Source organism: Collinsella sp. AF04-24, from assembly GCF_003465685.1.
Classification (GTDB): domain Bacteria; phylum Actinomycetota; class Coriobacteriia; order Coriobacteriales; family Coriobacteriaceae; genus Collinsella; species Collinsella aerofaciens_AP.
The window spans coordinates 720-58,390 of sequence record NZ_QSBK01000004.1; the positions used below are offsets into that span (position 1 = coordinate 720).

The window sequence follows — 57,671 nt, forward strand, 5'->3', positions numbered from 1 at the left end:
CGCGCGCGTATTGAATGCGTCGACAAAGCCCTGCATGCCCTGCTTCATAAAGAAGGGCCCGTAGATGGGTGAATTGAACGCAATGGGGACGGAAAAGGCTGCAGCAAGCACGAGCGTACAAATCCATACGGCCTTGTCTCTTAGGATTAGTTTGAGAAGAAGTCGACAGTACATTTAGAAGCACCTACGTTCCTCAAAGAATTGTTAGATTAATAATGACAGACCGAATGAAGATGCGTGCGATGGGGGCGAGGCGAATGGCTGAGCGGTATCGATACGCGGGTTCAACGGTATCACATTGGCCACATAGATTTTTAACTTGCATTTCTACCCGCCCTTTTCGTAGAGTCGCCGATACGTGCTTAGCGCACCCTCGGCGCGTCCGGCAGGCTTTGCGAAATGGGATCCAGGAGACTTCGGCGCAGCATCATCTTGCGGAATGCTTCTAATGAGCCTCCCATCCTTCAAAAACAGAATCTCATCGCACAGCCTATCGACCGAATCCAAGATGTGGGATGACATGATGATGCACGTACCAGAATCGGCCAGCTTCCTGAGAATCTCGGAATGCAAGTCCACCCTGCTGGGGTCGAGCGCGTTCATGGGCTCATCTAATAGAAGGTACCGCGCGCCCGTCGCATACGCAATCGCCAGGGTAAGCTGCTGCTTCATGCCCTGGCTCAGAGTGCGGATCCTCATCTTCGCGAACTCGCCTATCTGCGTTTGTTCCACTATCTCTTCGATATCGCGAGCATGCGGCCACATATCGCAAACCATCTTGAGGTGATCTTCCGCACGCAATCCGGGATACAGCAGCGTCCCCTCACCAGGTGCATAGAAGATCATAGAACGGACCTCTCTCGCACCCGTACCCTGCACCTCATCCAGAACGATGCTCCCGTCCACGCGAGGACCCGGCAAACCTGCCATCGCACGCAGCAACGTCGTCTTTCCATGCCCGTTCGGAGCGACGAGACCGTAGACCGTACCCGGGGCAAACTCAGCGTTCACCGAATCTACGAGCACCTTCTTTCCATAAGAGATCGTCAGCGTTTGAAGGTCAATCATCGAGATCATCCCCTTTCGATCTTTGGAACACTCAGGCGCACCATCAACGGAGATACGGCGCCCAAGACCACCAGCAGAGCGCCCGATGCGCCGACGACCTCTCCAAAAGGCATCGCGTTCGTCCCTCGCCCAAGGAACCCAATCGTCCCCACCTGGGAAGCGGGATCAAACGAGGCGAATGGAGCCAGCAGCGCGACGCCCATGCCCACGCTTTCAACATGAGCGCTCAACGAACCCAACACCAAGAGAACCGCGCAAACCATTCCGGTGACAACGGGGTTGCGGCTAATCGCTGCTGTCAACGCAGCGACGACGGAAATCACGCCGTATGCCATGACCAGCAACGGAATACTGCACAACACCGCCTCCCCCACCATGGACGTTGTCGAAGCTCCCGCCCGAATGAGAGCGACGGGATACTCCGATCCACCCGCACCGTTCTTAATCACGGACACAACGACAGCGGGAACCATCGACACCAAAAGCAGCACCAAGCCAAGCAGGAGAGCCAGCGCAACAGCCGTCAGAAAACGCACATGCGCTGTTGCGGGGATCTGGAGAACCAGAAGGGAACGACACTGCAGGTGGGTGCACGCGAGCGATGTGACAACCACGGGCAACAGCAAAAATAAGGAGGGAAGCGCTGCCTGGAGATACGAAAGGAGGATTAATGGGGGCATCTTCGTACTTAACTCGTAAACCTTGGGGTCCGGCAAGCTCGCGATCGACTCAAGCAGAAGGGCGCGCGCCTCCGCACGAGAAGGAGTCTCCGGCTCGATTCCGATCGATTGCAGGAGAGTCGCATCTGCCGCGCCCAGCTCACCTCGAGCGCGCTCGTACGTCGCAAGGCTTCGAAACCCCTCCGCAGGCATAGGCGCGTACACGAAACCCGAAAGAGCATCCCGCATGTCTTCCAGGGCCGCTTTGCCCTCGACGTCCATATTCGCAGCGTTCTGCTCTAGATACCGATCTATTGAACGGAGCTCCCCATCCCTATACCGAACAGCGGAAACGTTATCAGCGTCAGGAAACATCTCGACCAGAGCCGGGGCCAGCATCGTCGTCGACATTGCAATCGCGCATACGGCGAGGGTAGGAGAACGCAGGAGCAGTTTCCCCATCGTTCTTACGTATGCAACGGCGGAGGCACAAGCGCTCGAACGAGTTGCCGTTCTCGATGCAGTGAAGGAACCTCTCTCAAGACAAATCGGGGATATCGGGCACGCGCAGCCGCTCTTTCCAGCAACGCAAAGCAGGCTAATTGCCAGCACCTCGATCCCGATTGCGCATACGAGGGCAATCGCGCCACGCTCGAAGCAAAGTCCAGGCAGATTCACTATCTGCGTTGTCGGGTACGGGCTATAGGCGCCGACGGTCAACTCAGTGTTCGCATACGTAAGGGGATTCAACAGGGCGAACTCACGTAAAGCGATGGATCTTCCGTAATACCCGGGAACCATCGTCACCCCCATCAGGGCACATACGAACACGATTCCAAGCGTAGGGTTATTGGCAATCTTCACGGCAAGGTGAACGACAAGCGAGATGAACGCTGCCACCAAGAATTGCAAGATGGCCGTCTGCGCGAACACCAGCCAAGCCGGTTTGATAACCGGAGTCGCATATTGAATGTAGCCTATCGGATAGAACGGCGAGCCCGGGCCATTCTTCACAAGCGCGGCGATTATCCCTGGAAGATTGATGGCGAGGACGGCAAGCATTGCAAAAACACTCGCCCATACGCTCGATGCAACAAGTCTACCCAGCTCGCCCATCGGTGCCTGGATGATGAGCTTTTCACGTTTGTTAAGACGCGCGGCAAGGAACGAGACGGCAACGGCCGTTGCGACCCATAGCAAGTACTCCTTCGATCCGTCATAATAGGTGTACTCTCCATCCGATATCTGCAGAAACGGAAGTAGGGGAGAGAGCGGTGCCAAGATAAGACGTCCCGCGGCAAGAGGGTACAGAAGCGCGGGCATGCTTGATGAAGAGGTATAGACACCGTCCTCCCCCGCATTCACAAGCGCATCCGCATAGGATGCTGACAATTCCTGCTCAACACGGGTTATTCCCGACTCGAGGTATTCGACCCGTCCGTCGATGCCAGCCGCGCTCCTGAAGACGGGCAGAGCACAAAGAACCATCAACGCAACAACGACAACACAGAGCGACCTGGAGGAGAGAAGCGACCTAAAGATCGCCTTCGAGATTTTGAGCATATTCATCGCCAACCTTAACCTCATCCAGTCGGAACAGAGGGGCCGAACAAAATGCTCGGCCCTTCCTCGCATCTAGTAGGTGCTATAGACAAATTGCCATTTATCAGTTGTGCCAAGAACACCACAGGAGCACATTGCAGCGAGGCGGGATTCCCTATGATGCGCGGATCGGCGATAGCCATTTCGGTAGGAGATCGTCTTGTAAGAGATGTTGAACATCGAGATGCTGTGCCCGCTTACGCCGCGAGGACAGCTGTAGCTCCAGTAGGTATCGACGACGTCGTCCGTATACCCGAGGGGCTCAACGAGGGCACACTGGCTGCTCTCCTGGGAAGGAGGCATCGGGGTATCCGCAAAAGCGGGGGCTCCCGGCAGCAACAGACAAAGAGCGAGGCCGAGGAAAACCAAGAGCTTACACGACTTAACAGTACTGAACATAATCCTCTCCAATCTAGAGGGGTTTCGGTTGCAGCACGCTGTGATTACTTGCCGGCAAAGTCAATTTAACATAAACTGTTAAAAAGTAACCTGAGTTTTTTAAATTCTTCGGAGGTTATTATGAGTTCCGACAATCGCACTCCCCGGCTTCATTCCTTCCGCATCGCATGTGCGATAGCCTCTGCGACCCTTTGCGCCACCGCCATCGCACAAGTGGCGTTCTCCTTAAAGCCAGCAATCGAAGTGCTCGACAACCCTGTAATTGCAGACTCCCCCGCGTATCCAGCCCTTGCGATCTCGACATTGGTCCCTGCCGTCATCGGTATCGCTACGACCATCCTCAGCGCCGTTCTCGTGTGGACGATCAAGAGCGGAGACCCCTTCAAGAAAGGGTCTGCGACATGCTTGAAGGTGCTCGGCATTCTCTTCGTTGTTCAAGCTGCCACCAGCCTCTACGCCGGCTCACTCAAAACCTCCGTTTCGATGTTTGGCGGCGAGGGGGCCGTCGGCGCCCAAGAGATCGCTTCATCATTCGATTGGACCTCTCTGGTTCTCGGCATCGTCCTGTTCATGCTTTCCCAGCTCTTCTTGTACGCCCGAGAGCTGTACCTCGACTCCGACGAGATTGCGTAAGGAAACGCCATGCCCGTAATTGTTCGCCTCGACAAGATCATGGCCGAGCGAAAGATTTCCTCGAACGAACTTGCCGAAAGGATTGGAAGCACGCCCGTGAACCTGTCCCGTATTAAAAAAGGGCATATTCGCGGCATTCGCTTCAACACACTCGAGCAGCTATGCCTCGCCCTTCGTTGCCAACCCGGAGACCTTCTCGAAGTCATGAGCGAAGAGGATGCCCGAAAGGAGTTCGGACTCGATTGGTCCGCCGAGGATTAGAGGGCGGTCGTACTCGCCCTGCACACGGGGATGCGAATCGGCGAGGTCTGCGGCCTTCGGTGGTGCGATGTGGATTTCGAGACGGGCCTGATCTCGATCAGACACTCGGTGGCGTACGCGAAGGGAATGGGTTCGTTCATCAAGGACACCAAGACCCATAACGCCAGGGGTATCCCCATCGACTCGGTCGGCCTACTCCCCTTCCTGAAGGAGACCCACGAGATCGACTGCGGAAAGCTGCGCTTGCGCGGCCTTACCGGGGCGGTCGAGATCGGGGACTGCTACATCCTGTCGGAGCCGGGCGCGACCTTCGCGACGACAAGCTATATCCGCAGGGCGTTCAAGACGTTCTCGGAGACCAACGGCCTCATGGGCACCAACGACGAGCTGATCACGTTCCACGGCCTTCGCCACACGTTCGCAACGCAGTGGATCCGCCAAGGCGGCGATATCAAGGCGCTCCAATCGATCCTCGGCCACAAGGACGCCATGGCGACGCTCAACGTCTACGCCGACATCGAGCCCATCTCCAAAATCCATAACATGCTGCGCGCCACGCCGTGCCTTTGGCGCGGGCACCTCGGGCCGAGGGTCGATCCGGGTCCCATGTTCCAACAGAGGATCCAGGAGTCCATCGAGACGCTCCAGGCGTTCGGCTACGACATCACCGAGCCGGACGACCGAAATATCGCCATACGCGACGTGAAGACGAACAGTTGGCTCTAGCTCACCGAGTACGCGGCAGTGCTGGGCCCATCCCAACTGAGGTCACGGTGGTCCGATAGGGGCGCCGCCCGCGGCATGCGCCGCGGAGCGGTATCCCCTACCGAAGGGCGGGGATGCCCTCCGCTTCCAGTTCGGAATCAGCCGTCGGAGGCGTTCGGCTGACTGCGGGAACGGCCTGTCCGCTCAATGTGTTCGGCTGAGATCGGAAATCAACCCAACACGAGCCGGACACGCGCCAGACGGCTCTTCCCCGTACGGCCTTCCCCCTTACGCTCATGTTGCAGGCATGTAACGCCGCAGCGAGCGCGCCTTTTTTGCGCCAGACAGGTACAATGATGAACACTGTACCGTAGCGGAGCGCCCCGCGCGCGCCGCAATCACGCGAAAGGGTTTCCCATGGCCGAGATCTCGTCCTCCCGTATCGTCATCACCGTCCTTGGCAAGAACCGCCCCGGCATCGTCGCCGGCGTCACCCGCGTCCTGGGCGAGGCCAACGTCGACATCCGCGACATCACGCAGTCCATTATCGAGGACATCTTCACCATGACCATGCTGGCCGATACCGCCGAGTCCAAGCTCGACTTCGCTGAGCTGCAGAAGGCCCTGGCCGAGGCCGGCGAGCTTTCGGGCGTCAACGTGTCCATCCAGCGCGAGGACGTCTTTAACTTTATGTACCGCCTGTAGCGAACAGGCCGTGCAGGAACAGGCCGGCGCATCTGCACTCAAGCACGCCGCCCCCACACGGCCCGGAGAGGAGCGCACATGGCCTACGACGCCAAGAAAATCTATTACCGCTTCGATGACCACTTGAGCCGACTGGTTCTGGATTACGAAGCAAGCCGCCAGATTTCGTCTGAGAGCGAAAGTCTCTACCACGGCCTGCCGACCGACCCTTATGACGAGGGCTTGTTCGAAGAGCACAATGTCAAGCGCGGCCTGCGCAATGCCGACGGCTCGGGCGTGGTCGCGGGCCTCACTCGTATCTCGGATGTGCACGGCTACAACAAGGTCGACGGCAAAGTCGTGCCCGATCAGGGCAAGCTCACGCTTCGCGGCTACAGCATCGAGGATCTGGTCAACAATGCCCAGGCCGAGAATCGCTACGGCTACGAGGAAGTCGCCTATCTGCTTATCACGGGTTCGCTGCCCAACAAGGAAGAGCTCGACGGCTTTTGCGAGCGCCTGGGCGCCTTTAGACATCTGAGCGACGAGTACGTTAAAGAGTTCCCTATGACCACGGTATCGTCGAGCATCATGAACGTGCTCCAGCGCGCCGTACTGCTGCTCTACGCCTTCGATGCCGAACCAGACGTGATCACGCCCGAGCACGAAATCGACGTCGCCATTTCCATGCTCGCACGTCTCCCGCGCATCGCCGCCTTCGCACACATGGCCTCGGTCGCCAAGCTTCGCGGCTCCGAGGTTCACGTGCCGCACCCTACGCCCGGTCTCTCCACCGCCGAGACCATCCTACAGGTCCTGCGCGGCGGCATGGCGTTCACCCGCGATGAGGCGATGCTGCTCGACGTTATGCTCATGCTGCATGCCGAGCACGGCGGCGGCAACAACTCCACCTTCGCTTGCCGCGTGCTGTCGTCTTCGGCCACCGACCCGTATTCCGCCTACGCCGCGGCTATCGGCTCGCTCAAGGGCCCGCGCCACGGTGGTGCCAATGCCAAGGTCGTGTCTATGCACGAGGACATCCGCGCGCATGTCTCCAACTGGGAGGACGAGGACGAGGTCGCGGCCTACCTGGGCAAGATCCTCGACAAGCAGGCCTTCGACGGCACGGGCCTCATCTACGGCATGGGCCACGCCGTCTATACGCTCAGCGACCCGCGCGCCGAGGTCTGCCGTCGTTACGCGCGCACACTTGCCGCCAAGAAGAACCTGGGCGATGAGTTCGCGCTCATCGAGCGCATCGAGCGCCTGGCACCCCAGGTCATGCGCGACCACGGCATGACCAAGCCCATCTGCGCCAACATCGACCTGTACACGGGCTTTATCTACAAGATGCTCGGCGTGCCCGAAACGCTCTTTACGCCGCTATTCGCCGTCGCCCGCATGGCCGGCTGGTCGGCACACCGTATGGAAGAGCTCTTCTGCGCGCACCGTATCATCCGCCCCGCCTATCGTCCGGTGATCGAGCCGCTGGAGTACAAGCCGCTCGCCGACCGCTAGGACGCGGACCGTTATAGAACTCGAGCGTGGCCAGGGACCCAAGCCCTCGGCCACGCTTTTTATGCCAGTAGAAAGGGCTGCATCAAATGATTGTGTTTTCCGATATGGATGGGACGCTGCTGACGAGCGATAAGCAAATGAGCGATGCCACCTGGGCGATGCTCGACGAGCTCGCACGTCGTGGCATCGAGTTTGTTCCCTGCACGGGACGTCCACTGTCGGGCATCTTTAAGCCCATTCTCGCCCATCCCGCCGTGCACTACGCGGTCTGTGCCAACGGCGCCAGCGTCTGGCAGCTCGACGAGGATACGCCCACCGACGCCTCGCGCGCCACGTGCATCTTGAGCCGTCCGCTCGACCGCGCCATCGCCCACCACGTCCATAGCATTGCCACCGGCCATGACGTCACCTTCGATATCTTCGCGGACGGGCAGTGTTTCCTCCCCCGCTCGCTATACGGGCGTCTGGATGAGTTCTGTGGCGGCGACCCCCACATCGCGGCTTCGCTCAAGCGCACACGAACGCCGATCGACATGAATATCGACAGCAAAATCGACGAGGTCGAGACGCTCGAACGCATCGCTATGTACTGGCACGACCCCGCCGATCGCGACGCCATCGCGGCGGCGCTCGACACGCTCGGAGGCATTGAGGTCACGCGTTCGTACGCCATGAATATCGAGGTTATGGGCGAAGGCGCCACCAAGGGAACGGCCCTCACGTGGCTGTGTGAGCATCTGGGCGAGCGTCTCGCCGACGCCTGGGCGTTCGGCGACAACATCAACGACATCCCCATGCTGCAGGCAGCGGGCCATGGCATGGCCATGATCAACGCCGAGCCCGAAGATCGCGAGGCCGCCGACGCCATCACCGAATACGACAACGACCACGACGGCGTCGCCCGCACCATCATGGCCGCCCTCGCCTAGTCATTGGTCAGTCATTGGGGACGTTCTTAAACGACTAGTCACTGGGGACACTCTTCGCAAAAAGCTGCAAGGACTGTCCCCCACTGTCGGCAGAAAAGGAACGTCCCCATCTGCCGAATTAGGAGAGACTCTCCAGCACGCGACGGAGCTCCTGCTGGACGGCGTGGTCGCGGTTGCAACCCACCACGCGATCGGCCACCGCCTTAAGCGCGGGGCGCGCGTTTTCCATCGCGCAGCCCGTGCCGACAAAGCGAATGATCTCGTAGTCGTTCATCGAGTCGCCAAACGCCATGACCTCGTCGCGACCAATGCCGTAATGCTCCGCGAGCTGCGCGATACCCGAGGCCTTCGACACACCAGGCTGCATGGCATCGATCCACGCGTTGCCCGAAGGCGCAAAAGTAAAGAGCTGACCAAGTTCGCGCTGTAGCACGTACGCACTGTCCATAACCGCACTGTCGTCGCAAAAGATACTCGCCTTGATGATATTTACGCTGGGATCGGGCAGCTCCCAAATGCGCTCGGCATTGGGAAGGTCCTTATCGACCTCACGCACGAACTTGCTCTCGTCATCGAGCAGGAAGGACTTGGTACGGTCAAAGAGCGCAAGATGCAGATTGGGAAACGTCGCGACGGCCTGGGCGAGCCTTCGAATCGCCAGGTGCGAATACACCTCACGGTCTACCATCTTACCGTCGGCGTAGACTTGGGCGCCGTTAGCGGCGACAAAGTCCATCTTGTCGCGAACGGGCGCAAAGAACTCGCACAGGCGATCGTAGCGACGACCTGACGATGCGGCGAAATGCACGCCATGCTCGTGTAGCGCCAGAATCAGTTCGTAGGTCTCGGGAGGCACCTGGCCGTTTTCGTCAAGCAGCGTGCCGTCCATATCGGATGCAATCAGTTTAAACATAGAAAAGCTCCCTTCGGGCTTGTTGGAATCGAACGTGTATCCGATTCCAACGTACCCAAAGGGAGCTCAAATAAGACTCCGCGGGCGTAAACGTTACAAGGACCTGGCAAATAGCTCACACATGCCAGAGGTCTCACGGTCGCGGCGTCAGGCGACACGCCACCCCGATGACTAGTCGGCGTAGGTGAAGGTTGTAACGTCGAACATGCCCTCGGGGCGGATGCGGAGCGTCGGGATAACCGGCAGGGGCAGGAAGATGATGCCCATGATGGGGTCGAGCGGCGGCTCAATACCCATGGCGCGTGCCTTGACCATAAAGTCGTCGTGCTGCGCGGCAACGTCCTCGGCCGTGCCTTCGCTCATAAGGCCACCGAGCGCCAGCGGAATGCGCGCCACGACCTCGCCGTTACGCACCAGCACGTGGCCGCCCTGGCCCACGGCCTCAACGGCAGCCATCATATCGGCCGCGTTGTCGCCCACCACGCACACGTTGTGCGAGTCGTGGCCGATCGTCGAGGCGATGGCACCGCCCGTAATGGTAAAGCCACGCACCCAGCCGCGACCAATGTGCTTGCCAACAAGACCCAGGCCCGCAGGGCCATCACCGTCGGCCCCCTCGGCCTGCAGTGACAAGCCGCGGCCGTGGCGCTCGATCAGCATAATGCGGCGCAGGCCCTCGGCATTCTCGGGACGAGCCATGCCCGTGATGGCCTTGCCCGGCACCACGTCGATCACGGCCTCGCCCGGCTTAAAGGCATAGTCGAACACGTCGAGCGATAGCTTCGGCAGCTTAACGGAAGCACGCAGCTCATCGGCAAGGGCCGCAACCTCGGCCATCTCGGGTGCAATTTCGCCCACAAAGGTGCCATCCTGCGCCACCAGGGCACCGGCGGCATAAACACGATGCGGAGCCTTGGCAAACGTAAGGTCATCGAGCACCAGCAGGTCGGCGCACTTGCCCGGGGCGATCGCGCCACGGAGCTCGTGTGGGTCGCGGCAGCCGTGGTCCAGGCCAAATGCCTCAGCCGTAGAAAGGGACGCCATGGAGATGGCGACCACCGGGTCGATGCCGGCCTCGATAGCCACGCGACAGGCATTGTCGATCATACCGGTCGAAAGCGCGTCGGAAGGAGCACGGTCGTCGGTCGCAAAGCAGCAGCGACGGGCGCGGGCGGGGTTCTCCAGCAGCATCGGCGACAAGTTGGCCAGGTCGTGGCTGCACGTGCCCTCGCGCAGCATCACATACATGCCGCGGGACAGCTTATCGAGCGCCTCCTCGGGAATCGTCGACTCGTGGTCGGCGATAATACCCGCTGCGGCATAGGCGTTGAGGTCTTTGCCGGCAACAAGTGGCGCATGGCCGTCGACCTGCTTGGACGGCGTCTGGTTGGCAGCGTCGATGCGAGCGCAGGTCTCAGGATCGGCCATAAAGACACCCGGCAGGTTCATCATTTCGCCCAGACCAAAGACATCGCCCGGATACTCGGCAAAAAACGCCTGCATGTCAGCGGCGGTAATCACAGCGCCCGCTTGCTCATCGGGCAGCGCGGGCACGCACGAGGGCATCATGTACTTGATGGAAATGGGCGCGCGACGGCCGTCCTCGATCATAAAGCGCAGGCCGTTCAGGCCGGAAACGTTGGCGATCTCGTGGCTGTCGGCGATGGCAGTGGTGGTGCCGCGCGTCGCCGCCATGCGCGCATACTCGGCGGGACGGATGTTCGAGGACTCGATATGCAGATGTCCGTCGATAAAGCCGGGGGCGATATAGCGACCCTGGCAGTCAATGACCTCAGCCGCCTCGTAGGTGCCGGCGGCATCGTCGCGACCGTCGTAGAGCACGCCGACGATTACGCCGTCCTTGACGGCAACGCTACCGGGCGCCACGCGCTGGCCATATACGTCGACAATCTGCGCATTGGTAAACAGCGTGTCGACGGGCACGCGGCCCTCGGCAGCATCGATCACAGACCTCATGACCTCAACGGACATACATACTCCTTTAACTGTAGAAATAACTGCGGAGCGGACGAGCCTTCACCGCAGCAAGCCAATAGCAATTGTATGCCCAAAAGAAGGTCCCGCTAACACCCCGTCCGCTTAACGGCACACGCCGCTTGGCGCAATGGGGACAGGTTACTTTGCACCAATGACAAGGAGTGTCCCAAAGTGCCGGCACAAAAGGAACGTCCCCAAGTGCCAAAAAAGCCGCAGCCGGAATCGTTCCGGCTGCGGCCCTATTGCACATGTTAGGTTGACCTACTTGCTAGACCAACTTAAAGCCCTTGCGCTTGCCTACTGAGAGGGTGTCGCCCAGCTTGAGGGCGCTCGGGTCGATGTTGTAGCTCTTGGGAGCCACCGCCTCGCCGTTGATCTTGACGCCGCCGCCGTCAATGTCGCGACGGGCCTGGCCGGCGCTCGCCGAAAGGCCCAGGTCCTTAAGCAGGCCTGCGAGGTAGATCTGGCCCTCGTCGTTGACGGTCAGCTCGACATGCTTCTCGGGGAAGTCGGCAAGCTGGCCCTCCTTGAACACGCGGTCGAACTCGGCCTGAGCCTCGTCACCGGCACCGGCGCCGTGATAGGTGTCGCACAGGTCGCGGCCCAGCGCGCGCTTGAGCTCATAGGGATCGGCGGAACCGTCGGCCAGGGCAGCGTCGATCTTGTCGACCTCGGCCGGGGTGAGCGAGCTGGCCAGACGATAGTACTTGCCGATCATCTCGTCGGGGATGGACATCGTCTTGCCGAACATATCCTTGGGAGCATCGGTCAGGCCGATGTAGTTGCCGTAGGACTTGGACATCTTGCGCACGCCATCGGTGCCCTCGAGCAGCGGCATGGTAAGCGCGATCTGCGGCTCCATGCCCATCTTCTCCATGAGCTCGCGGCCGGCGAGCAGGTTGAAGAGCTGGTCGGTGCCGCCCATCTCCACGTCGGCCTTGATCTGAACGGAGTCGAAGGCCTGCATCACGGGGTACAGGAACTCGTGGAGGGCGATCGGCGTCTGGGACTGGTAGCGCTTGGTAAAGTCATCGCGCTCGAGGATGCGGGCGACGGTGAACTTGGAGCACACCTGCAGCAGGCCGGCCAGATCCATCGACAGGATCCAGTCGCCGTTGTGCACGATGGTGGTCTTCTCGGGATCCAGGATCTTCATGGCCTGGCTCACGTAGGTCTCGGCGTTGGCCTCAATCTGCTCCTGCGAAAGCTGCGGGCGGGTGGAATTCTTGCCCGAAGGATCGCCGATCAGTGCGGTGCCGTTACCGATGATGAGGGTGACCTTGTGGCCCAGGTCCTGGAACTGACGCATCTTGCGCAGGGGCACGGCATGGCCCAGGTGCAGGTCGGGGCTGGTGGGATCGACGCCGAGCTTGATGTTGAGGGGCTCGCCCTTCTCAAGCTTCTTGCGAAGGTCGGCCTCGGGGACGATCTGCGCTGCGCCCGAGGTGATGATACGCATTTGCTCGTCGACAGACAGCATTGGGTATCCTCCTTTTGCTATAGCACCCTCACCGGATACGGCGGTGCTCGAAGTTCATAAACCCACTCATAATAACCAAAACGGCGCGGCCGAACACCTACGACAGGAAAATCCTCGTCCTGCCGCACGCGTCGATAACGACCGGCAAACGCGTGCCGTCACGTTCGACCAAAAAGCGCGCCTGCTGACGGCGCGAGCAGTCACGGCAACGGACCCGCCCCGTTGCATCCGTGGCGCAGGCGCCCTCGGCAGTCAGCAAGCAGTGCTCGCACACCATGATCTCGGGACGGTCGGCATCGACAGGCCCCAAGACACCGGGGCAAGCGGCAAGCTCGGCAACACGCTCCGCATCATTGCCGAGCAACTCGGCCGACAAGCACACCCGCCCCGCACCGAGTCCGCGCAGCCAGGTAAGCGTGGCCCGATTGGCACAGAACACCGGCGCCGCCACGTCAAACGTTGTGCCCAGCTCGCGGGCCATCGCCACTTGTCCCAGATTGCGGCAGACGACGCGCCCGGCACGCTGCATAAGCGCCCGAGTCCGCTCGGCGTCGCCCGCGCGGCACACTTCGTCGAGCACCACCGTTGTATCGGACAGATCTCGCTCATCGCGCGGACCCACATCCATCAGCTCCCAGGCAAAGACCATACGAGCAAAATCCTCGCGCTTTACCGGCCCCGCCGACCCCGCCAACTCCGTCGACGCGCCGCCATCCACCGCAGCGTCCTCAAAGGGCAGCACCTCAACGGCACGCGCAACGGGCGCAATCGCATCCGCCTCGGCCCGCATGCGCTCCAACACCGCCGTCGTCTGATCCAACACGCCGGCGCTGCGAATCAGATAGACCTCGCAGCCCGCGTCCACCTTACGCTTGCAATGCACGACGACGCGCTTCCCCGCTGCGGCATCCACCGGGCAGGGCACCTGCGGCCAGCGCTTGGGCACATCGGGACGCGCGTCGACACCCGGATAGAACCGAATCTCGAGCGTGTCACCCGCCGCCACGGCGGCATCGAGCTCAACGGTCACCTCTTCGTGGCCCACAGCGACCAAGCGCCCCACGCGCACGCCCTGGTTGATCGCGCGCTCAAAGCTCATCAGCTCGGCACCCGAACGACCCCGCAGGTAAGCATCGGTAAACCCACGGTTAAACGACCTTCCCAGCTCGCGTTCAAGCTCTTCCACGGCACCGGAGTCCCACGCGCCGTCGCACAGCATATCGAGTGCCCGACGCCACACCCTCACCACGTTGAATACGTAATCGGGATTCTTCATGCGTCCCTCGATCTTGAGCGATGCCACGCCGGCGGCAACAAGCTCGGGCAGGTGCGCGATACCCAGATAGTCACGCGGACAAAGCAGGCGGTCTCCCTCGACGGCAACAACACTCTGCCCCGCCTCGTCCACTAGGTCGTACGCCAGACGGCACGGCTGCGTGCAGTCGCCGCGCATCGCCGAGCGCCCACGCCGCAGGGCCGAGAACTCGCACGCCCCCGAATAGCCGATGCAAATCGCACCGTGGCAGAATACCTCGATGGGCACGCCCGTGGCACATAGCGCCGCAATCTCGTCGACCGTCAGCTCGCGTGCCGTCGTCACGCGCTCGACCCCCAGTTCATCGGCGGCAAGCCGCACGGCACCCTCGCTATGAGCGCCCGCCTGCGTGGACAGGTGAATCTCGACCCCGGGAATCGCCGCGCGCAGCGCGCAGGCCAACCCGGCATCGGCGACAATCAGAGCATCGGCGCCCAGCTCCAGTGCATGAGCTCCCAACGCCACCGCGTCGGACAACTCATCGTCAAACACGAACACGTTGAGCGTTACGTACACATGCACGCCATGGGCATGCGCCACGGCGCAGCCGCGCGCAAACTCGTTATCCGTAAAGCCATGGGCGCTCACACGGGCGTTAAAGCCGCCCAACCCCGCATAGATGGCATCGGCACCCGCGGCGATAGCCGCAAGCATCTGGTCGAGTCCGCCCGCCGGCGCCAGCAGCTCGGGCAGCGCCGCACTGACAACATCCAATCCAGTCTCGTATTGTCCGCTCGGCCCCATCGTCCGAATCGCCATCGACAAACTCCTTACCAAGGTATGCATTCACTCTGAAAAATGCCGTCTTCCAGCATACACGAGGCCTCGCGCGCCCCGTTTGGTTTATCGTGTAATAACTTATGTCCATCCTGCCCCGACGGCACATCCACCGTCTGGCACGACATACCTGGAGGTCAATATATGGGTCCTCGCCAACGACAGGGACACAGCCGTTCAAAGACGCACGCCCTGCCCATAATCCTGCTCTCGTTTTTGGGCTTTCTGCTGATTGCGGGCGTGGCGTTTGGCATCGGCATGGTCGGTAACGTCAACCGCTGGCTGTCCGATCTGCCCGACTACACCGACGCCAACGCGTATCTGGTGAGCGAGCCCACCGAGATCGTCGACTGTAACGGCAACAAGATCGCGAGCTTCTACACGCAAAACCGCAAGTCCATCACCAAGGACGAGGTCTCCCCCTACGTGCTGCAGGGCACCGTTGACGTCGAGGACGAGCGCTTCTACGAGCACGGCGGTATCGACCTGTGGGGTATCGCGCGTGCTGCGGTGGCAACCCTCGGCGGCGGGCACGAAGGCGCCTCGACGATCACCCAGCAGCTTGTGCGCAACACCATCCTGCAGGAGGAGCAATTCGACTCGACCATTGAGCGTAAGGTGCGCGAGGCCTACATCGCCATCAAGATGGAGGACATGTACTCCAAAGACGAGATCCTCATGATGTACCTCAACACCATCTATTACGGCCACGGCGCCTACGGCATCGAGGCCGCAGCCGAGACCTATCTGTCCAAGAGCGCCGCCGACCTCACCCTGAGCGAGGCCGCGCTACTCATCGGCCTTCCCAACTCGCCTTCGCAGTACGACCCCACGGTCAATCCCGATCTGGCACTGTCTCGCCGCAACAAGGTTCTCGACAACATGCTGCGCCTGGGCCACATCACCCAGGAGGAGCACGATGCCGCACAGGCCGAGCCCATCACCCTCAATGTGACCGAAATCTCGGGCAGCGGCGTCGACGTATACTCGCAGCCCTACTTTGTCTCCTACGTCAAGCAGCTGCTGGAGCAGGAGTTCTCGACCGACGTGCTCTTTAAGGGCGGCCTGACCGTCAAGACCACCATCGACCCCACGATGCAGCAGGTGGCAGAGAATGCCGTCCGCGAGCAGCTCGACACGCTCTCGCTTGACGGCCTGGACATGGGCATGGTCGTCGTCGACCCCAAGACCGGCTACATCAAGTGCATGGTGGGCGGCTACGACTACAACGCCGACGAGAACCACGTAAACCATGCCACGGCCAAGCGTCCCGTCGGCTCCACCTTTAAGGCCTTTACGCTGGCAACTGCCATCCAAAACGGCATGAACCCCAACGTCACCCTCAACTGCAACTCGCCGCTCAAGGCCAAGGGCACCACGACCGAGGTCCAAAACTACGCCAACCAGAGCTACGGCAACATCACGCTTAAGCAGGCGACGGCATACTCCTCCAACACCGGCTACATCCAGGTGGCGGAAGCCGTCGGCAACAGCAAGATCATCTCGCTCGTCAAAAAGCTCGGCATCGACCCCGCCAAGGACAACATCGAGGACGTTCCCGTCATGACGCTCGGCACCGGCTCGATCTCGCCACTCGAGATGGCCGCCGCCTACGCGACGTTTGCCAACGGCGGCTACTATCGCCAGCCGATCGCCATCACCGAGATTGATTCTCGTACCGGTTCGGTGCTGTACCAGCACACCGACAATCCCTCACAGGTGCTTACCGAGGGCGAGGCCGCCGCGGTCACCGATGTTCTGTCCGGCGTCATGAAGGGCAGCGGTACGGGTGCTGCCGGCGCCCTGAGTGTCAACCAGCCCTATGCCGGCAAGACGGGCACCACCGACAACACCACCAACCTTTGGTTCTGCGGCTATACCCCGCAGCTGGCGTGCGCCCTGTGGACCGGCTATTCCGCGGGCGAGATCCCCATCCAAAAGTACGGCACGGACCTGCTGGGCGACAGCACCAACCTGCCTGTCTTTAAGCGGTTTATGAACACCGTTCTGACCGGTACCGAGCGCGAGGAGTTTGCGACCGGAACGGCGCCCACCTACAAGAACAACAGCGTCTGGAAGTTCTACGGCACCAACAACACCAAGAAGACGGAGAACGACGACAAGGACGAGAACGAGGACGAAGAGGAAACCACCACAACGACGACCACGACGACCACGACCACCGAGACCACGGGCGGTGACACCACCGGCGGCACCGGTACGACCGGTGGTTCGACGGGCGGCTCCACTGGTGGTTCGACCGGCGGCGATGGCGGCACGCCTACGCCTACGCCTACGCCCACTCCCGACCCCTCGCCCACGCCTGACGATACGGTCGGCTAGAAATCATCCGGCCATAAGCAACAAGGCCCCCGAGCAGCCTATTGAACTGCTCGGGGGCCTTTTAGTTTGAAGCGACCTGGTGGGCGGTCTTTATACCGGCAATCAAAAAGGGGTACCGACCAACGTCGATACCCCTTACAAGCCACTATGTCAGTGCACGAAGTGCCGAGCGCACGACCCGCACGCCTACTTGCGAGAATTGCTCAGCTTATTGATCAGTGCCTCGAGGCGCTCGCCGTCCTCGGCCGTCTGGGCAATAACCAAAATCGTATCGTTGCCGGCAAGCGAGCCAAGCACATCGGGCAACTCGGCCGCGTCAACGGCGGCGGCGATGCCGGAAGCCGTGCCAGGCTGAGCCTTGATCATAACCAGATTATCGGTACGCAGAACGCCCGTTACGAGCTCGGAAACCATACGCTGCAGGTGTAGGTCCTCTGCCAGAACATAGATGCCCTCAGGGAGCTTACGCAGCCCCATGTCGGCAATATCGCGAGAGACAGTCGCCTGCGTGCAATCAAAGCCCATAGCACGGAGCTCATCGACCAGCACGCGCTGCGTGCGGACATCCTTATTGCGCACAATATCTCTAATGGCATCCTGGCGCCCATTGCGTTTTTTAGCCATACAAACCCTCTCTCCAAAAGATGGCGGAGACAATCAATCAGTGTTTGAATAGTTTAGCGCTATTTGAAGGCTTTTGTGAATAAGAACGCATTTCGAAACAATTCTATGCAAGTTTGTTTCGTAATGAGCCGTTTAGGCGGTTTTTGCGCCCGTACGGTTAAGAAAAGCTGCCAGATGCGTACACATCACGCAGCGCGCGGGCTTAGCGCTGGCGATCGGCCCAAACAACAGACCGAGCCCCCGATGGTTATCCTTGAGCGCGGCGACCATCTGACGGGTTCGAGGCGCCTCGAGCATATCACGCATGCGGGCGGAACGCTCGATTGACGACACTCCATGCGGGCTCAGACACAAATTCTCGATGCAGGCGACCAGTCCGGCAAAGTAGAACTTTTGGCTTGCCAGCTTGAGCCGACCACCGCTATCTGCTTCCGAGAGTGAGTCCGCAAGCTCGTCGAGCGCCCGGGTGTCATCGGATACCTTGGCATACATGGTGGGATCAAAGGCATCTGTAAGCTTAGGCGCCACCGTGTGGAAACAAGCGTTGCCGCATCCGGAGACGCGCTGCGCCTGCGAGAGCGCGCATGCCATAAACCCAACTGTGCGAAACGCCTTGTCGCACAAAAGGCATGCCTCAAACAGCGGACGGCTATACATCACGCCAGAGACTTGAGCAACCAAGCCGCCTAAAATCAACTGGGGCAGCCCGGCCACCATCGAAGATTTGCTATCAATGGAAATATGAGTAGCATCCAAGACGCGCGAATGGCGCTCTCGATGTGCATCATAGCGGTCGAGCGACACCGTGGGGAACACTATGTCTGCCGCAGTATCGCACGCGATATCGACCATCTTGGAAAGGGATTGCGGAGCAAACCACTCATCGGCGTTCATGGCGATGATTTGAGAGCCGCGCGAGGCAGCAAAACCGGCACGAAGACACGCGCCGCGCGTCGCGTCCTCGACGTCAATCAAATCAATATGGATGTCCCTGTCAGCAGCAACTTGAAGCGAATGGCGCACACCGGGCGCAGCATCGCGACAGACAACGACAATCTGCAAATCGTAGAGGTCTTGGTTCTGGATACTCTCGAGCGCACGCATCGCATAGCTGGGCGAACCTTCTACCACAAGGATCACCGAAAGTCGCGGATGCGAGCCACGTCGAACCAAATTATCCGTCCTCTCGACAGCAATGAATAAAACCGTGGTTCATGGTACACCCCGGCAATAAAAGCAATGAGACACCGGTTGTATTGCACGCCAAGAACAGATGTTGCACACGCGCAGCCCACAGATGGCAGGTGTCGACGCACGACGCGTCGAGCCCTCCCCTAGTCGAGCACGACAAGCTCGGCGGGATCGTAATCCACGCCCATAAACGTAAGGCCGCAGGCAGGAGCCGTGGGGCCCGCAGCGGTACGGTCGCAAGCATCGATAACCTCGCGCATCCACCCGGGTTCACGGCGATGCATGCCAATCTCGACAAGCGTGCCCACGATCGTACGGACCATCGAATGCAGAAACGCATTGCCCTCGATGGTGAACGTCAGGATGTCCTCGCCAAACGCAACCTCATGGCCAAATTCGGCACGCATCACGCAGCGATGCGTGGGTTTGCCAACGGCCGAAGCAACCTTGCAAAAGCTTTTAAAGTCCTGCTCGCCCAGCAGAGCGGGGCAGGCAGCAGACATAGCCTCAACATCCAAGGGATAGCGATGCCACCACACGGCACCGCGGGACAGCACGGGGCGCGCATCTCGATCGGCAATACGGTACGTATACGTACGGGAACGCGCGTCAAAACGCGCAGAAAAGCCTTTACGGGCCTTGTAGACCTCGTTTATGGCGATATCTTTGGGCAGCAGGGCATCCATAGCCCGCAGCCACCTACGGCGCGTACAAGCGAGCTCAGCGTCCGTTACGGGCACGCTGATGTACTGAGCCACGGCATGCACGCCGGCATCGGTACGCCCCGCACACGTCAGATCGATCGGGCGGCGAAGCAGCGTCTCGATGGCTCGACGTAGCTCACCCGCAACCGTCGTCTGTCCCGGCTGCTCGGCAAATCCGCTATACGACGAGCCATCATAGGCCACGCGAAATACGAGCGTGGCGTCAAGCTCGGAAATCGAATTGAAATCAGACGGCGCAGTCATGGGCGCTCCCAACAAACAAGCAACGGTATCGCGACAAAAAAAGAGGGGTACGCGAACGTACCCCTCGAATATAGCCTATGCAGACGGAATGTCTACTCAGCGGTCTCCTCAGCAGGAGCCTCCTCGGCAGCGGTCTCCTCGACAGCCTCGACCTTCTTGGGAGCAGCGGCCTTCTTGGGGGCCGGAGCAGCCTTCTTGGCCTTAGGCGTGCAAGGCTCGGTGACGAGCTCCATGATAACGATGGGAGCGTTGTCGCCCTTACGGTTACCGAGCTTCATGATGCGGGTGTAACCGCCGTTGCGGTCCTGCCACATGCCCTGAGCAGCCTTGTCGAAGATCTCGGCAACGAGCTGCTTATCGCCGAGCTTGGCGATAGCCAGACGACGAGAGTGCAGGTCGCCCTTCTTGGCCCAAGTGATGATCGGATCGACGACCGAACGCAGCGCCTTAGCGCGGGTCTCGGTGGTCTTGATGCGGTCGTTCTCGAAGAGGGCCTTAGCAAGGCTCTTCTTCATGGCCTTGGTGTGGCTCGCATCGGTGCCGAGCTTAAGGCCCTTCTTAACGTTGTGACGCATGGTCTAGTTTCTCCTCAAATATGCGAAGCATTAAGCCTTCAGGCTCAGGCCCATGGACTCAAGCTTGTCCTTCACTTCCTCGATCGACTTAACACCGAAATTACGGATGTTGAGCAGATCGTTCTCCGAGAACTCAACGAGCTGACGGACCGAGTGAATGCTGGCGCGCTTAAGGCAGTTGTAGGAACGGACGGAAAGGTCCAGATCCTCGATCTGCTTGTCCAGCTCGGCGTTGTCGTTGGTGACCTCGGGAGCGAAGATCGAAGCCTCCTCCTCGACCTCGGGGGTCTCGGCAAGGTTCATAAAGGCGGCCATATGCTGGTTGATGATATTGGCAGCCTGGACCACGGCGTCGCGCGGGGCGATGGAGCCGTTGGTCTCGATCTCGAGGACAAGGCGGTCGTAGTCGGTGTGCTGACCGACACGGCAAGCCTCAACGAGCTTGGCGCAACGGGAAACCGGCGAGTACAGCGAGTCGACGTGGATCACACCGATGGGATCGTTGTCGCGCTTGTTGGCCTCGCCAGAAACATAGCCGCGGCCATAGCCGATGCGCATGCTCATGGTGAGATGGCCACCCTCGGTGAGCGTAGCGATGTGCTGCTCGGGGTTGACCAGCTCAAACTCGGACGGAATAAAGAAGTCCGCACCGGTGACCTCACAGGGGCCGTCAACCGAGATGGTGGCGGTCGCCTCGTCGGTCGTGCCGAGAGCCCTGAAGACAAGACCCTTGACATTCAGGACGATGTCGGTGACATCCTCGACCATGTTAGGGATGGTCATGAACTCGTGCTGCGCACCATCGATCTGAATAGCCTCGACGGCGGCACCCTCGAGCGAGGACAGAAGAACGCGACGAAGGGAGTTACCCAGCGTATCGCCGTAACCACGCTCGAGCGGCTCGACGGAGACACGAGCAGACGTCTCGTTGATCTCTTCGACCTGAACCTGAGGCCTAATGAATTCTGACATGTATTACCTCCAGCCTCAGCAGCCCGGATGGACTACTTAGAGTAGAGCTCGACGATGAGCTGCTCGTTGATATCACCGCTGATCTGCTCACGCGTCGGCAGAGCGAGCACGTTACCAGACAGCTTCTCGATATCGACCTCGAGCCAGCCAGGGACCTCAAAGCGCTCGGAGGAAATCAGAGCCTCCTTGATGGGGAGGAGGTCACGGAACTTCTCGCCGACAGCGACGACGTCGCCGGCCTTGACGCGGTAGGACGGGATGTCCACGCGCTTGCCGTTCACGGTGAAGTGACCGTGACGGACGGACTGACGAGCCTCTTTGCGGGTGCGGGCGAAGCCAAGACGGAAGACGACGTTGTCGAGGCGAGACTCAAGGATGATCATGAGGTTCTCACCGGTGACGCCGTTCATCTTGCGGGCCTTGTTGAAGTACCCGTGGAACTGCTTCTCCAGAACGCCATAGATGAACTTGACCTTCTGCTTCTCGCGCAGCTGCATGCCGTACTCAGATTCCTTGCGACGGCGCTTGGGCTGACGGATAGATTCCTTCTTGCTGCTGTAACCGAGCTCAGCGGGATCGATCCCGAGCTGACGGCAGCGCTTAAGAACAGGAGTCCTGTCGATTGCCATATTGATACGATCCTTTCAGTTACACGCGGCGACGCTTCTTGGGGCGGCAGCCGTTGTGCGGAATGGGGGTCTTGTCCTGGATGCTCGAGACCTCGAGGCCAGCAGCCTGGAGGGAGCGGATGGCGGTCTCACGACCGGAGCCGGGGCCCTTGACGAAGACAGAAACCTTCTTCATACCGTGCTCCATGGCCTGCTTGGCAGCAGCCTCGGCAGCCATCTGGGCAGCGAACGGCGTGGACTTACGGGAGCCCTTGAAGCCCACCTGGCCAGCCGACTTCCAGGAAATGACGTTGCCCTGGGGATCGGTGATCGAAACGATCGTGTTGTTGAACGTAGAACGGATGTGAGCCTGGCCCACGGAAATGTTCTTACGGTCCGCGCGCTTCAGACGGGCAGCGCGAACGTTCTTCTTAGCAGTAGCCATCTATCTAGCGCTCCTTATTTCTTCTTCTTAGCACCGATCTGACGCTTCGGGCCCTTACGGGTACGAGCGTTAGTGTGGGTGCGCTGGCCGCGGACCGGGAGGCCCTTGCGGTGACGAAGGCCGCGGTTGCAGCCGATGTCCATAAGGCGCTTGACGTTCTGGTTGCGTTCACGGCGGAGGTCGCCCTCAACCATGATCTGGTTCTTATCGATATAATCACGGATGGCGTTAACCTCATCCTCGGTGAGGTCCTTAACGCGCGTATCCACGTTAACGTTGCACTCGACGCAGATCTTCGTCGCAGTGGTGCGGCCGATGCCGTAAATGTAGGTCAGACCGATCTCAACGCGCTTCTCACGCGGGAGGTCGACACCATTAATACGGGCCAACGTAGTCTCCTCTCTTAACCCTGACGCTGCTTATGACGGGGGTTCTCGCAAATGACGAGGACCTTGCCATGGCGCCTAATGATTTTGCACTTATCGCACATCTTCTTGACCGAAGGACGTACCTTCATCGTTCTTCCTTTCGGTAGCGCTCAAACTACTTCCCTACTATCTACTCGCCCAGCCGCAGGCGTTTAAAACTATGGCTGGTCTTCACACACAATCCGACCGTAGGTTGAGCTAAGCCTGCAGTCGGAAATGGAGTGCGCGTATGCGTGCCGCTATTTGTAGCGATAGGTGATGCGGCCGCGGGTCAGGTCGTACGGGGAAAGCTCCACGACAACCCTGTCACCGGGGAGAATACGGATGTAATTCATTCGGATCTTGCCAGAAATGTTGCACAGAACCGAATGACCGTTCTCGAGCTCGACCTTAAACATGGCATTGGGCAGCGGTTCCTTTACCGTACCCTCGAGCTCAATTGCGTCTTCCTTCTTCACAAGCAATCATCTTTCTCTAGAAAACGACAGCGATTGAGTATTCTACAACACGTATGCACGCATCGTAATAACTTCGTAATGGCTCCACAACTAAGTGGAACTTGTTACATTTCTCCGCCTTGGAGCGAACACCAAGCACCTTGGGCATCCGTGGTGATAATCACCGGACCGTCATTGGTAATGGCGACGGTGTTCTCGTAGTGCGCGGCGGGCAGGTGGTCGTTGGTCGTAACAATCCAACCGTCGGAGCCCGTGCTCACATGGTTGGAACCCATCGTAACCATCGGCTCGATGGCAATGACCATGCCGGCCTGGAGGCGAACGCCCCTCCCCTTCTTTCCATAGTTAGGAACGTTGGGGTCCTCGTGCATCACGCGGCCAATGCCATGACCCACATAGTCACGAAGCACGCCGTAACCGTGAGACTCGGCGAGGGACTGAACGACGTAACCAACATCCCCGATATGGTTACCGGGAACAGCCTGCTCGATGGCAGCCTTAAGGCAATCGCGCGTGACCTCGCACAGGGCCTTGGCCTCGGGCGTGGGTGTGCCGACAAAAAACGTCCAAGCGTTATCGCCGACCCAACCGTCAACGACAGCTCCCGTATCGATGGAGATGATATCGCCATCGCGCAGGATCATGTCGGGGTTGGGAATACCGTGGACCACGGCATCGTTAATCGATGCGCAAATGGTACCGGGGAACCCGCCGTAACCCTTAAAGGCCGGGGTGCCGCCATGCATACGGATAATCTGCTCCGCGAGCTGATCGAGCTCAAAGGTCGAAACACCAGGGCGCACCATGGCTCCAACGTGGCGGAGCGCCATCTTAGATAGCGCTCCTGCCTTCTTCATCTGCTCGATTTGCGTTGCAGACTTAATCTTGATCATAGACCGAGAGCCTCTTTGACATCCCCGTACACGGTCTCGCGAGCCTGGTCACCGTTGACCGACTTGAGCAGACCCTGGCCACGATAGTAGTCGACGAGCGGGCTCGTGGACTTCTCGTAGACGTCGAGACGGTTCTTGATGGTCTCGGGCTTGTCGTCGTCGCGCTGATACATCTCGCCGGCGCACTTGGGGCAGGTAGCATCGGCAGCGGTGCCGGTGTAACCGCAGGCGCGGCAAGTGCGACGCGAAGACAGACGAGCGATGATGACCTCGGGGGCCACGTCGACCAGAAGGGCGCAATCGATCTCGCGACCCATGGCGGAGAGCTCGGAATCGAGCGTCACAGCCTGGGCGGTGTTGCGCGGGAAGCCGTCGAGGATGAAGCCCTGCTGGGCGTCATCGGCAGCAAGGCGCTCCTTGACAAGGTCGATCACGAGCTGGTCGGGAACGAGCTCGCCAGCGTCCATGTACTTCTTAGCCTGAATACCAAGGTCGGTGCCACCCTTGACGGCAGCACGCAGCAGGTCGCCCGTGGAAATGTGAGCGACGCCAAACTCGGCGACGAGCTCCTGTGCGACGGTGCCCTTACCGGCACCCGGAGCTCCGAGCAATACGAGGTTCATGAGCAATCCTCCTCTAGCCTATTTAAAGAATCCATCGTAATCATACATCTTGATCTGGCCTTCGAGCTTATCGACCGTGTCGAGCACGACGCCGACCATGATGAGGATGGACGTGCCGCCAAATGCCTGGATCAGATGGTTACCCGTGAAGGAGAAGATGATCGAAGGCACGATGGCGATGAGCGCCAAAAAGACAGCGCTGGGAAGCGTAATCTTGTTGAGCGCGTTCTTGATGTAGGCCGCGGTAGCCCTACCCGGACGCACGCCCGGAATAAAGCCGCCCTGCTTCTTAAGGTTATCGGCCGTGTCATCGGGGTTGAACACCATGGAGGTGTAGAAGTACGCGAAGAACACGATGAGGACAACGTTAAGCACCCAGTTGAGCCAACCGGTCGAAAGCGCAGAGGCAACTGCCTGAATCCAGCCGATGCCGGGGAAGAACACGGCAATCTGAGCCGGGAAGTACAGCAGCGCCGAAGCGAAGATGATCGGCACGACACCCGCGGTGTTGACCTTGATGGGCAGGTAGGTGGTCTGGCCACCCATCATGCGACGGCCAACGACGCGTTTGGCGTAGGAGACCGGGATGCGGCGCTGGCCGCGCTCAAGGAAAACAATCAGCGGAATAACCAGCAGGATGATGGCGCAGATGATCGCCATGGTGATGATGCCACCGGCATTGCCCTCGGTGCTGGAAAAGATCGCCTGCGGCAGACCGGCCATGATGTTCGCGAAGATGATCAGCGACATGCCATTGCCGATACCGCGCTGGGTGATGAGCTCACCAATCCACATGATCAGCATGGCGCCCGCGGTGAGCGTACCGACGATCATGAGGTCGAAGATGATCTCGGGAGCGCCGGCGCCATTGAAGCTGATGCCGAAGCTCTTAAAGAGGAAGAGGTAACCCACGGAGTTGAGGATTGCCAGAGCCAAGGTGAGGTAACGCGAATACTGCGTAATCTTGGTCTGACCGACCTCGCCCTCGCGGGCAAGCTCATGCAGGGAAGGCACGACGGCCTGGAGCATCTGGAGGATGATCGAGCTGGTGATGTAAGGCATGATGCCCAGCGAAAACACCGACACATAGCTCAACGCGCCGCCAGAGAAAAGATTCAGGAGGGCCATAGCACCTGCGGCGACCGAATTGTTATCGGTCGAGAAAAGGCCCAGCATCCCCTGGAAGGGAATGCCGGGCACAGGAACGTGCGCACCAATGCGGTACACGACGAGCATAGCTATGGTAAAAAGAATCTTTTCGCGCAATTCTTTGATGCGGAAAGCATTCTTAAGACCATTTAGCACGGCAGCTCGACCTTTCCGCCGGCGGCCTCGATCTTGGCCTGCGCAGAAGCGCTGACCTTGTCGACCTTGACCGTGAACTTCTTGGTGAGCTCACCATTGCCGAGCACCTTGACGGGCTCGAACTCGCTCTTGGTGATGCGAGCGGCCTTAAGAGCGGCACCGTCGATCACAGCGCCATCCTCGAACTTACGCTCGAGACGCTCAACGTTAACAGCGGTGTACTCGATACGACGGGGGTTGCGGAAGCCCGGAAGCTTGGGCAGGCGCATAGCCAGCGGAGTCTGGCCACCCTCGAAGCCGGCACCCTTGGTGCCGCCAGAGCGGGAACCCTGGCCCTTCTGACCGCGGCCAGAAGTGGTGCCGTGACCCGAAGAATTGCCACGGCCGACGCGCTTGCGGTTCTTGGTGGAACCGGGCGCGGGAGTAAGATCGTGAAGCTGCATTTGCTACTCCTCTACAATCTCGACAAGGTGCTTGACCTTGAAGATCATGCCGCGGACGGACTCGTTGTCAGCAATCTCGCGAACCTCGCGGATCCTGTGGAGACCGAGGGCACGGACAGTACGGACCTGGTCCTGCTTGCAACCGTTGGTGCTGCGGACCTGCTTGATCTTGATGGTGTCAGCCATGCTTAGTTCTCCTTACCGACGAACATCTCGGAGACCGTCAGGCCACGGCGAGCCGCGACGTCCTCAGGGCTGGAGAGCTCCTTGAGGCCCTCGACGGCAGCCTTGATGATGTTGAGGCCGTTGTCGGTACCGAGGGACTTGGACAGGACGTTCTTGATGCCAGCAAGCTCAAAGAGGGGACGCACAGCGCCGCCGGCGATAACGCCGGTACCCTCGACAGCGGGCTTGATGATGATGCGGCCGGCACCAAAGTGGCCGAGAACCTCGTGCGGGATGGTGCCCTGCTCGGTCACCGGCACGTGGAACATGTTCTTCTTGGCATCGAGAGACGCCTTGGAGATGGCCAGGGGCACCTCAGCGGACTTGCCCATGCCAACGCCGACGTTACCCTTGCCGTCGCCAACGACGACGAGAGCGACGAGGCTCATGCGACGACCACCCTTGACGGTCTTCGACACGCGGTTGATGTAAACGACGCGCTCCTCGAACTCGGAGGCCTCGCGCTGCTGCTTCTGATTACGAGCCATGTGCTACATACCTCCTAGAACTCGAGACCGGCGGCACGAGCACCGTCGGCGAGGGCCTTGACGCGGCCATGGTAGATACGGCCACCGCGATCGAAGGCGACCTTGGTGATGCCGGCCTCGATGGCGCGCTTGCCAACGAGCTGACCGACCTTCTCCGCAGCCTCCTTGTTCGAGGTGTGGGTGCCCTTGAACTCGGCCTCGAGGGTCGAGGCAGAGACGAGCGTCAGGCTGGAGCCCTTGCTGTCGTCGATGATCTGGGCATAGATGTTGGCGTTAGTACGGGTCACGCGAAGACGCGGACGCTCGGAGGTACCCGAGACCTTGCCGCGAACACGACGCTGACGACGCTTGAGGCCTTCCAGCTTCGCCTTATGCTTGTTCATACGTAAACTCCTAAAAAGGTTGATCTTGCCAGCACCTGACGGGGTGCTGGTCTTATGCGAGTGAGTCGGTTACGACTACTTGGCGGCCTTACCCAGCTTGCGGCGGATGTGCTCGCCAACGTAGTGGATACCCTTGCCCTTGTAAGGCTCGGGAGGACGATGGCCGCGGATCTCAGCGGCGATCTGACCGACCTGCTGCTTGTTGATACCCTTGACGTTCACGTGGGTGTTGTCGGGAACCTCGAAGGTGATGCCCTCGGGAGCCTCGACGATCACGGGGTGCGAGAAGCCCAGGGAGAACTCGAGGTTCTTGCCCTTCTGCTGCACGCGGTAACCGACGCCGGCGAGCTCGAGCTTCTTCTCGAAGCCCTCGGAAACGCCAACAACCATGTTGTGGATGAGGGCGCGGGTGAGGCCGTGGCGGGCACGGGTCTCACGCTCGTCGTCGGGACGGGAAACGGTGAGGACGTTGTCCTCGACGTTGATAGCGAGCTTCTCAAAGACATCGAGCTCGAGCTGGCCCTTGGGGCCCTTGACGACAACGTTGTTGCCGTTGACTGCCACTTCGACTCCGGCGGGAATCTGGACAGGCTTATTACCGATACGAGACACGGTGATCTCCTTTCCTTCTACCTACCGAGCGAATTACCAGACGTAAGCGATGATCTCGCCGCCGACGTTGTGCTTGCGAGCATCGCGGTCGGTCATGACGCCATGGCTGGTGGAAATGATGGCGGTACCAAGGCCACCGCGGACGCGGGGCATGTCGGCAACGCCGGTGTACTTACGCAGGCCCGGCTTGGAAATGCGGCGGATGCCGTTGATGACCTTAGCCTTCTTGGGACCATACTTAAGCGTGATGTGCAGAGTCTTCTGGGGAACGGTGTCCTCGACATCGTAGCCCTCGATGTAGCCCTCCTCGTGCAGAACACGAGCGATCTCGACGAGCTTCTTGCTGCTCGGCATGGAGACCGTGGCCTTGTTCACAGAGTTAGCGTTACGGATGCGCGTAAGCATATCTGCGATCGGGTCTGTAAGGTTCATACAGATTCTCCTTCGTTCTTGATGAACACGTGCTCTTGGTTCTTCGCCGCCCTTAACGGCAAAGCCTTTTTAGCGCGTTTTCCCTGTTCCAAACTGATGCTTGAAACGCTGGTAGTGACTTACCAGCTGGCCTTCTTAACGCCGGGAAGCTCGCCCTTGAGTGCAAGCTCGCGGAAGCAGACACGGCACAGGCCGAACTTGCGGTACACAGAGTGCGGACGGCCGCAGCGCTGGCAGCGCGTGTACTCACGAGTAGAGAACTTCTGCTTGCGATTGCACTTGACGATCATCGATGTCTTAGCCACTTATATCCTCCTCACATAGAGTATTGTTCGCCCCAAGCGCCGCCCCCTTCTGGGAACGGCGCTCATAGGGCAGGTGAACCTATTTCTTGAACGGGAAACCGAAGGCGTCCAGAAGGGCCTTGGCCTCCTCATCGGTGTTGGCGGTGGTCACGAAAGTGATGTCCATACCACGCTGGTGATCGACGGAGTCGAAGTCGATCTCGGGGAAGATGAGCTGCTCGGTGACGCCCATGGAGAAGTTACCACGGCCGTCGAAGCTCTTGGCGGAGATGCCGCGGAAGTCGCGGATACGGGGGATCGCGACGGAGGTCAGGCGATCGAAGAACTCCCACATACGGTCGCCACGCAGGGTAACCTTGCAGCCGATCGGCATACCAGCGCGCAGGCGGAAGGTAGCGATGGACTTGCGGGCACGGGTAATCATCGGCTGCTGGCCGGTGATGGCGCGCAGGTCGCGCACGGCACCGTCGATGGCCTTGGAATCGGTAGCGGCCTCGCCGACACCCATGTTCACGACGATCTTCTCAAACTTGGGGATCATCATGACGTTCTCGTACTGGAACTTGTCCTGAAGCTGCTGCTTGACCTCGTTGTTGTACTTGGTCTTCAGACGCGGCACATACTTCTCTTCTGCCATTGTTCACTCCTTCTTGGGGTTTTAAGCACGGGGCGTGGCCACGATGGGTTGTCCTCGTGCCTCCTGGCTGCATCCGCGCCGCTCATGGCATTACGCGGTTTGGACTCGACACAGCAGGAGCCGACAAAACAATCGGTACTATACGCGCATCGGGAGCGTTTTTCCAGAAAAACCTCGTCTGCCTGCACAACTCCACAACTCCCCCGCACAAACCGATCCGCATGCGACGGAGGAAAATGGCAGTTGCGGTGAAATAGGGACTGTTTGACGGCTTAACTGGCTTAAACAGCCCGCATTTCACCGCAACTTATTGATGGGGATGCGACTAGCGCTTGCGGGGGACGAGCTTGGTGCGGCGCAGGTGGATCATCTCGGCAGCGATGGAGATGGCGATCTCCTCGGGGTCCTCGGCCTCGATGGCGACACCGATCGGCAGGTGCAGCTCGTCGATCTGGCCCTGCGTGAAGCCCTCCTGCTCCAGGCGGGCGCGCACAAAGGCGGTCTTGCGGCGCGAGCCCAGGCAGCCCAGATAGGCGGGTTTAGCGCGCATGGCCTGAATCACCACGTCGATATCGGACTTGTGACCCGCCGTGGCGACGACCACCAAGTCGCGCGGGCCGATGGGGCACAGCTCGCTCAGGTTCTTATAATCGACCAGACGACGGTCGTAGACGCCGGGCACCCATTCGGGGGTCAGCGTGCCGGGGCGGTCGTCGCAAGCCACGACGGCAAAGCCCGCCGCCGTGAGCACCCGCGCCGTCGCAGCGCCCACGTGGCCGCAGCCAAAGATATAGGTCAGGCCCTCGGGGCAGAGCGTCTCGATGTGCGCCGGGGGAATCTCGAAGGCGGCGTTGGTGTAGGTGACCTTACTCCCCTCCTCCACCAGCGAAAGCTCGGGGCAGCCGGCAATGGTATGGCGCGATGTCTCGCCATGGTACTCAACCACATCGCCCTCGAGCGCGCTCGCGATAAACGGCTCAAAGTCGATGACGAAGTCGCCGATGCGCCGATAGGCCAAGACGTCGGCAACCGACTGGAACAACGGTGCCTGGGTCGAGTCCAGATGCAGGTAGCACAGGCAGATGGCCCCGCCGCAGATCATGCCGGTATCGGAGTTCTCGCCGCCCATGGTGTAGCGGACCAGACGCGATTGCCCTGCGGCCAGCAGCTCGCGCGCCTCGTCCAGCGCAAAAAGCTCAATCTTGCCGCCGCCGATGGTGCCCGCTTGGCTGCCATCGGCAAAGACGGCCATCCAGGCGCCCACGCCGCGTGGTGATGACCCCGCCGTACCGGCCACGACCACGAGCTCGCACGTCTCGCCAGCACGCAGGGCGGCAAGCGCCGCATTCACAACATCGAGCTTTTCCATTGCCGCCTTCTATCCTCTAAAGACATCGGTGAGCATAGCGAGTGCCTCGAGCACGCCGCCGCCGACCGATGTCGCCTTGTCCGAAATATAGTTGATGTAGCTGGCGTCGCCGCGCGGATCGACATCGGCGCATTTAAAGCCCTCAGTCACCTGCACGCCGTTCGCCAAAAGCCCGCGCAGACAGCCATCGATCTGCGTGCACATGGGCGTATCGCCCGCGTAGCCAATCACGTCTCCGGCGCTCACGATGTCGCCGATTGCGCGGTCGGACCGAAACACGCCGGCGGCGGGGCTGTGGATAACACGTTCCTTGCCATAGCCGGCGATAATGCCCGGCACGCCCGTGTTAGGCTGGGGCGAACCTTGGGTAATGACACGGCCGAGAAAATGCCCGCGCATGGTCTCGACCACGGCGTCGCAGTCAACCGGCGCGGTAAAGCCCGGCCCCACGGCGATGACGGCGGGCGCCATGTCGCGCGTGGTGCCCAAGTTGCGCTTAGCCAAAATCGCGTCGACCACAGCCGCGGGTTTCAGCTCGCCGATCATCTTGGCCTGGGGGTCTACCACAACGGCGACGTCTCCAGCCTCGGCAATCGCAAGCGCCTCAGCCGGCGTCTGTGCCAAGCGAGCGCGAATGCCCTCGACCTCGACCTCGCCCAGGCGAATGGCCTCGCAAAAACTGATTGTGCGGCGGATGCACGTGGGAACCGCGATATCGGCCATGACAACCGACACGCCGGCGCGCACCAAACGGGCAGCGACACCCGTGGCGATATCGCCGGCGCCGCGAACATAAACGAGCATTCCCGGGGCACCTCCCTGTGCTACGGTTTGAGCAGAGCAAAAGCGGTTCGACCGCTACTCTGATGATTATTTATTATCACAGTATTATACGGCGGTGAACAGATGGAAACGGTTAGCGGCAATCTTGCCTCGGCGCTCAGGATCGAGCCGGGCATTACCGCGATTATCGGCAGCGGCGGCAAGTCGACCTTGCTCAAGACGCTGGGTCTTGAGCTCATGCGCGCTGGCGGCCGCGTGCTCCTCTGTACCACCACGTATATGCTTCCCGTTGCCGGCGTGCCATGGGACGGGTCGAATCGTCGCCTGGACGCCGCACCTTGGAAGCCAGGTGCCTTACACGCCCCCGGCTGCACCTGCGAGGCCTGCGCGGGCCTTGTGCGCGGAAGCATCTGCCAGGCAGGCGTCTTGGACCCGGAGACAGGCAAGCTCTCCGCCCCCGCTGAGCCGCTCGACCAGCTGGCGCAGCGCTTTGACTATGTGTTGGCCGAGGCAGATGGCAGCAAGCGACTCCCGCTCAAGGCGCATGCCGCCTGGGAGCCGGTAATTCCCGCCGCCACGGCAAACGTTGTCTGGGTCGTCGGCGCCTCAGGGCTGGGCAAGCCCGTCGCCAAGGTTGTCCACCGCCCCGAGCTCTTCTGCGAGCGCTGCGGCTGCGAGCCCACCGACGCTGCCACCCCAGAGCGCGTCGCCATGGTGCTCAATGCCGAGCTGCAGATGCTGAACCTCGACAATGCCCGCATCATGCTCAACCAAGTCGACACGCTTGCCGATCCAACGATGGCAGATTGCTTCGAGGCAGCCCTCGGCCGCCCCCTCATCGCCACCAGCCTCCAGGGGTAGCAAATTTGGGACGGGGCTCTTTTTGCTACCCCGTCCCAAAAAATCATCTCCCAAATTAGCTACCCCGGCGGTCTTCCCGTTAGCGGGGCACGTAGCGGCCGGGTTGGGCTCCGGTGGGCTCGCCGTCGCGCGCAGCCAGCACGCCGTTCACAAACACGGCCTTGGCGCGGCCGTGCGCTTCAAAGCCCTCGAGCGGCGTATAGTCCACAGCCTGATGCTGCGTCCCGGCGCTAATCGTCCAGCGCGCCTTGGGATCCCACACGCACACGTCGGCATCGGCGCCCTCGGCAAGACAGCCCTTGCGCGGATACATGCCAAAGACGCGCGCCGGGTTCTCGCTCATCAAGCGGCACAGATCCTCGGGGCCCAGCTGTCCCTCAAAACTCGTAGCGATCGCGACGGGGCGATGCTCCACACCGGGCCCGCCGTTGGGAATCGCGCGGAAGTCATCGCGCCCGCGGTCCTTTTGCCCGTGCAGGTTAAAGCTGCAGTGGTCGGTCGCAATCGTATCGATCTCGCCGGCCACAAGCGCCTCGCGCAGTGCCGCACGGTCGCCGGCATGGCGCAGCGGCGGGCTCATCACATACTTGGCGCCCGCAAAGCCGTCTTCGCCCTGCTCCAAGTAGCGCGTATCGTCGAGCATCAGATATTGAGGACAGGTCTCGACATAGATGTTCTTCTGCCCGCGCGCTTTGGCAGCGCGAATGGCCTCGAGCCCCAACTTGGTCGAAAGGTGTACCACGTTGACCGGTGCGTCGCCGGCCAGGTGTGCCAGATACAGCAGACGGCTCACGGCCTCGGCCTCGCACACATCCGGACGGCTGAGCGCATGGCCCTCGGGCCCGTGGATACCCTGCTCAAACACGCGCTTCTGCAGCTCATTCACCAGCGTACCGTTCTCGCAATGCACGCACAGTATGCCGCCAATACGCTTGAGTTCCTCCAGCACCTCGAGCGTCTCGGCATCGTCCAGGCGCAGATGATCGTAGGCAAAGTAGGTCTTGAACGACGATACGCCCGCCTCGCGCATGGCCGAGAGGTCGGCGCGGTTGCGCTCGTTCCACTCGGCGAGTGCCATATGAAAGGCGTAGTTGGCCGTGCAGGTTCCGTCGGCGCGGCGATGCCACTCGGCCAAGGCATCGGGCATGGTCACGCCGCGATCGGCCGTCGCGTAGTCCACGATGGTCGTCGTACCGCCGCAGGCAGCCGCACGCGTACCGGTCTCAAAGCTATCGGCCGTCCAGTCCATGCCGGTCCAGCACTGCATGTGCGTGTGCCCATCGATAAAGCCCGGGAACACCCAGCAGCCCGCAGCATCCTCGACGGTATCGCCCTCGGCCGGCTCAATCGCCGCGGCAATCCGTACGATCTTATCGCCATCCATGGCAAGATCGGCGCGGCGAAGCCCTTGGGGCGTCACGAGTGCGCCGTTTTTGATGATGATCATAATTGCTCCTTATTGATTGATGCAGTTGGCCACGCGATCAAAATACGAGCAGGCGGCGATATGCTCCGTTATGCGTCGCTGTCCCTTGACGGTATCGACGTCCCACAGCTCGTAGGCACGCGCCTCGACCAGCACCACGTCGGTACGGTCCTTGAGGATCGAACCGCCGCCGTCCTTACCCTCAAGACACATAAGTGCATCGAACAGTTCCGCCGGAAAGAGCACCGGGCTCGAAGGCTCACCGTTGCACGCAAGACGCACCGGATACTTGCGGCCACGCTCATCAAACGCGCGAACCATGGCCTCAAAAGAATCCGAACTCACGAGCGGCTGGTCGCCCGGCAAAAAGAGGCAACCCTTCCAGCCGCGGCTCGCCCCCCACGAAAGGCCCGCACGGGCGCTTTCGCTCCTGAGCTTGCCATCGTGCAGCACGCACGGGCAATGCTTGTCCTCGCAAATCTGGGCGACCTCGGGCCAACGCGTCGAAACCACGACGTCAAAGCCCCGGGGAACCGAATCGATAGTCCGGGCAATCAGCGGCTTGCCATAGATATCGGCAAGCATCTTGTTAGAGCCAAACCGCTTGCCCTCGCCCGAAGCCATAATGACGCAACCGAGTTTCATGGCGATACCTCCCCTGAAACCATCGTACCCATAACTCGCGTCGCGGGGCATCTACATCGAAAGCGCTTATCCCGCACGCCCACGATGCAAAAAGGGGCACCCCGCCGGTTGGCAGAGCGCCCCCTTTACATGGCTTACCTCAGCGCGGCTTTAGGCCTGGAACCAACGGGCGGTGTTGCGCTCGTCGAGGGCCTTGAGGGTAGCGGCGGGATCGGCAACCTTCTGCAGGAACATCATGGCTGCGATGGCGTACGGCTTGTAGCTGGCCTCCTTGTACATGCCCACGCGGTGCATGTCAAAGACGTCGGCGTTGACCTCGCCGTGCTCGCAGGAGACACCGGAGATGTCGGCGGGCAGCGGGTGCATAAAGATGGTGTCCTGGCCGTTGGCGGTCTTCTCCATGAGCTCGGTCGTGGAGCACCAGTCCTGATGGGTGGCGTTCTGAGCGAGCAGCTCCTTCTCGAGCGCTGCGATGCCGGCGTCGTCGCCCTCGGCGTACAGGTTGGTACGCTTCTCCATGGCGGCAAACGGAGCCCAGCTCTTGGGGATCACGATGTCGGCGCCCTCGAAGGCCTCGGCCATGGTGTTGACCTGCTTAAAGGTGGTGCCGGACTCGGCGGCATAGCCCTTGGCGCGCTCGACGACCTCGGGCATGAGGTCGTAGCCCTCGGGGTGGGCCAGGGTGACGTCCATGCCAAAGCGGGGCAGCAGGCTGATCAGCGACTGCGGGCAGGACAGCGGCTTGCCGTAAGAGGGCGAATAGGCCCAGGTGACGGCAACCTTCTTGCCCTTGAGGTTCTCAAGGCCGCCAAACTCGTTGATGAGGTAGAGCATGTCGGCAGAGGACTGCGTGGGGTGATCGGAGTCGGACTGCAGGGAGATGAGCGTGGGACGGTGATCCAGAACGCCGTCCTCGTAGGCCTGCTGGACAGACTCGGAGACCTCGGCCATGTAGGCGTCGCCCTTGCCGATGTACATGTCGTCGCGGATGCCGATGACGTCGGCCATGAAGGAGATCATGGTAGCGGTCTCGCGGACGGTCTCGCCGTGAGCGATCTGGGACTTCTTCTCGTCCAGGTCCTGCAGCTCGAGGCCGAGCAGGTTGGCGGCCTTAGAGAAGGAGAAGCGCGTACGGGTGGAGTTGTCGCGGAACAGGGAGACGGCCAGGCCCGAGTCGAAGATCTTGGACGAAACGTTGTTCTCACGCAGCTCGCGCAGGGCGTCGGCAACGATGTAGAGCGCCTTGAGCTCATCGGTGGTCTTATCCCAGGTGTGCAGGAAGTCGCTGCCGTACATGCCCTTAAAATCGAGGCCGTTCAGCTGCTCGACGAGCTCGGTAAACTTGGCGTCCATGTAAATATCCTTTCCATAGATGAAACGATCGCAATGAGTAGATGTGCTCCGGCATGCGCGTGTGGCTAGAACATGCAGAGCGCTATGACGAGGACCCGCTACCGTCGAGGAAGCATGGGAGATAACGACCGCGGGCCCCAAGTCAACAGGGGGTGCCGGGGACACAGGCTGTCCCCGGCTCAACAAGATCAAGGAATGGGACTAGTCGATCTTGTTGTTGGTCAGACCAGCGCGGAACACGGTAGCGTCGCCATCGGCCTGGCTCGGATCGTAGAGGTTCAAAGCAGCAACATACATGGCGGCAGCGGTGACCAGGTCGTCCTTGTAGGTGACCTCGTTGGGAGCGTGAGCCTGAGACTCGGCACCCGGGCCAAAGCCAACGCAGGGGATGCCATAGCGGCCCTGGATGGAAACGCAGTTCGTGGAGAAGGTCCACTTGTCGCACAGCGGACGACCGGTGCGCTTGTCCATGCTGGGCTCGCAGCCGATGCGCTCGTCACCGAACATGGCCTTGTGGGCGTCGACGAGGGCCTTGACGTGCGGAGCGGTCTCCTTGTTGATCCACGTGGGGAAGTAAGCCTCGGTCTCGTAGACCTCGCCGGTCCAGGACGGACGGTCGTACATGTACATGGAGACCTTCACGTCGTCGCCGTACTTCTTGGCGGCCGGCAGGTTGCGGATCTCGTCCAGGCAGGACTCCCAGGTCTCGCCGGCGGTCATGCGACGGTCGATGGAGATGGCGCAGGAGTCAGCGACAGCGCAGCGGCTGGGGCTGGTGTAGAAGATCTGGCTGACGGTGCAGGTGCCGCGGCCCAGGAAGCGGGCGTCCTCAAAGTGCTCGGGGTTGTACTTGGGGTCGAGCATCTTGACGAGGCCCTTGATGTCGGTCGACTCGTCGCAGCCGTTGTTGTTGAGGGCGCGGACGTCGGCGATGATGTCGGCCATCTTGTAGATGGCGTTGTCGCCGCGGTCGGGAGCGGAACCGTGGCAGGAGGTGCCGTGAACGTCGACGCGGATCTCCATGCGGCCGCGGTGACCGCGATAGATGCCGCCGTCGGTGGGCTCAGTGGAAATGACGAACTCGGGCTTAATGCCGTCCTTGTTGTAGATGTACTGCCAGCACATGCCGTCGCAGTCCTCTTCCTGGACGGTGCCGACGACCATGATCTTGTAGCCCTCGGGGATGAGGCCCATGTCCTTCATCATCTTGGCAGCGTAGGTAGCAGAAGCCATGCCGCCCTCCTGGTCGGAGCCGCCGCGGCCGTAGATGATCTCGTCGGTCTCGTAGCCCTCATAGGGATCGGCATCCCAGTTCTCGATGTTGCCGATGCCGACGGTGTCGATGTGAGAGTCGATGGCGATGATCTTGTCGCCCTCGCCCATAAAGCCCATGACGTTGCCCAGGCCGTCGACCTTGACCTCGTCATAGCCAAGGCTCTCCATCTCGGCCTTGATGCAGGCAACAACCTCACCCTCCTCGCAGGACTCAGAGGGGTGAGAGATCATAGCGCGCAGGAAGCGAGTCATATCAGCACGATGAGACTCAGCCGCAGCCTTAATGGCATCAAAATCGAGTTCTTTAGTCATAACAGTCAACCTTTCTACAAGGGTTTACCTACAGGTAGATATTTCAGATAGATCACTTGTGCCAAGCGGCGTGAGGTTGAGCACCCCACAAGCAAGTAACCATAGGAGGCGGACGGAGGACTTTGCTCCGTCGCGAGTTCCGCACGAGCCGGAGAGCACTTAATGTGCTCTCCGTGCGAGCAGGACTGTCCGAGCAGGGAGTAAAGCCCTCCGGCTGCCTCCGGACAGGTCAGACCCGCTAGCAAGTCGGATACTCGCCCTCCCAGACGATGCGACGGTACTGATCCGGATCGGTGTCGCCCTCGGTGGAGAAGCAGAGCACGGAGCTCGTCTTGTCCAGGCCGATGAGCTCCTTGAGCTCGGCGTACTCGGGATCGAGCATGAGGGTCTCGACCAGGCCGGTGGTCACGGCGCCGGACTCGCCGGAGATGACGCGCGGGTCGCCCTTCTCGGGAGCGCCCAGGGTGCGCATGCCGCGAGCGGTGACCCAGTCGGGGCAGGACACGAAGGCGGTGGTGTGGTTACGCAGGATATCCCAGCCCAGGATGTTGGGCTCGCCGCAGCACAGGCCGGCCATGATGGAGGGCATGTCGCCGTCCACGATACGCGGGTCGCCGTCGCCGGCGGCAGCGCCCTTGTACAGGCAGGCGGCCGGTGCGCACTCAACCACGACGAAGGTGGGCGGGTTATCGGGATACAGGTTGGTGAAGTAGCCCACCACGGCGCCGGCGAGCGAGCCTACGCCAGCCTGGACAAAGACGTGCGTCGGGCGGTTGATAGCCATCTCGCGCAGCTGCTCGGCAGCCTCGGAAGCCATGGTGCCGTAACCCTCCATGATCCAGGACGGGATCTTCTCGTAGCCCTCCCAGGCGGTGTCCTGAACGATGACGCCGCGCTCGCAGGCGTCGGCCTCGGCGGCGGCCATGCGCACGCACTCGTCGTAGTTGACCTCTTCGATGGTCACCGTGGCGCCCTCGGCGGCAATGTTATCGAAGCGGGGCTTGGTGGAACCCTTGGGCATGTGCACGACGGCCTTCTGGCCCAGCTTGTTGGCAGCCCATGCCACGCCGCGGCCATGGTTGCCGTCGGTGGCGGTAAAGAAGGTAGCCTGGCCAAAGTCCTCGGCCAGCTGATCGGAGGTCAGGTAATCGAAGGTGCAGTCGGCAACGTCCTTGCCGGTCTCGTCGGCAATATAGTTGGCCATGGCAAACGAGCCGCCCAGGACCTTAAAGGCGTTGAGGCCAAAGCGATAGCTTTCGTCCTTAACGCACAGGTTGGACAGGCCCAGGCGCGCGGCCTGGCCATCCAGGCGGGCAAGCGGAGTGACGGTGTACTGGGGGAACGACTGGTGGAAGGCGCGGGCCTTCTTCACGTGGTCGAGGCTCATGATTCCCAAGTGCTTGTCATCGCTCTTGGGCATCGTGTTGCCCGCCCACTGGATCTTATCGGCCATACGGTGAACTCCTTAAGTTCTCTCTTGCCGGCCCCCGCATACGCGTTCCAGCCCGATCCCATTCACACGGCTGAACTTTTATGTGGATGCCAAACAAAAAGTTTGTTAGCACTGTTCTATCACACTTTTTGATTGGTAAACCTAACAAATTGTTTGTTGCCGTAATCGGTACTTTTTCGCCGCCGAACGGTCGCATAACGCAGCGACGCCTTCGTTATTTGCGAACAAGTGTGGTTTATGGCAAAGTGTGCCCAAACTAATTTTTAGGAAGGCACCCATGACCCCCGCACAGATTGAGTTTTATAAGCGCCTTGCACACGGCCTGGCGCTCCAATTTGGCCCCAACTGCGAAGTCGTCGTCCACGATCTGGAGACCGAGGACGTGGACCACTCCATCGTGGTGATCGAAAACGGCCACGTCAGCGGGCGCAAACTGGGTGACGGCCCCAGCCATATTGTGTTTGAGTCCATGCACGAGGGCACCACCGACGTGCACGACCGCGAGCCATACCTCACCAAAACCGCCGATGGCAAGCTGCTCAAGTCCTCGACCATCTTTATCCGCAACGACGAGGGCAAGCCCGTCGGCATTTTGGGCATTAACTTTGACATTACGCTCATGAAGGCTTTTGAGCGCTCGCTCGATGCCTTTACCGGCACCGGCGACACGGGCTACACCGAGCCCGAGCCCATTACCAAGAACATCGGCGACCTGCTCGAGGACCTGCTGCACGAGTGCGAGCAGTTTGTGGGCAAGCCCGCGGCGCTCATGACCAAAGATGAGCGCATTCGCGCCATTGGCTACCTCGACCGTCGCGGCGCCTTCCTCATTTCCAAGTCGAGCGAGCGCGCCTGCGAGTTCTTTGGCATCTCCAAGTACAGCTTCTATAGCTACCTCAATGAGGCCAAGGCGGCGGCCGACGACAAGTAGGCACTCGCCTAGATTGCCCCTCCCCTTTTGGGCGCGAGTTCTGGAAAGCTCGAATCCAAGACCGAGCCGCTTGGGAAGTTCCATATAATCGATGTCATTAGTATTTCGAAAGGGTGGAACAGAATGGCGTTGAGCAAGGCATCATGCACCGGTCGCGGATTGATTCCGGCAATTGGTGGACATGTGCACCGCATGTTCGATGAGGGTGAAGACGACCTGTTTTCGCTGAGCCTTGACGACGTGATGGATGATCGCCCGTGGACCGCCGACGAACTCATGGGCGGCGGGGCTCGCCTGTCAAGCCCCAATCCCGCACTTGCGCCTAAGCCCGCATCTGCGCCGACTCCTGCGCAGCCGCCTGTTTCGACGCCCGCGTCTACGCCCGCACCCATTTCGGCGCCCACACCCGCTCCCCGCCCCGCAAGCGACCCGTCCGAGACGGCGGCATTTCTCGCTGCGGCGACGCGGAGCAAATCGGCCGACAGCACCGTTATGTACAGCGCCCAGCAGTTGCCCGTTCCTGCGGCACGCAAGTCTCCGGTCACAAGGCTCGATGAGCCCGTTGCCCATCAGGTTGCCTACGATTCCTGGGCTGCAGCCGATCTGGATGAGACCTCTACCGGCATGCCGGCGCTCGACGTTCCAGTTAACCCGCTTTTTGCCGCCAACACGAGCGCCGCGGACTATGAGGGCGGTGCGGCATATTCCGATTATTCCGATGGCTATGCTGGCACCGATCGCATCGAGACCGAGGATTATGGCACCGCATCGAGCGATTATCTCAACGATCCGTACGCTGCCACGCCTGCACCGGAATATGACCCGGAGGCCGCGTCCGCGCCGGCGTATACCAAAAGCACGGGCGAAGAGCGCTTCGCCGATTATTACGCCGAGGAAAAGGCGCTGCGTTTTTCGGAATTTCCGCAGGCAGTCAAGGTTGCCTTTATCGCCATTGTCATTGCCCTGCTCGGCGTCATTGCGTTTGAGGGATTCCAGTTGTTCCGCGGCCCCACCCAAGCGGAGTCGGAGACCCAGCAAAAAGAGGACGACAACCAGTACCTAGACATCAACACCCTCAAGGGCGACCCCAACGACGGGGACGATGAGTAGCGAGGGTTAAGGGAAGGCCGGAAGAGCCGGCGGCACGTTACGGCTCCAAAAACCCTGCCATAAAGATGGGCAGATACAGCACGTCACCATCGCGGTGAAGATTACATTCCGCAAGTACCAGGGCGCGATCGATTCCGTAGCCCTTCGTCGCGAGCGCGTTGTCGAGCGCCGCATGGGACTTAAAGCTCTTGCCCGACTTGACCTCGATGGCAAGGACCTCCCCATCGAGCGTCTCCTCCACAAAATCGAGCTCGCCGACTTTTTTAGACGTAAAGTAGCGCAATCTGAATCCGTGGGCTTTGAGCTCTTGGGCAACGAAGCCCTCAAACGCCGCCCCCATGTTCATGCCAAAGGCGTCTTCCGCCTCCCCATCAAAAACGCCTTGGGCGACCCTTTTGGAATACGACGACATGAGCATTCCGGTGTCCAAGTAAAACAGCTTAAATAGATTTCGCTGCTCCCCCAATAAAAGGGGTGCCACGGGCGCCGTTACGTTATACACGGGAAGCGCGACACCCGCCTCCGACAACCAGAGAAAATGATCTGTCACCTGCGAAAAACGTTTGACACCGTTAATCGACGACAGCTTGAATCGCTTGTTTTTGGAGCCGGCCTCGCTGGGAATCAAATCATAGATATCGCGAATAACCAAGCGTAGCTCGGGCGGAGCGTACTTTGCGATGTCATCGCGATACAGGGCGTGAAGATCGCGATGGATGTTTCGAACCTCGTCGACATTGCGCGTCGCCAAGAAGGAATTGACCGCGTCGGGCATGCCTCCCACCACCACATACTGATGGAACAGATCGAACAAGCGGTCATACAGGTAGCCGGGGAGCTCCCCCTCATCCTTTAGACGGTCTCTGAGCATGTCAAACACGCTGGCACCAACGCCATTTGCCCAGCAAAACTCCTCAAAGTCGAGCGGGCACATCTGGACCTGCTCGACATACCCCACCGGCAGGGAATCGATGCCCTCGAGCTCAACGCCAAGGAGCGATCCGGTAAGGATGTATCGAAAGTCGCCGCGCTGGACCAGATATTTGATAAACGTCACCACGTTGGGGCATCGCTGCACCTCGTCGATAACCACAACGGTCTTGTTCGCAACCATCGGCTGCGTTGCAGCAATAGACATGCGCATAAGCAGATCATCCGCGCTTTTTGCCGCCAAAAACGAATCGCGCACGGACGCGTCGGCGATAAGGTCGAACGTCACGACATTTTCGAACGATTCGCTTGCAAAGACGTTGACCAAATATGACTTTCCCACCTGTCGGGCGCCCTTGACCAAAAGAGCCTTGTTAGGCGACGAGGCAAGCCAAGATTCAAACTGTGCTTTCGCTTTTCTCTGCAGCATAAGCGTACCCCTTATTACGTGCTGTTTTAGCACTAGGATACACTTTTCCGTGGTTGCTAGGTGCTCATTTCGACACTTTTTCGAGGTTTTAAAGTGTGTATCACGACACTTTTCCGTACTTTTACACGGGATATTTCGACATTTTTTCGAATTTAAGCCTAACAGCAGCCGGCGAAATCAAGCGCCGCCCGCGCGTCATTTCGCAAGCGCGCTTGATTTGTGTCCGCGCGCGCTGATAGACTCCACCGTGCCTGCAAGGAGCGGGCACGTTTTATCCAGAGTCGGGGTAGAGAGTTGGCTCCACGATCCCGACGCCAACCGGCCAAGAGGCACGGTGGCCCTGCCAACATCGATGAAAGGAGTCCGTATGGACAATTTCTCCGTGCGCAGTGAGCGCAACTTCCACAACCTGGTAGCCAAGCCAAAACGAATGCATCTTCTGGACGAGCCGAGCGGCTATGCCTCGGCCATGGTCAAGAGCAGTCTCTCCCATCAGATGCGCTTTACGGTGCAGGCGCTCGAGGAAGAGCTCTGCGTTGCCGGAGACCCTCACGTACTGCAGATCAAGTTGCTCGGAAATGACTCGCGTGAGCCGTCCAGCTGGAAGCTCTTCGCCGACGGCGCGTGCGTTGCAGACGGATCGGGCGCCTTTGCCCGCGAGTGCTTCTGCGAGGGCGCCGAGGTGTTCCTGGACCTGTGCCGCGACGCCGTCGACGCCGCTGAACTGCGCCAGTGGAGCCAGAGGGAGTACGAGCTGTTGAGTGCGGCGCGTGGGATTGCGGGAGTTTAGGTGGGCAGATAAGCCATCGGCAATTCCGAGATAGCAAGGGCCGAGAATTAGATTCCCGGCCCTTGCCTAGCACTGCTTTATAAGATCGAGCACCGCGGGAATGTCATCGGCATTCCGAAGTGCGACATAGGTCGGTAGACCCGGGCCAAATCCGCCCTGTGAGCGCTTGTCCTGACACAGGCCCTCTGGATCCGTCAGATCGTCAACGCTCTTTGCCAGGCCAACGGCAATCCAGCCACCATTGCTGGTCCTGCCTTCTAGCACGGCGTGCAATTTTCGCTTGCCCGACCTGAAGCCCACATAGTACTTGGCTATATAGGACTCCCACGAAGGGTTACCACTCAGAACGGACTCGCACACCTCATCGAAAAGCCTCTGGTTGAGTCCGCCTTCGGCAAAAGTTGGGTGATTCTCCTGCAGAGTCCAGATAGGCGCCTCGTCAGACTCCCCACGAGAGGGGCGATACTTGTCGACGACATCTGCCGGAAGGTCGGGATATTTCCATATCTCACACGCCTCTTTCGCCAACTCGTTAGCGCGCCGTCTAATCTCTTCCTCGCCCCATTTTTCATGCGAGGCAATCGACTTGTTTAGGTAGAGTGGGCTGCACATAAGTCCCACGTTCGGAAGATTGAGCTTGTCCGAGAACGACCGGTTTGAGTACTCCTGGTTGTAGCCCGTCAGCGTTAGATTTCCCAAGTTGTTGCACAACCTGTCGTGGATGTCTTCCCAGTTCTCACCAAGCGATTCCTTCCAGTCGTGTTCATCATCGATCGTCTGGGGCATGACGTGCTCAATCTGGTAATCGTCAGCCGAGATGGGCTCCTTCGGGTGGTGCCAGTTCTCAATGCGCTCCAGGTAATAGCGCTTTTTGGAGAAGCGGTTGTAGCAGTCACGCGTCTTAAACTCCTCGACAAAATGCTCGTCTGTTGGGAAGTACGCGGTCATACCGCTGCTGTGGATAAGGAGCATCGCCGTAACGTACTCCTCTATATCGTCCTGTTGCTCAAGGTTGCGATACATGCCGGCAAAGAAATTATTTAGACCCGTGGTAAGCCTGCCGCAAACCGCCCGTCTGAACAGAAACGACTCGATAGTCTCGCAGATACGTAAAAACGTATTGCGGTCAATCCTGCCTCCTTCATAAACCGAGTAAAGCAGCATCAGCAAAGGTCTAACCGGCTTCACATAAAGATAGGCAATTCTACCGAACACTCGGCGCAGACCCCCGTCTTTCTCCTTGCCAAGGAATAACCTGGCATATCTTTGCGCATATTCGCGGAGTTCCTTCAGCAGACCCTCGGTATCTCCATCGTAGTCATCAGCGAAATAGCGTTTGAACTCGTGGTAGGCCTCGTTTTCCTTCGGCATCCTATTGGGAACCTTGAGCCACAGCCAGTACCAGATAAATGCATTGAACTCTTCTTCGCCGCCTTTACCGAACAAACGCTCGAGCGGATGCCAGTAACCCTCGTAAAGCTTGGTCTGCTCGTCGTTGGGAAGCGACATAAGAACGTAGTTACGAATGAGGTCAATAGGCGTGAGCGGCTTGCCCTTGGAGTTCATGGACTCAAATATGAGCTGGGCATTATCAACGCCAGCGGTGAGCTTAGTGTCGATGACCTGCACGCGGTTTAGCCCCGCCCAAAGCCTTGCTGGGTCGAATGATTTCCCGTGCATCTTTTCACGGAAGAACGCATGGTTCTCGACAATGCGATCCGATTTCTCATCTGGCACAGGAGACCCAGACACAATGGAGAACAGCGTCTCTTTATCGTCCTGCGAGAGCACCAGCTTGTAGCGCGCCAGACCGTTGTAGTCATCATCGTTAAAGAGGTAGTTCTTCCGCAGCGCTGAGATCTTGAGATCGCCAAGGAAACCGGCCTTGTCGGGGTTGCTCTCCAAATAGTCAGCCAAGGCAGAGATCATCAACGAAAACGTCGTCATGCGCTGCTGTCCGTCAATCAGAAGCACGCGCGAAATGCTCGTGGCAGAGCTCTCGGACTCGGGGATATAGAGCATCGACCCCACGAAGTGCGATACGCCATCACGACCCGCTCGCATGACGTCATCCCAAAGCACCTCGCACTCTTTTACACTCCACGAGTAAACTCGCTGGTACACGGGAATGACGAACTGCATCTTCGCCACGCCCATAAGGTCGAGCAGATTTGCCTCGGTTGCTTTCATTTGCGCTTGCTCCCCTTTTCTTGTTTACGCCGTTTGCAGTCAGTCCTCCACTGAGCGGAGGGCGCTAAAGACGAGAGCATCGAAGCACAGAAGCAACCGGGATGCTCATGTCACTAGATTTTACAACGCTTGTTGCAAACACAATTGAACGTCTGATCGGTTCCGATGGCTCCCCCTATGAGAAGAGGGTGGATGCCGAGGGCCACGTGGCGAGCGATAAGTGTATCGCGAACGAAATACCGTTTGAGGAACTGCCCGAGGGGTGGTGCTGGACGAGATTGGGCAATCTGCTCTCACTCGTTTCGGACGGTACGCATAAGACACCTCAATATACTGAGACTGGCGTCTTGTTTCTTTCGGTGCAAAACGTTTCTGGTGGCTCGTTTGACTTGACTAAAGTGCGGTACATCAGTCGAGAAACTCATGAAGATCTTTGTAGGCGAGTGAAACCTGGCCGCGGAGACATCTTGCTTTGCCGCATTGGAACTCTGGGCAAGCCGATTATCGTTGACGTCGATTATGAATTCAGCATCTTTGTCAGCCTGGGATTACTCCGACCAGTTTCCATAGCTATTGCGGAGTGGATTTGTTCATGCATTGATTCTCCCGTTGGTTTCGCATGGATCGAAAAAGTTAAAGTCGGCGGCGGAACCCATACTTTCAAAATTAATCTCGGTGATATACCGGACTTTATTCTCCCCCTCCCGCCCCTCGCCGAGCAGCGCCGCATCGTCGAGCGCGTTAACCAGCTCATGCCCCTGGTCGAGGAGTACGGCGGGCTCGAGGACGCCCGCGAGGCGCTCGACGCCGCGCTGCCCGGCCGCCTGCGCAAATCCGTGCTGCAGCTGGCAGTGCAGGGCGGGCTCGTACCGCAGGACCCCGCGGACGAGCCCGCCGGCGTCCTGCTGGAGCGCATTCGCGGGCAGCGCCGGCAGCTCGTGGCCGAGGGGAAGATGAGGGCCCCGAAGGGCGGCGAGTCGATCATCTTCGCCGGTTCCGATGGCCGCCGCTATGAGAAGAGGGTGGACGCCAGGGGCCGCGAGTCCGAGCCCGTCTGCATCGAGGACGAGGTCCCGTTCGAGATACCCGAGGGCTGGGAGTGGGCGAGGCTGGGGTCGGTTTTCTCCATGCAAGCTGGCAAAAATATCAAAGCATCACTTTTGTCTGATATTCAGACCGAAAATACGCCATATCCTTGTTTTGGGGGAAATGGAATCCGCGGCTTCGTTGCTAAGCCCAACGCAAGCGGCGATTATCCAATAATCGGACGTCAAGGTGCCCTTTGCGGAAATGTCAGACGGGCATCTGGTGACTTCTATGCGACGGAGCACGCAGTCATAGTCCACTGCTTTCTTAATGCAGATATTGCGTGGGCATGTTTGTTTCTAAGTGCGCTGAATCTGAATCAATATGCAACTTCTACAGCACAGCCAGGATTAGCCATATCTAAGATATCCGAGGTCTTGATTCCCATTCCACCTCTAGCCGAACAGCACCGAATTGTCGACCACTTCGTCATGCTTGAGCCGCTCGTTACCAATCAATAGCCTTATTAACTGCGGCGCGTTGCTCATCGGCGGTGCGCCGCAGATAGATTCGCGTTGTCTCAATGCTTTCGTGTCCCATAAGATCAGCAAGCAGTGAAATATCTGGGTTGCGGTTGATAAAGTTTTTTGCGAACAAGTGCCGAAATGAATGCGGGTATACGACGTCTTGGTCGACGCCATAGCGCAGTGCGGCACGTTTCAACCCTATGGATATGCCGCGCGAAGTAATCGCGTTGTCGTTTTTGCCTGGAAATAGAAGGCCATTCATTGGCTTGGCTTTCCATGTAAGACTTTCTTCACGCAAAGAGTCAGGTATCCAAATTCTCCTAAGCTTCTGGCCTTTTGAAACAATGTCCATATATCCAGCAGTAACGTGTTCTACTTTGAACTGTCTTAACTCACTTACTCTCGCACCCGTACAACCAAGAAAGCGAACAATGAAATACCAAAACCAATCACCGTCTTGCTTCAGGCCGCTGATTAACTGTATGTATTGTTCATTGGTGATGACATTGTCGAGAAACGGCTTCTGTTGAATTCGCACTCCTTTGAGTCGGATTCCATCGAAAGCGATGAAATCAAGGTAGGTGTTAATTGCGCCGATGCGGTTGTTAGCCGTTTTCGGAGCGAATGAAGAAACCAGCCACTCTTTGTGCGCAAGAAGTGACTGGTTTGTTAGAGACTGAGTTTTATCGATAAGCTGGCATATTGCAAAGGAATACGAGTCAACTGTATTCTCTGCATAGCCCTTTTCCCGCAAATACTGAACAAACGTTTTCATGACATCATCCTTTCGACAATGCCATGAAAACAGTTAAAAAATTATATTGAGCAACTCTGAGTACTTTTCAGCTATTCGACTTTCTTCTGCCAAGGGTGGAACGGGAATTAGCCGCGCAAGAAGGGTATTACGTTCAATTCCAGGAATAACCCCTTTAGCGTGTGATTTGATATCTTCGACCATGGCGTTCAGGAACAGCGATATATAGGGAAGCATACGATATTCGTTAGGCGTGATCGACATGATTTGGCGCGCAATATGTGCCGCACCAAATCGATTGATGGCCATTTCGCCGACGGTCCCTTTGCATGTAAACAGTAGCTCCCCTTTGGTTGAAACACGCGACGGCTCAGTGGTCCAGCGGTTTTCGATTAGCTTGCCGTCGGTAAAATTGGAGGCTCCGGTTAGATATGGAATTCCTTCGTGTCGGTCGTTGTACTGAGACGAATTGAGGTCTGTTCCAGACAATAGAACGATGACACTTTCGAGCCTCGCCCACTCCCACCCCTCGGGTATCTCGAACGGGATCTCGTCCTCGATGCAGGCCGGATCGGACTCGCGGCCCCTGGCGTCCACCCTCTTCTCATAGCGGCGGCCATCGGAACCGGCGAAGATGATCGACTCGCCGCCCTTCGGGGCCCTCATCTTCCCCTCGGCCACGAGCTGCCGGCGCTGCCCGCGGATGCGCTCCAGCAGGACGCCGGCGGGCTCGTCGGTCGGGTCCTGCGGCACCAGCCCTCCCCGCACCGCCAGCTGCAGCACCGACTTCCGCAGGCGGCCGGGCAGGGCGGCATCGAGCGCCTCGCGGGCGTCCTCGAGCCCGCCGTACTCCTCGACCAGGGGCATGAGCTGGTTAACGCGCTCGACGATGCGGCGCTGCTCGGCGAGGGGCGGGAGGGGGATAAGCAGGCCCGCTGCCTTGGTAGCACTTAGCCCCTCCTTGGTCGCCCCAACTTGGCCAACCATTATTTCCGACTGTACTAGAGGTGAAATGATTGCCGTGTGCAGGTATCCGCTGACGATTTGAAGCACAGGTCTCATAACTAGCACATGCTGATTTACATCGGCATCTTCGAATGCGTTGGGGACGATTGCGCAACGGCCGATCGATGCCCCCGTGATGTTGAGTAGCATGTCATTTGGCAGCACGTGGCTTCCGCGCCTACTAAACAACGAGCGCGAGAAATGTGCAACGTCGTCAAGCCTGAGCCCCTCGTTATGAACATTCTGGGATCTGATTAGCATTGGGCCTTCGTCTTGGTAAACCTTTCGGCCGCCCACAGGTGTGCTTCCGGAGCCCATCTTGGTGAAAAAGGATGAAAGTCTCGTCCAGCACCACCCCTCGGGCAGCTCCTCAAACGGCACTTCGTTCACGATGCACTTATCGCTAGTCACGCGGCCCTTGGCATCCACCCTCTTCTCATAGGGGGAGCCATCGGAACCGATATAGATAATGCTCTCCCCGCCCTTCGGGAATTTAGCCTTACCCTCAGCAATAAGCTTATGCTTCTCTTCACGAATACGCTCAAGCAGGACGCTTGCAGGCTCATCACTCGGGTCTTGTGGAACGAGCTTTCCCTCAATCGCCATTTGAAGGATTGAGTTCTTCAGGTCTTTTGCCTTCATCTACGCCTCAATCCCAAGAATCTCGCAAATACGAGCAAGCTTCCGGTCAATCCCGGCATCGAGCTTAGCACGCTCTTCTTTGTAGTTCCTGATCAGCTCGTCCGGCGGTAAGATCTCCTCTTCCTCGTGAGGATAGCCGCATACGTCAAAGTTAAAGCCGCCGCCTCGCAACTCGTCAACCGTATAGAACTTGGCCTTGGGATTGCCGTCTTCCTCGATATCCCGACGGTTCTCCCACCATTCCTTTACAGGTGCAAAATGTTCGATCCTAATGGGCTTGGTCTTAGAGAAGTGTTTATACCCCTCGGGCATATCCATGCGATAGAACCAAACGCCCTCAGAGGCCCCCGTATTATCGAAGAACAGAACGTTAGTAGTGATGCTCGTGTACGGAGCGAAGACGCTCTGCGGAAGGCGCAAGACAGTATGCAGGTTCATGTCCTCAAGCAGGCGACGCTTGATCTCCGTCTTTGCACTATCCTGGCCAAAGAGAAAACCATCCGGAATGATAACAGCAGCGCGGCCGCCTCGCTTAAGACGATAAAGAATGAGTCCAAGGAATAGATCTGCGGTCTCGGAGCTACGGAGTGCGACAGGGAAGTTTTTTTGCACTGATGCACTCTCGGACCCGCCATAGGGCGGGTTCATAAGTACAACGTCAAACTGGCCGTCAGGCTTGTGCTTCCACTCGCGAACGTCCTTCTCGAGAGAGTTATCGTGAAAGACTTCAGGATTATCGATATCGTGCAACAGCATGTTGGTCACGCACAGCAGGTAAGGGAGCTGCTTCTTCTCGACACCGTAGACCGATCTTGCATAGAGTTCACGATCGGCTGGAGTCTGAACCTGGGAGTCGAGAATCTTGAGGGCGCTCGTCAAAAAGCCGCCCGTGCCACACGCGAAGTCAGCCACAGTCTCGCCGAGCTTGGGCGCAAGCGCCTGGGCCATAAAGTCAGTCACCGCTCGGGGCGTGTAAAACTCGCCGGCATTACCTGCGGACTGCAAGTCTTTCAGGATGGTCTCGTAAATTTCACCGAAGGCGTGGCGCTCTTTGTACTCGGTAAAGTCAACCGATTCGTCAATCTCGTTGATGACTTGACGAAGCAGAATCCCATCCTTCATGTAGTTGTTGGCGTCAGTAAAAGCAGCCTTGACGACGACGTGTCGCAAAGGCGCATCAGGTGCAAGCTCAAGACTCTCAAGAGTCTTGAATAGATCATTGTTTACAAAGTCGAGAAGCTCATCACCAGTAAGCGCCTTGCCGTCTTTCGCATCGTGCGCCCAGCTATACCAGCGTAGGCGCTCGGGGATGATGGACTGATAGGAGTCATCGTGAAACTCCCACTCCTGCTCCTTGGCGTCGTAAATCTTGAGGAAGAAAAGCCAAGTCATCTGCTCGATGCGCTGCGCATCGCCATTGATGCCGGCGTCTTTGCGCATGATGTTCTGCAGGGTCTTTACAAGAGATCCCAGTGCCATTTGCTATCGTTACCTTTCTCTATGCGATGTAGAGCTCGTCCTCGAGCATCTGCGCTGCTTGAATGTACTGTTGTTTGCCGCCGAATGCGGCAACGATCTTCATTGGGCTGCCAAACCGACGAAACTCCTCGAGGTCGAGAACATGGGTGTCGTCCAAGTCTACGAGGTTCGACGTCGCATATTTGTCGAGAAGCGCTTCAAGGACCTCACGGGCGACGCCGGCATACTCATAGAGCACGCCTTTTTTCTTGACACTATTGGCCCTCTCGCTGCGCGTAAGAGGCCTCTGGTCGTAAGCAATATGGCAAATGAGGTCAAAATCGCTCATTTGCTCCTGGCCAGTCTCACGCCGCAGCTCATCTAGAAATACGCCATGAGCGCGCAGCTCATCGATAATCGCCTGCTTCTTATGTTCGGAGCTCCACGCCGCTAGGAAGTGGTCAAGAGTGTCGTATTCGCCAAGAATATTTTTCCGCGTATAGTCCTTAAGGCTCTCAGTTACAAGAAGGCCATCGGAAGAGTAGTACTGCACCATCTCTGACACCACATAGACGTCGGCCCCATGAACGTGATATTTCACATGGGAAGACGGATCGTCCGGCGGTAATACGGGTGGGTCTACGATCGGAGACGGAGGCAGAACAGGGCCGGTTTTGTCGTCGTTGTCATCGGGACCAGGTCCAGCGATGGGTTCGCCAGGATTTGGTTCAAACACAACAACAGGCTCGCCATCGAACTCGGGATCTGCGAACAGACGCGATGCATCACGAAAATCGAGGATGGTGAAATAGCGTTTGTCGTAGTCCTCACAAATACGGGTTCCGCGGCCGATAATCTGCTTGAACTCCGTCATTCCGTGCTCACCGAACTTGTTGTCGAGCACGACCACCTTACACGTCTTGCAATTAACGCCAGTGGTGAGAAGTTTCGAAGTCGTGACGATGGTCGGGTATTTCTCGTCGGGGTCGATGAAGTTATCTAACTGCGCTTTACCTTCCCTGTCGTCACCCGTAATCTTCATGATGTAGGTGGGGTGATCTCTTACGATATCGGCGTTCTCGTTTACAAGGGCACGTCGCATATTTTCGGCATGCTCGATGTCAACGCAAAAGACTATGGTCTTGGAGTAACGATCCGTCTCCTTTAGAAATTGAGTTATCCGCTTGGCAACTTCCTCGTAGCGCTCTTTGATGACAATCTCGCTGTCGAAGTCTTGCTTCTCGAAAACACGTTTGGGCAGAACTTCGCCGCGATCATCTACGGTGCCTTCCTCAGTACGGTATCCGTAAATGTCGACGTTCAGCTTAGGACGAATAACTTTATACGGGGCAAGAAAGCCATCCTCGATACCCTGTTTAAGGGAGTAGGTATAGACAGGTTCGCCGAAGTAGGTAATGTTTGAAACCTCTTCAGTCTCCTTTGGCGTGGCCGTCATTCCGATTTGAATTGCACAATTGAAATACTCGAGCACCTTACGCCATGCGGAGTCCGCCGCGGCGCTTCCGCGATGGCACTCGTCGACGATAATCAAATCGAAGAATTCCGAGTCGAACTCGCGGAATATTTCTTCACCGTTTTCTCCAACAAGCTGTTGGTAGAGCGAGAAATAAATCTCGTAAGCAGAATCGAGCTTTCGACCTACGACCTTGGTTGTAACCCTCTTGAGGGGCTTGAAATCGCCGTCTATGGTCTGATCGACGAGAATATTGCGGTCCGCCAGATAGAGAACCTTACGAACCTCGGTAGTCTGTCGCAAGCGATGAACGATTTGAAAAGCCGTAAAAGTCTTTCCCGTTCCTGTTGCCATAACGAGCAAGATGCGATTCTTGCCTCGCGCAATAGCTTCAAGCGTACGATTGATAGCGATGCACTGATAGTAGCGAGGATGATTGCCACCGTGCTCCTGATAATACGGGGCGGTCACAATCTCCTGGCTATACGGATGCTCAAGCCCCTTAGCTTTTGAGTATCGTGTCCAGAGTTCCGTCGGGGTAGGAAACTCGTCCATGGCGAGAGCGCGCTCTTTCCCGGTAAAAAAATCGTGCTCAACAAAACCTTTTCCGTTTGAGCTATACGCAAACGGAATATCGAGCAGCTGGGCGTATCCCATCCCCTGTTGGAGACCGGCATCAACGGTGTGCTCCGTATCCTTGGCTTCGACAATTGCGATAGGGATACCGGGAGCGTACATAAGAAGGTAGTCCGCCTTCTTCTTGTCTTTACGGGTGACCATGCTTCCGCGCACGACGATCTCGCCACTGGTAAAGAAATACTCAGTGAAGACTTGGGTATTACGATCCCACGACTTCATAATCGCAGGATCGATGAGCTTAAGCCGTGTATCAGACTCGTTCATACGTCTCGGAACCCCTCATCGCGCAAAGCGACAGCTGCTGATGTTGAATTGATTAATTTTATCATCACCATGCAATCTAGCAGCTGCTTTATACGAAATGAGACGAAGTAAAGTCAGCCCCGTGAGAAAGCTCCAAAGAAAGCAAAATGAGCCCCGTTGACTTGAGTCAGAGGTCATTCCCGGAGCCCCACCTACCTCCCCTCCGCCTTCAGCTTCAGCAGCAGGTCGCCTAGCTCGGGGCACTTACTGGAGAGGCGCGTCTGGGGTCGCTCGCCCATCCCCCACCGCTGGCGGACTTCCTGGGCGCACGGGCTCACGTGGTAGTCCCCATCCATCGCCTGCTTGAGCAGCTTGGCGGTCACGCGCGCATCGGCTAAGGCGCTGTGGGCGTGGCCCGTCGACTCGTCAAACTCGATGCCAAACCACATTGCCGCATCACTCAAAGAGACGCACCCGTGGCTGCCCACGTCCATGATCGAGGTGTAAAACGCCTGCAGGTCGGCCCAGTCCGCAGGAAATGCGGAAAGATCGATGTGCTTTGCCTGGCACTCGGTCAAAAGCTGTCGACGGTCCGCCCCGCTCCAACAGACCACCTGGGCGGAGTAGCGACCGATCCAATCACTGAGCCTTTTGATCACCACATAGAGCGGATCGGCCATCGCGGTGTCCACGGCCGATATCCCTGTGAGTTCGCGGACGGGAAACGCAACGCCTTCGGTAAATTCCGTCTGTACAAACTGCGAGAACTCGCCCATAACGTTGCCGTGATAATCGAGCTTGACGGCGCCGACCTCGATAATCTCATTGCGTAGTCCACGGCGCTGGCGCTGCTTTGGCACCGGCGCAAACTCAAAGTCCAGCACAATCTGGCGCGCAAAGTTCGTCGTATCGATAGCCGAGATACCCGGCGTCTTTTCAGCTGACACGGTTAGGGCCTTTCTCCGTTGCCTGCCGCCTGCTACATAGCTACATAGGCGGCTACATTGCCGTAAGGATAGGCGCCCGTGCGGACATGAAAGCGGGACGCAATGCCATGCGCCGGGCGCGCGCATGCAGACGGCCCCAAGAGAGTCGCCCGCTCTATTCAAATGCATGAAAAAGATTGAGGCCCGGTGACTTGAATCAGCGGTCATCCCGGGCCCATCAGAGCTCACAGAGCTCTTGGTTGCTTTGGTCTTGCTCTTCACGGCGCTTATCGAACTTTCCGAGGCACTCAAGCAGCATTCGAAGCATAACAAGTCGCTACAATTAAGGCTTTGACCCCTTGACCAAGCAACGGCGCTGCCCAGCTTTCCACCACTTGGGCTGCCGTCGACCTTATTCTAGCCACGGACGTTGGGTTTAACAAATGGATTTTCGGTAACGAGGCCTCGGCAACCGCCGCTGCGCCCTCACATCTCGGCAAACGAGATCAGCTTGACGTCTCCCCTACTCTCCGCGGCATCCCGACATCCCTGCGTAAAGCCACGTTTTGAGAAGAGTGCATAGCTTTTTCGCTGCCGTCTAAAGAGTTCGCTTCGGTGCACGGGCTTTTGCAGCACGTCTTCGCCCACGGGCTCATTGCGCCATTTGCACTCCGCAAACAGCGCAGCGCCCTCGTCATCGTCTTTACGTTGCTCGCGGGGATTCCCGTAGAGCTCGTAATCTCCGAGATCTTCGAGCGCCCCTGAGCAATTGCTTGCACGGTCGCATCATATTGCTCGGGATTGCGACACTCTTGCAACAGCAGGTTGCTCGGCTCCTCAAAGAGATAGCCCGTAGGAGTAAGAAAAAGACGTTTGATGTTGTCCTTGAGCGGTGCGACAGGATCGGATTTCTCGATATATGCGGGAATGCCGCCCATCATGCCATGGCAAACCGCAGCGTCTTCGCGACTCATGTCCCGCCAAAGGCCAAGGGTTGTCGGAGGGTCGAACGTTATAGCTACCTATAATATAGCCAGCTATAACGTCATTCGACGACCGGCGCAGACGCCCGCGCGGACACGAAATGCGCTGCGGTGCCATTGGGGATTATGGGATGCGCTTTCCGCTCGAGGCCTCAACCGGAAACGGCATCCCGTTCTGAACGTCGAATCCGGGACGCAGTTTCCGTTTGGGGACCGTTCCGGAAAATGTATCCCGTTCTGGAGCCAAATACTGGGTCGTAGTTTCCGCCAAGCATGCCATCCGGAAAGCGCGTCCCGTTCTGAGCCTGAATTCTGGGATGAACTTTCCACTGAAGCATCTACTGGAAAATGCATCCCGTTCCGAGGCTTAATTCTGGGATGCACTTTCCGCGGAGAGACTACCGTTTTTCGAAAAAGTACACGTCCCGAAACTTACCAAGACTTCATATCCAGCCACCGTTCACGGTCGCCGATTACCGCCCACCGATTCAAACAAGAAATATGTCGCCAAAAGCAGGTCATCTACCTGCATGGTTAGATTTTGGTCAGCTTTTGGTCAGCTGAGCGGCAAGTTCCAGCTGATACGTTTTTGCTACCCAAAAGGAGGCGGTAGCTCATGACCCATTGCAATGACCAGCTCATCGACCAACTGCTCACTCAAGCCGAACAAGAGGGGCGCTGTCTGATTCCCCCGAGCTCGGCGATCCGAAAAGCGCTCCTTCGGCGCACCGGCGGCACGGTTGTCTCGCCCATGCCGGGGTTGTTTGCGCGAAAAACGCGCTGGAATGAACTCAACCGAGCGCAACGCCATTGCGAAATCCTCCGCGCCCTTGCGATCATCCACCCCGATTGGACGTTCTGCTCGTTTTCGGCCGCCTGTCTGCTGGGGCTCGAGGTCTCGTGGCGACACCTGAATGTCGTGCATGTCTGCAGCGCCACCAAGCCGTCGGCTCGCCCGGGCGCGCATATTCAGCGGCATCAGATCGAGCCGGTCGGAGCAATCCGCCTGTCCGGCATATCGGTAACGCCGCCCATTCAAACGGTGACGGATTGTCTGTTGCAGACCGGTTTTGCCGACGGCATGCCCATTGCCGATTCGGCGATCTCAAAGCTCGGCCTTGCGCCGGAACAGCTGATGGAGGCCGTTGAGCAACGAGCGACTGCCCGCAATGGTCGCGCGATTCGCACCGCCCTCACAACGCTTCGATATGCCGACGCCCGCGCCGAGAGCGGCGGGGAATCGGTCGCCCGAGCCGTCATGATCGAGACCGGCTTTGCACCCGACCAACTTCAATACGAGCTGACGGATCCCTTCGATTCGACCGAAAGCATGCGAACGGATTTTGCCTGGGAGCGTCAAGCCAGGGAGCTCACGCTGGGCGAACTCGATGGGCTCATCAAATATACCGACCAGACCATGCTGGCCGGACGCACCACCGCCGAGGCGCTCGTTGCCGAACGACAGCGTGAGGCGCATCTATCGCTTTACGGTCATCCCTTGCTGCGCTTTACCATGAACGAAGTCCGTTCGGCAGGCATGTTCGCGAAAAAGCTGCAGACGGCAGGCATCCGGCAGACCGCGCTGCCGACATGGCTCAACGATATTGAGCTGTAGGGGCTACCGAGCTTATGCCCGCCTGCCTACCAAACCGGGACACGCTTTCCGGTTGGCAGCACCCGCGGAAACCATGTCCCAGACTGAGTGCTCAAAACGGGACGCGCTTTCCAGATGGCATGCCTAGCGGAAAGCGTATCCCGGAATCAAGGCCTAGAACGGGACACGCTTTCCGGTTGAACGCCCAGCGGAAATTACATCCCGGAATAGACGCTCAAACTGGGATACATTTTCCGCTGAGGGCCGATCCGGAAACCGTGTCCCACTCCGAGCGTCAATTCTGGGATGAACTTTCCGCCAGAGGGTTCAGCCGGAAACGGCATCCCACTCTGAAGCAAAATTCTGGGACGCAGTTTCCGGTTGAGGGCTGTTCCGGAAAGTGTGTCCCATTCCAGGCGCGGATTCCGGGACGCACTTTCCGTTTGAAGCTCCAACCGGAAAGCGCGTCCCACTCTGGAGCCGAATTCCGGGACACGCTTTCCGCCAGAGGCTCTACCGGAAAGCGCATCCCATTCTGAGCATCGATTCCGGGTCGCAGTTTCCGCCTGAGAGCCGATCCAGAAACTGCATCCCATTCTGAGCGCCAATTCCGGGACGCAGTTTCCGCTCCAAACAAAAGGCC

General features: G+C 58.8%; 55 protein-coding genes and 1 riboswitch. Of the genes, 13 read left to right on the plus strand and 42 right to left on the minus strand.

The window, feature by feature from the left end:
• Positions 1-327 precede the first annotated feature (327 nt).
• Together DWV32_RS02090 and DWV32_RS02095 are read right to left on the minus strand one after the other, a co-directional pair.
• Complete coding sequence (locus DWV32_RS02090; protein WP_117769450.1) at positions 328-1,068, minus strand: ATP-binding cassette domain-containing protein; 741 nt, start codon at positions 1,066-1,068, stop codon at positions 328-330.
• 5 nt (positions 1,069-1,073) lie between these two features.
• The gene (locus tag DWV32_RS02095) at positions 1,074-3,296 is read right to left on the minus strand and encodes a hypothetical protein (RefSeq protein WP_117734371.1); all 2,223 of its coding nucleotides are present in this window, start codon (positions 3,294-3,296) and stop codon (positions 1,074-1,076) included.
• A 552-nt stretch (positions 3,297-3,848) separates the two neighbouring features.
• Between DWV32_RS02095 and DWV32_RS02105 the strand changes: the two genes are divergently transcribed.
• The 6 genes from DWV32_RS02105 (at position 3,849) to DWV32_RS02130 (ending at position 8,458) form a co-directional block, all read left to right on the plus strand.
• Entirely contained in the window at positions 3,849-4,361 is a 513-nt protein-coding gene (locus DWV32_RS02105; protein ID WP_006235293.1) for a DUF2975 domain-containing protein, read from the plus strand.
• Between the two features lie 9 nt (positions 4,362-4,370).
• Positions 4,371-4,622 (plus strand): helix-turn-helix transcriptional regulator, encoded by a 252-nt coding sequence (locus tag DWV32_RS02110; protein WP_117757067.1) that lies wholly within the window; start codon positions 4,371-4,373, stop codon positions 4,620-4,622.
• 18 nt (positions 4,623-4,640) lie between these two features.
• On the plus strand, positions 4,641-5,348 hold the full coding sequence (locus DWV32_RS02115) for a site-specific integrase (protein ID WP_255413137.1): 708 nt from the start codon (positions 4,641-4,643) through the stop codon (positions 5,346-5,348).
• A gap of 396 nt (positions 5,349-5,744) precedes the next feature.
• Positions 5,745-6,032, plus strand: coding sequence for an ACT domain-containing protein (locus tag DWV32_RS02120; protein WP_006235289.1), 288 nt, complete (start codon positions 5,745-5,747; stop codon positions 6,030-6,032).
• A gap of 78 nt (positions 6,033-6,110) precedes the next feature.
• Positions 6,111-7,529 carry a citrate synthase gene (locus DWV32_RS02125; RefSeq protein WP_117757069.1) on the plus strand — a complete coding sequence of 473 codons (1,419 nt, stop codon included), beginning with the start codon at positions 6,111-6,113 and terminating at the stop codon, positions 7,527-7,529.
• 86 nt (positions 7,530-7,615) lie between these two features.
• Entirely contained in the window at positions 7,616-8,458 is an 843-nt protein-coding gene (locus DWV32_RS02130) for a Cof-type HAD-IIB family hydrolase (RefSeq protein WP_117638123.1), read from the plus strand.
• Positions 8,459-8,576: 118 nt separating this feature from the next.
• Here the strand turns inward: DWV32_RS02130 and DWV32_RS02135 are convergent, their stop codons facing one another.
• From DWV32_RS02135 to DWV32_RS02150, 4 genes are all read right to left on the minus strand, one after another.
• The gene (locus tag DWV32_RS02135) at positions 8,577-9,371 is read right to left on the minus strand and encodes a Cof-type HAD-IIB family hydrolase (protein ID WP_117638124.1); all 795 of its coding nucleotides are present in this window, start codon (positions 9,369-9,371) and stop codon (positions 8,577-8,579) included.
• Positions 9,372-9,542: 171 nt separating this feature from the next.
• On the minus strand, positions 9,543-11,363 hold the full coding sequence (locus DWV32_RS02140; RefSeq protein WP_117638125.1) for an adenine deaminase: 1,821 nt from the start codon (positions 11,361-11,363) through the stop codon (positions 9,543-9,545).
• A 274-nt stretch (positions 11,364-11,637) separates the two neighbouring features.
• A complete protein-coding gene (gene tyrS / locus DWV32_RS02145) occupies positions 11,638-12,849 on the minus strand; it encodes a tyrosine--tRNA ligase (protein WP_117638126.1) in 1,212 nt (403 codons plus the stop codon).
• A 97-nt stretch (positions 12,850-12,946) separates the two neighbouring features.
• Positions 12,947-14,923, minus strand: a complete 1,977-nt coding sequence (locus DWV32_RS02150; RefSeq protein WP_158566027.1) for a U32 family peptidase — start codon at positions 14,921-14,923, stop codon at positions 12,947-12,949.
• A 162-nt stretch (positions 14,924-15,085) separates the two neighbouring features.
• Between DWV32_RS02150 and DWV32_RS02155 the strand changes: the two genes are divergently transcribed.
• Entirely contained in the window at positions 15,086-17,284 is a 2,199-nt protein-coding gene (locus tag DWV32_RS02155) for a transglycosylase domain-containing protein (RefSeq protein ID WP_117638128.1), read from the plus strand.
• A gap of 186 nt (positions 17,285-17,470) precedes the next feature.
• Here the strand turns inward: DWV32_RS02155 and DWV32_RS02160 are convergent, their stop codons facing one another.
• The 23 genes from DWV32_RS02160 to yqeB form a co-directional block, all read right to left on the minus strand.
• Positions 17,471-17,908, minus strand: a complete 438-nt coding sequence (locus DWV32_RS02160) for an arginine repressor (RefSeq protein ID WP_006235280.1) — start codon at positions 17,906-17,908, stop codon at positions 17,471-17,473.
• 132 nt (positions 17,909-18,040) lie between these two features.
• On the minus strand, positions 18,041-19,039 hold the full coding sequence (locus DWV32_RS02165) for a glycosyltransferase (RefSeq protein WP_147327783.1): 999 nt from the start codon (positions 19,037-19,039) through the stop codon (positions 18,041-18,043).
• A 203-nt stretch (positions 19,040-19,242) separates the two neighbouring features.
• Positions 19,243-20,067: a tRNA pseudouridine(38-40) synthase TruA gene (gene truA / locus DWV32_RS02170; protein ID WP_117757071.1), complete on the minus strand. Its 825-nt coding sequence runs from the start codon at positions 20,065-20,067 to the stop codon at positions 19,243-19,245.
• A 92-nt stretch (positions 20,068-20,159) separates the two neighbouring features.
• Positions 20,160-20,642 (minus strand): 50S ribosomal protein L17, encoded by a 483-nt coding sequence (gene rplQ, locus DWV32_RS02175; RefSeq protein ID WP_089573564.1) that lies wholly within the window; start codon positions 20,640-20,642, stop codon positions 20,160-20,162.
• A 30-nt stretch (positions 20,643-20,672) separates the two neighbouring features.
• Positions 20,673-21,614: a DNA-directed RNA polymerase subunit alpha gene (locus DWV32_RS02180; protein ID WP_006235276.1), complete on the minus strand. Its 942-nt coding sequence runs from the start codon at positions 21,612-21,614 to the stop codon at positions 20,673-20,675.
• A 32-nt stretch (positions 21,615-21,646) separates the two neighbouring features.
• On the minus strand, positions 21,647-22,243 hold the full coding sequence (gene rpsD / locus DWV32_RS02185; RefSeq protein WP_006235275.1) for a 30S ribosomal protein S4: 597 nt from the start codon (positions 22,241-22,243) through the stop codon (positions 21,647-21,649).
• Between the two features lie 19 nt (positions 22,244-22,262).
• Complete coding sequence (rpsK, locus tag DWV32_RS02190; protein ID WP_006235274.1) at positions 22,263-22,667, minus strand: 30S ribosomal protein S11; 405 nt, start codon at positions 22,665-22,667, stop codon at positions 22,263-22,265.
• Between the two features lie 14 nt (positions 22,668-22,681).
• Positions 22,682-23,056 (minus strand): 30S ribosomal protein S13, encoded by a 375-nt coding sequence (rpsM, locus tag DWV32_RS02195; protein WP_022094275.1) that lies wholly within the window; start codon positions 23,054-23,056, stop codon positions 22,682-22,684.
• A 14-nt stretch (positions 23,057-23,070) separates the two neighbouring features.
• The gene (gene rpmJ / locus DWV32_RS02200; protein WP_006363204.1) at positions 23,071-23,184 is read right to left on the minus strand and encodes a 50S ribosomal protein L36; all 114 of its coding nucleotides are present in this window, start codon (positions 23,182-23,184) and stop codon (positions 23,071-23,073) included.
• Between the two features lie 150 nt (positions 23,185-23,334).
• Entirely contained in the window at positions 23,335-23,553 is a 219-nt protein-coding gene (gene infA / locus DWV32_RS02205) for a translation initiation factor IF-1 (RefSeq protein ID WP_035137443.1), read from the minus strand.
• A gap of 104 nt (positions 23,554-23,657) precedes the next feature.
• Positions 23,658-24,446: a type I methionyl aminopeptidase gene (gene map, locus DWV32_RS02210; protein WP_117757072.1), complete on the minus strand. Its 789-nt coding sequence runs from the start codon at positions 24,444-24,446 to the stop codon at positions 23,658-23,660.
• Positions 24,443-25,069, minus strand: coding sequence for an adenylate kinase (locus DWV32_RS02215; RefSeq protein ID WP_117757073.1), 627 nt, complete (start codon positions 25,067-25,069; stop codon positions 24,443-24,445). The genes map and DWV32_RS02215 overlap by 4 nt, the downstream gene beginning before the upstream one ends.
• Positions 25,070-25,087: 18 nt before the next feature.
• Positions 25,088-26,374, minus strand: coding sequence for a preprotein translocase subunit SecY (secY, locus tag DWV32_RS02220; protein WP_117757074.1), 1,287 nt, complete (start codon positions 26,372-26,374; stop codon positions 25,088-25,090).
• Entirely contained in the window at positions 26,368-26,817 is a 450-nt protein-coding gene (gene rplO / locus DWV32_RS02225; protein WP_006235267.1) for a 50S ribosomal protein L15, read from the minus strand. Before rplO ends, secY begins: the two co-directional genes overlap by 7 nt.
• Positions 26,818-26,820: 3 nt before the next feature.
• Positions 26,821-27,003, minus strand: coding sequence for a 50S ribosomal protein L30 (gene rpmD, locus DWV32_RS02230; protein ID WP_006235266.1), 183 nt, complete (start codon positions 27,001-27,003; stop codon positions 26,821-26,823).
• 2 nt (positions 27,004-27,005) lie between these two features.
• Positions 27,006-27,530, minus strand: coding sequence for a 30S ribosomal protein S5 (gene rpsE, locus DWV32_RS02235; protein WP_055252236.1), 525 nt, complete (start codon positions 27,528-27,530; stop codon positions 27,006-27,008).
• A gap of 14 nt (positions 27,531-27,544) precedes the next feature.
• Positions 27,545-27,913, minus strand: a complete 369-nt coding sequence (gene rplR, locus DWV32_RS02240) for a 50S ribosomal protein L18 (protein WP_006235264.1) — start codon at positions 27,911-27,913, stop codon at positions 27,545-27,547.
• Between the two features lie 75 nt (positions 27,914-27,988).
• Positions 27,989-28,525, minus strand: coding sequence for a 50S ribosomal protein L6 (gene rplF, locus DWV32_RS02245; RefSeq protein ID WP_006235263.1), 537 nt, complete (start codon positions 28,523-28,525; stop codon positions 27,989-27,991).
• Between the two features lie 33 nt (positions 28,526-28,558).
• Positions 28,559-28,957, minus strand: a complete 399-nt coding sequence (rpsH, locus tag DWV32_RS02250; protein ID WP_006235262.1) for a 30S ribosomal protein S8 — start codon at positions 28,955-28,957, stop codon at positions 28,559-28,561.
• A gap of 119 nt (positions 28,958-29,076) precedes the next feature.
• Complete coding sequence (locus tag DWV32_RS02255; RefSeq protein ID WP_022094280.1) at positions 29,077-29,262, minus strand: type Z 30S ribosomal protein S14; 186 nt, start codon at positions 29,260-29,262, stop codon at positions 29,077-29,079.
• Between the two features lie 79 nt (positions 29,263-29,341).
• Positions 29,342-29,899 (minus strand): 50S ribosomal protein L5, encoded by a 558-nt coding sequence (gene rplE, locus DWV32_RS02260; protein WP_006235260.1) that lies wholly within the window; start codon positions 29,897-29,899, stop codon positions 29,342-29,344.
• A gap of 325 nt (positions 29,900-30,224) precedes the next feature.
• Positions 30,225-31,268 (minus strand): XdhC family protein, encoded by a 1,044-nt coding sequence (locus DWV32_RS02265; RefSeq protein ID WP_117757075.1) that lies wholly within the window; start codon positions 31,266-31,268, stop codon positions 30,225-30,227.
• A gap of 9 nt (positions 31,269-31,277) precedes the next feature.
• Positions 31,278-32,072, minus strand: a complete 795-nt coding sequence (yqeB, locus tag DWV32_RS02270; protein WP_117757076.1) for a selenium-dependent molybdenum cofactor biosynthesis protein YqeB — start codon at positions 32,070-32,072, stop codon at positions 31,278-31,280.
• 102 nt (positions 32,073-32,174) lie between these two features.
• On the opposite strand from yqeB, the gene yqeC reads away from it, so the two are divergent.
• Entirely contained in the window at positions 32,175-32,912 is a 738-nt protein-coding gene (gene yqeC / locus DWV32_RS02275; RefSeq protein WP_117757077.1) for a selenium cofactor biosynthesis protein YqeC, read from the plus strand.
• A 79-nt stretch (positions 32,913-32,991) separates the two neighbouring features.
• Here yqeC and hydA read toward each other — a convergent pair whose 3' ends face one another.
• From hydA to dpaL, 5 genes are all read right to left on the minus strand, one after another.
• The gene (gene hydA / locus DWV32_RS02280; protein WP_117757078.1) at positions 32,992-34,359 is read right to left on the minus strand and encodes a dihydropyrimidinase; all 1,368 of its coding nucleotides are present in this window, start codon (positions 34,357-34,359) and stop codon (positions 32,992-32,994) included.
• Positions 34,360-34,368: 9 nt separating this feature from the next.
• On the minus strand, positions 34,369-34,983 hold the full coding sequence (locus DWV32_RS02285) for a nucleotidyltransferase family protein (protein ID WP_158566028.1): 615 nt from the start codon (positions 34,981-34,983) through the stop codon (positions 34,369-34,371).
• 150 nt (positions 34,984-35,133) lie between these two features.
• Positions 35,134-36,336 (minus strand): knotted carbamoyltransferase YgeW, encoded by a 1,203-nt coding sequence (gene ygeW, locus DWV32_RS02290; protein ID WP_055252229.1) that lies wholly within the window; start codon positions 36,334-36,336, stop codon positions 35,134-35,136.
• Between the two features lie 201 nt (positions 36,337-36,537).
• Positions 36,538-37,923, minus strand: a complete 1,386-nt coding sequence (locus DWV32_RS02295; protein WP_099432046.1) for a YgeY family selenium metabolism-linked hydrolase — start codon at positions 37,921-37,923, stop codon at positions 36,538-36,540.
• Between the two features lie 238 nt (positions 37,924-38,161).
• Positions 38,162-39,376 carry a diaminopropionate ammonia-lyase gene (gene dpaL / locus DWV32_RS02300; RefSeq protein ID WP_117583046.1) on the minus strand — a complete coding sequence of 405 codons (1,215 nt, stop codon included), beginning with the start codon at positions 39,374-39,376 and terminating at the stop codon, positions 38,162-38,164.
• 277 nt (positions 39,377-39,653) lie between these two features.
• On the opposite strand from dpaL, the gene DWV32_RS02305 reads away from it, so the two are divergent.
• Both DWV32_RS02305 and DWV32_RS02310 read left to right on the plus strand, forming a co-directional pair.
• On the plus strand, positions 39,654-40,307 hold the full coding sequence (locus DWV32_RS02305; RefSeq protein WP_117757080.1) for a transcriptional regulator: 654 nt from the start codon (positions 39,654-39,656) through the stop codon (positions 40,305-40,307).
• A gap of 123 nt (positions 40,308-40,430) precedes the next feature.
• Complete coding sequence (locus DWV32_RS02310; protein ID WP_117757081.1) at positions 40,431-41,417, plus strand: hypothetical protein; 987 nt, start codon at positions 40,431-40,433, stop codon at positions 41,415-41,417.
• 37 nt (positions 41,418-41,454) lie between these two features.
• On the opposite strand, the gene DWV32_RS02315 is transcribed toward DWV32_RS02310, so the two are convergent.
• Positions 41,455-42,777, minus strand: coding sequence for an ATP-binding protein (locus DWV32_RS02315; RefSeq protein WP_117757082.1), 1,323 nt, complete (start codon positions 42,775-42,777; stop codon positions 41,455-41,457).
• 268 nt (positions 42,778-43,045) lie between these two features.
• Positions 43,046-43,136: riboswitch (SAM riboswitch) on the plus strand.
• Positions 43,137-43,144: 8 nt separating this feature from the next.
• Here DWV32_RS02315 and DWV32_RS02320 point away from each other — a divergent pair.
• Positions 43,145-43,567 (plus strand): hypothetical protein, encoded by a 423-nt coding sequence (locus tag DWV32_RS02320; protein WP_117655009.1) that lies wholly within the window; start codon positions 43,145-43,147, stop codon positions 43,565-43,567.
• 66 nt (positions 43,568-43,633) lie between these two features.
• Here the strand turns inward: DWV32_RS02320 and DWV32_RS02325 are convergent, their stop codons facing one another.
• Positions 43,634-45,757, minus strand: coding sequence for a DUF262 domain-containing protein (locus DWV32_RS02325; protein ID WP_117757083.1), 2,124 nt, complete (start codon positions 45,755-45,757; stop codon positions 43,634-43,636).
• Positions 45,758-45,864: 107 nt separating this feature from the next.
• Between DWV32_RS02325 and DWV32_RS02330 the strand changes: the two genes are divergently transcribed.
• Complete coding sequence (locus DWV32_RS02330; protein WP_158566029.1) at positions 45,865-47,304, plus strand: restriction endonuclease subunit S; 1,440 nt, start codon at positions 45,865-45,867, stop codon at positions 47,302-47,304.
• On the opposite strand, the gene DWV32_RS02335 is transcribed toward DWV32_RS02330, so the two are convergent.
• The 6 genes from DWV32_RS02335 to DWV32_RS10100 form a co-directional block, all read right to left on the minus strand.
• Entirely contained in the window at positions 47,291-48,085 is a 795-nt protein-coding gene (locus tag DWV32_RS02335) for a tyrosine-type recombinase/integrase (protein ID WP_117757085.1), read from the minus strand. The genes DWV32_RS02330 and DWV32_RS02335 overlap by 14 nt on opposite strands.
• 33 nt (positions 48,086-48,118) lie before the next feature.
• Positions 48,119-49,711, minus strand: a complete 1,593-nt coding sequence (locus DWV32_RS02340; protein WP_117757086.1) for a restriction endonuclease subunit S — start codon at positions 49,709-49,711, stop codon at positions 48,119-48,121.
• A complete protein-coding gene (locus DWV32_RS02345; RefSeq protein WP_117757087.1) occupies positions 49,712-51,190 on the minus strand; it encodes a class I SAM-dependent DNA methyltransferase in 1,479 nt (492 codons plus the stop codon).
• A 19-nt stretch (positions 51,191-51,209) separates the two neighbouring features.
• On the minus strand, positions 51,210-53,546 hold the full coding sequence (hsdR, locus tag DWV32_RS02350) for an EcoAI/FtnUII family type I restriction enzme subunit R (protein WP_117757088.1): 2,337 nt from the start codon (positions 53,544-53,546) through the stop codon (positions 51,210-51,212).
• Between the two features lie 191 nt (positions 53,547-53,737).
• On the minus strand, positions 53,738-54,472 hold the full coding sequence (locus DWV32_RS02355; protein WP_158566030.1) for a 3'-5' exonuclease: 735 nt from the start codon (positions 54,470-54,472) through the stop codon (positions 53,738-53,740).
• 485 nt (positions 54,473-54,957) lie between these two features.
• Positions 54,958-55,425: an ATP-binding protein gene (locus DWV32_RS10100; RefSeq protein ID WP_147346203.1), complete on the minus strand. Its 468-nt coding sequence runs from the start codon at positions 55,423-55,425 to the stop codon at positions 54,958-54,960.
• 625 nt (positions 55,426-56,050) lie between these two features.
• On the opposite strand from DWV32_RS10100, the gene DWV32_RS02360 reads away from it, so the two are divergent.
• Positions 56,051-57,049, plus strand: a complete 999-nt coding sequence (locus DWV32_RS02360) for a hypothetical protein (RefSeq protein WP_117757090.1) — start codon at positions 56,051-56,053, stop codon at positions 57,047-57,049.
• The last annotated feature ends 622 nt before the right edge of the window (positions 57,050-57,671 follow it).

Excerpts from the sequence above, each read along its gene's own strand:
- DWV32_RS02090 (WP_117769450.1), bottom strand. The coding sequence starts at position 1,068 with ATGATTGACCTTCAAACGCTGACGATCTCTTATGGAAAGAAGGTGCTC.
- DWV32_RS02095 (WP_117734371.1), bottom strand. The coding sequence starts at position 3,296 with ATGAATATGCTCAAAATCTCGAAGGCGATCTTTAGGTCGCTTCTCTCC.
- DWV32_RS02105 (WP_006235293.1), top strand. The coding sequence starts at position 3,849 with ATGAGTTCCGACAATCGCACTCCCCGGCTTCATTCCTTCCGCATCGCA.
- DWV32_RS02110 (WP_117757067.1), top strand. The coding sequence starts at position 4,371 with ATGCCCGTAATTGTTCGCCTCGACAAGATCATGGCCGAGCGAAAGATT.
- DWV32_RS02120 (WP_006235289.1), top strand. The coding sequence starts at position 5,745 with ATGGCCGAGATCTCGTCCTCCCGTATCGTCATCACCGTCCTTGGCAAG.
- DWV32_RS02125 (WP_117757069.1), top strand. The coding sequence starts at position 6,111 with ATGGCCTACGACGCCAAGAAAATCTATTACCGCTTCGATGACCACTTG.
- DWV32_RS02130 (WP_117638123.1), top strand. The coding sequence starts at position 7,616 with ATGATTGTGTTTTCCGATATGGATGGGACGCTGCTGACGAGCGATAAG.
- DWV32_RS02135 (WP_117638124.1), bottom strand. The coding sequence starts at position 9,371 with ATGTTTAAACTGATTGCATCCGATATGGACGGCACGCTGCTTGACGAA.
- DWV32_RS02140 (WP_117638125.1), bottom strand. The coding sequence starts at position 11,363 with ATGTCCGTTGAGGTCATGAGGTCTGTGATCGATGCTGCCGAGGGCCGC.
- tyrS (WP_117638126.1), bottom strand. The coding sequence starts at position 12,849 with ATGCTGTCTGTCGACGAGCAAATGCGTATCATCACCTCGGGCGCAGCG.
- DWV32_RS02150 (WP_158566027.1), bottom strand. The coding sequence starts at position 14,923 with ATGGCGATTCGGACGATGGGGCCGAGCGGACAATACGAGACTGGATTG.
- DWV32_RS02155 (WP_117638128.1), top strand. The coding sequence starts at position 15,086 with ATGGGTCCTCGCCAACGACAGGGACACAGCCGTTCAAAGACGCACGCC.
- DWV32_RS02160 (WP_006235280.1), bottom strand. The coding sequence starts at position 17,908 with ATGGCTAAAAAACGCAATGGGCGCCAGGATGCCATTAGAGATATTGTG.
- truA (WP_117757071.1), bottom strand. The coding sequence starts at position 20,067 with ATGACTGCGCCGTCTGATTTCAATTCGATTTCCGAGCTTGACGCCACG.
- rplQ (WP_089573564.1), bottom strand. The coding sequence starts at position 20,642 with ATGCGTCACAACGTTAAGAAGGGCCTTAAGCTCGGCACCGATGCGAGC.
- DWV32_RS02180 (WP_006235276.1), bottom strand. The coding sequence starts at position 21,614 with ATGTCAGAATTCATTAGGCCTCAGGTTCAGGTCGAAGAGATCAACGAG.
- rpsD (WP_006235275.1), bottom strand. The coding sequence starts at position 22,243 with ATGGCAATCGACAGGACTCCTGTTCTTAAGCGCTGCCGTCAGCTCGGG.
- rpsK (WP_006235274.1), bottom strand. The coding sequence starts at position 22,667 with ATGGCTACTGCTAAGAAGAACGTTCGCGCTGCCCGTCTGAAGCGCGCG.
- rpmJ (WP_006363204.1), bottom strand. The coding sequence starts at position 23,184 with ATGAAGGTACGTCCTTCGGTCAAGAAGATGTGCGATAAGTGCAAAATC.
- map (WP_117757072.1), bottom strand. The coding sequence starts at position 24,446 with ATGATCAAGATTAAGTCTGCAACGCAAATCGAGCAGATGAAGAAGGCA.
- DWV32_RS02215 (WP_117757073.1), bottom strand. The coding sequence starts at position 25,069 with ATGAACCTCGTATTGCTCGGAGCTCCGGGTGCCGGTAAGGGCACCGTC.
- rplO (WP_006235267.1), bottom strand. The coding sequence starts at position 26,817 with ATGCAGCTTCACGATCTTACTCCCGCGCCCGGTTCCACCAAGAACCGC.
- rpmD (WP_006235266.1), bottom strand. The coding sequence starts at position 27,003 with ATGGCTGACACCATCAAGATCAAGCAGGTCCGCAGCACCAACGGTTGC.
- rpsE (WP_055252236.1), bottom strand. The coding sequence starts at position 27,530 with ATGGCTCGTAATCAGAAGCAGCAGCGCGAGGCCTCCGAGTTCGAGGAG.
- rplR (WP_006235264.1), bottom strand. The coding sequence starts at position 27,913 with ATGAACAAGCATAAGGCGAAGCTGGAAGGCCTCAAGCGTCGTCAGCGT.
- rpsH (WP_006235262.1), bottom strand. The coding sequence starts at position 28,957 with ATGAACCTTACAGACCCGATCGCAGATATGCTTACGCGCATCCGTAAC.
- rplE (WP_006235260.1), bottom strand. The coding sequence starts at position 29,899 with ATGGCAGAAGAGAAGTATGTGCCGCGTCTGAAGACCAAGTACAACAAC.
- DWV32_RS02265 (WP_117757075.1), bottom strand. The coding sequence starts at position 31,268 with ATGGAAAAGCTCGATGTTGTGAATGCGGCGCTTGCCGCCCTGCGTGCT.
- yqeB (WP_117757076.1), bottom strand. The coding sequence starts at position 32,072 with ATGCTCGTTTATGTTCGCGGCGCCGGCGATATCGCCACGGGTGTCGCT.
- yqeC (WP_117757077.1), top strand. The coding sequence starts at position 32,175 with ATGGAAACGGTTAGCGGCAATCTTGCCTCGGCGCTCAGGATCGAGCCG.
- hydA (WP_117757078.1), bottom strand. The coding sequence starts at position 34,359 with ATGATCATCATCAAAAACGGCGCACTCGTGACGCCCCAAGGGCTTCGC.
- DWV32_RS02285 (WP_158566028.1), bottom strand. The coding sequence starts at position 34,983 with ATGAAACTCGGTTGCGTCATTATGGCTTCGGGCGAGGGCAAGCGGTTT.
- ygeW (WP_055252229.1), bottom strand. The coding sequence starts at position 36,336 with ATGGACGCCAAGTTTACCGAGCTCGTCGAGCAGCTGAACGGCCTCGAT.
- DWV32_RS02295 (WP_099432046.1), bottom strand. The coding sequence starts at position 37,923 with ATGACTAAAGAACTCGATTTTGATGCCATTAAGGCTGCGGCTGAGTCT.
- dpaL (WP_117583046.1), bottom strand. The coding sequence starts at position 39,376 with ATGGCCGATAAGATCCAGTGGGCGGGCAACACGATGCCCAAGAGCGAT.
- DWV32_RS02305 (WP_117757080.1), top strand. The coding sequence starts at position 39,654 with ATGACCCCCGCACAGATTGAGTTTTATAAGCGCCTTGCACACGGCCTG.
- DWV32_RS02310 (WP_117757081.1), top strand. The coding sequence starts at position 40,431 with ATGGCGTTGAGCAAGGCATCATGCACCGGTCGCGGATTGATTCCGGCA.
- DWV32_RS02315 (WP_117757082.1), bottom strand. The coding sequence starts at position 42,777 with ATGCTGCAGAGAAAAGCGAAAGCACAGTTTGAATCTTGGCTTGCCTCG.
- DWV32_RS02320 (WP_117655009.1), top strand. The coding sequence starts at position 43,145 with ATGGACAATTTCTCCGTGCGCAGTGAGCGCAACTTCCACAACCTGGTA.
- DWV32_RS02325 (WP_117757083.1), bottom strand. The coding sequence starts at position 45,757 with ATGAAAGCAACCGAGGCAAATCTGCTCGACCTTATGGGCGTGGCGAAG.
- DWV32_RS02330 (WP_158566029.1), top strand. The coding sequence starts at position 45,865 with ATGTCACTAGATTTTACAACGCTTGTTGCAAACACAATTGAACGTCTG.
- DWV32_RS02335 (WP_117757085.1), bottom strand. The coding sequence starts at position 48,085 with ATGAAAACGTTTGTTCAGTATTTGCGGGAAAAGGGCTATGCAGAGAAT.
- DWV32_RS02340 (WP_117757086.1), bottom strand. The coding sequence starts at position 49,711 with ATGAAGGCAAAAGACCTGAAGAACTCAATCCTTCAAATGGCGATTGAG.
- DWV32_RS02345 (WP_117757087.1), bottom strand. The coding sequence starts at position 51,190 with ATGGCACTGGGATCTCTTGTAAAGACCCTGCAGAACATCATGCGCAAA.
- hsdR (WP_117757088.1), bottom strand. The coding sequence starts at position 53,546 with ATGAACGAGTCTGATACACGGCTTAAGCTCATCGATCCTGCGATTATG.
- DWV32_RS10100 (WP_147346203.1), bottom strand. The coding sequence starts at position 55,425 with ATGAGTCGCGAAGACGCTGCGGTTTGCCATGGCATGATGGGCGGCATT.
- DWV32_RS02360 (WP_117757090.1), top strand. The coding sequence starts at position 56,051 with ATGACCCATTGCAATGACCAGCTCATCGACCAACTGCTCACTCAAGCC.